The following is a 55710-nucleotide window of genomic DNA, read 5'->3' on the forward strand; positions in this document are numbered from 1 at the left end:
GGCGCGCAAGGGCATTCCGGGGATGAAGGACGATCCGCGCTTCTGGGCCTCTGGCATCTCTCTTGTGGCACATATGCAGAACCCCCATGCCCCCGCGGTCCATATGAACACGCGGATGTTCTGGACCCCGCATGCCTGGTGGTTTGGCGGGGGGTCTGACCTGAATCCATGTATCGAATACGATGAGGACACCGCCCATTTCCACCGCATGCAGGAACAGCACTTGGCGGCCCATGGCGCCGGGCTGTATCCCCAGCTCAAGGTCTGGGCGGATGAGTATTTCTACATCCCTCACCGGCAGAGGGCGCGCGGGGTTGGCGGCATCTTCATGGATGACCGCAACAGCGGCGACTGGGAGGCAGATTTCGCCCTGACGCAGGATATTGGCCGCGCCTTCCTTCCTGCCTATCTGCCGTTGGTCGAAAAACGCAGGCCGATGGCATTCGGCGCAGCGGAGAAAGACGTCCAGCTGGTCCATCGCGGCCTCTATGCCGAGTATAATCTGGTCTATGACCGCGGCACCAAATTCGGCCTGGAAACCGGCCATGACGCCAATGCCGTCCTGATGAGCCTGCCGCCGATGGCGAAATGGGTCTGATCAATTCGCGCGATCTCCTGCTGATGGCGCGGGCGCGCTGTCTTGATCATTGCTCTGAACGGGCTGGCGGGCTTTACTGAACCAAAGCGAAAATCGCAGAGATCGGGCAGGTCGGGATGAGCAGATTTTGGTGGGTGCTTGCAGGGATGATGGTCCTTGCCGCTTGTAGCGGCCGAAAAACACCGGTTGCGCCACCGACACCGCCAATAGGCCAGCCGGTGCAGCCCGGAGAAACCACCGCCAGCCTTGCCGCGGCGCGGGCGCGGCTGATCACCCACCCTAAATTCGCCGACAGCGATCCGCACCCTTGGGACGGGCGCACGCCATGGTCGTACCCCATCCATGGCATCGACGTCTCACGCTGGCAGGGGGACATCGAATGGCGCCGGGTTCGGGCTGCAGGCATCAGCTTTGCCTATCTGAAGGCAACAGAAGGCGGTGATCTCACCGATCCGAAATTCCGCGATCACTGGCGTGCCGCACGACAGGCGGGCGTCAAACGCGGCGCCTATCATTACTTCTACTTCTGCCGCCCGGCCGCGGAACAGGCGCGCTGGTTCATCCGTCATGTCCCCCGCGACAGCGCGGCCCTGCCGCATGTGCTGGACATGGAGTGGACGCCACATTCTCGCACCTGCACCAAACGTCCCTCCGGCGCCAGGGTGCGGGCGGAGGCAAAGCGGTTTCTGGACCTTCTGGAAGCGCATTATGGCCAGCGGCCTGTGCTCTACACGACGGTGGATTTCTACCGTGAGACCAGCATCGGCCGCCTGCGGGATACTGAGTTCTGGTTGCGCTCGGTCGCGGATCACCCGCATGTCACCTATCCCGGTGCGCTCTGGCGGTTCTGGCAATATACCGGCACCGGACGCGTGCCCGGGATCACTGGCAACGTCGACCTCAACGTCTTTGGCGGCGGGCCAGAGCGTTGGCTGCGCTGGTCGGGGCAGATCTGAGCTGCACCGGCCGGGCCATCTTCTGGCTCAAAATATCCCGGAGCGCGAGGCAGCGCCTCGCATTCTACTGCCGATCCTGGTGCTTCCAGTCGAAAAAGCCCGCTCCGGCTTGCGCCAGAAGTTTCGCGGCCATCTCGCGGCCCAGCTCCGCACCGTCTTCGAGCGCACAGGTCTGATCGTCATTGATCGCTTCCGATCCGTCAGGGCGCAGGACTTCGCCGCGCAGCCTCAGACTGTTGCCCTCCAACGTCGCAAGACCAGCGATCGGGGTCTCGCAAGAGCCATCCAGCGCGGCAAGAAATGCGCGCTCGGCGGTCAGGCGCAGCCCGGTCTCGCGGTCATGCAGAGCCGCCAGCATATCACCGATACGGCTATCGCCCTGTCGGCGCTCAATGCCAATGGCACCCTGGGCGACGGCGGGTAGCATGTCTTCTGGGGGGATGGCGGTTGCCGGAACCTGATCGGCGCCAAGACGGTTGAGCCCGGCCATCGCCAGAAAGGTGCATTCGGCCACACCATCGCGCAGTTTGGTCAGCCGTGTCTGCACATTGCCCCGAAATTCCACAACCTTGAGATCGGGACGCCGATGCAGAAGCTGTGCGCGCCGCCGCAGTGAGGAGGTGCCGACAACGGCGCCTTCGCGCAGCTCCGCGATGGATGAGACATCGGCGCAGATGAAAGCATCACGCACGTCTTCACGCGGCAGATAGGTGTCCAGCAGCAACCCCCCAGGCTGCGCTACGGGCATGTCCTTCATGGAATGCACTGCAATGTCGATAGCACCGGACAGCAGGTCCTCTTCGATTTCCTTCGTGAACAGCCCCTTGCCACCCAATGTCTTCAGCGGTTTATCTGCCGCGATCAGCGCCTGATTGTCACCGCTGGTCTTGATCACGACGATGTCGAATGCGTCCTGTGGCAGATCGAAGGCGGCCATGAGTCGGGCGCGGGTTTCATGGGCCTGGGCCAGCGCCAAAGGCGAACCGCGGGTGCCGATTTTCAGGGGCGAAGCGGGGGAGGGCAGATCGATCTGTGTCATATATCGACCCTTAATCGCGACATAATGCCATGACAAGCACCGGTCCTGCTGCCCTTGACAATTTGCCGCCAAGGCTAGACCTCAGATGCAACACAGATATGAGGGTGATCATGGCCGAACAGAAGAAGCTGCTGCGCGCATTGGCGGGCGAGACACAGGATGTGCCGCCGATCTGGATGATGCGCCAGGCGGGCCGCTATTTGCCCGAGTACCGCGCCACCAGGGCTGAGGCCGGCGACTTTCTGTCGCTCTGCTATAATCCAGAACTGGCGACTGAGGTGACGCTGCAGCCGATCCGTCGCTACGGTTTCGATGCAGCGATTCTGTTTGCCGATATCCTCTTGGTGCCGCAGGCACTCGGGGCTGATCTTTGGTTCGTGACCGGCGAGGGGCCGCGCCTGTCGACGGTCACAACGGAGAGCGATTTTGCCAAGTTGGGACCGGTCAGCGACATCCATGAGACGCTGAACCCGATCTATGAAACCGTGCGGCTGCTCTCGGCTGCCTTGCCCCGCGAAACCACGCTGATCGGCTTTGCCGGAGCGCCCTGGACCGTCGCGACCTATATGATCGCGGGACGCGGCACGCCGGATCAGGGGCCTGCGCATCTGCTGCGTCAGAAAAACAATCCGCTGTTTGAGGCGCTGCTGAACCGTATCACTGAGGCGACGATCGAATATCTCTCGATGCAGATCAAAGCCGGTGCTGAAGTGGTCAAGATCTTTGACAGCTGGGCAGGATCGCTGAGTGGCGAGGCGTTTGAGAAATACGCATTGGCTCCCTGCCGCCAGATCACTGCCGCGCTGAAACAGCTCCATCCCGAAATTCCTGTGATCGGTTTCCCGCGTGAGGCGGGGGAAAAATATGTCGGTTTTGCCAAGGCGACGGGTGTCGATTGTGTGGCGCTTGATAACTCCGTTGACCCCGAATGGGCGGCGGCCAATGTGCAGGTTGACGGCTGTGTTCAGGGCAATCTTGCCTCGCGCCATATGGTGACGGGGGGGCAGGAGCTGATTGATGACACCCACCGTATCGTCAAAGCTTTCGGCAAGGGGCCGCATATCTTTAACCTCGGCCACGGGATCACCCCGGACGCCGATCCGGACAATGTGCAACGGATGATCGACGCGGTGCGCGGCAGCTGACCGGGCTGAACAGAGCTGTCCGGCGATCATGTTCGTCTTGCGCGCTGAGGCCAATTGCGGCATCAGCGCGTTTTCCACTCACGCCGAAAGGGCAAGTCGATGGATTACAAGAAATCTGGAGCCCCCAGAATGGGCAAAAACAGCCCGCGTCATCAGGAGCATAATGCCAAGGGCAGCGCCAAGAACCCCTATGGTGCGCGCGAAACCAAAGCCGAACTCCTGGCGCGGATGAAAGCAGCGGCGGAGAAGGCCAAGAAAGACAGCTGATCCTAGCGCTGCCGTTGCCTCAGCTCCGCCAGTATCTCGGAATTGTGCTGGCCACGTGCCGGGGCCGGTGGGACCTCCCAGCTGTCCTGACCAGAGAACCGTGGCGCCGCAGCGGCCTGGAGGCCATTCTCAGCTGTTACCCAGGTCCTGCGCTGGTTCATCGGATGTGCCTCTGCCTCGATGGGTGACAATACCGGTGCCACGCAGGCGTCGCTGCCCTTGAATAGCCTGTCCCAGTGGTCGCGCGGCTGCGCGGCAAAGATACCGGCCAGCCTTGCGCCCAGCACCGGCCAGAGGCTTTTGTCGTGCTGCCGGGCGAATTGGGCATCCTCGCTCAGATCGAGGCGCGACAGAAACTCGGCGTAAAACTGTGGTTCCAGACATTGCACGCTGATGTACCCGCCATCGGCGCAGACATAACAGCGGCTCCAATGCGGCCCATCCAGCAGGCTTTTCCCACGCAGGCTGCTGAACTGTCCGGCCTGCTGCAACGTCATCAACAGGTTCATCATATGGGCCGAGCCATCGTAGATCGCGGCATCGACGACGCATCCGGCTGGCGTGTCGCCGTGACGGTTTTCGCGCCTTACCAGCGCTGCCAGAATACCCGCGACCAGATAAAGCGCGCCACCGCCGATATCGCCCACCAAAGTCGCCGGTGGCTGGGGAGGGGTGCCGGGCGTTGCATCATACCAAAGCGCCCCGGACAGCGCGATATAGTTCAGGTCGTGACCGGCGGTTTCGGCCAAGGGGCTATCCTGCCCCCATCCGGTCATACGCCCATAAATGAGGTCGGGGTTGCGGGCGTGACATGTGATCGGCCCCAGCCCCAGCCGCTCCATAACACCGGGTCGAAAGCCCTCGACCAGCGCATCGGCAGTCTCGACGAGATGCAGCAGCGTTTCGACGTCAGCGGGCGATTTCAGATCCAGCGTGATGGAGCGTTTGCCGCGATCAATGATCGGATGTGCAGGCATCAAACCCGCGCCCTCGCCTTTGCGGTGAACGCATATGACATCCGCGCCAAGATCCGCCAGCATCATCGCGGCGAAGGGCGCAGGGCCCAGCCCTTCGATCTCGATTACACGAATTCCTGTCAGCATGGCGGGCCTCCTGTCGGGTAATGTCGGATGATGTCGCGACCTTGCTGTCAGCCTAGCGGCTTTCTGCCCGGCCCCAAGAAGACCGTTGCGGCACATCCCGAATACTGCTGTTTTCGGATCAGATTTTTCTGAAGAAAGCGCTTGAAGCTCCAGCTGCTGTAGCAATTACATAAGCAGCCGACACGATGTGATGACAAAAAAGGTGACATTGGAATGGCTAGGGATGCGATTGAGCAGCTGGAGTGGCGGGTAACCGGAATGGACTGTGGGTCCTGCGCGACCAAGGTGCGTGGCGCGGTTGAGCGACTGCCGGGTGTCAGCGGCGTCGAGGTCGCCATGATGTCGGAGCGGCTGCGCCTGGAGCTTGATCCAAGCCAAGGCTCGGTGATGGCCGTCGAGAAGGCGGTGCGCGGGCTGGGGTTTGGTGTCACGGCAAGCAGCACTGCACCAGCTGGCACCTCTGCGCCCTGCTGTGGCGGCGTACAGCACGCCGATGCCGCCGATGCAGTGGCCCCGCCTTGGTATCACAGTGCCAAGGGGCAATTACTGCTGGTGACGGGGCTGCTGCTGGCGCTGGCCTGGAGCATTAAGCTGCTGGCATCGCCTACGGTTGGTCTCTGGGCGTTCATGCTGGCGACCCTGATCGGAGTGGCTCCTGTGGCGCGGCGTGCCTTTGCGATGCTGCGGGCGGGGATGCCCTTTACCATTGAAATGCTGATGTCGATCGCAGCGATTGGCGCCCTGTTTATCGGTGCTGCCGAAGAGGCGGCACTGGTGGTGTTTCTCTTTGCCGTGGGTGAGATGCTCGAAGGCCTGGCTGCCAACAAGGCGCGGGATGGTATCCGGGCGCTTGCGGATTTGGTGCCAAAGACGGCGCTGCTTGAAGGTGGTGACACCCTGGAGGAGATCGCCGCAGATCGCCTGCGGGAGGGGCAGATTGTCGTGGTGCGCCCAGGTGACCGCGTGCCTGCGGATGGCGAAGTGATCGACGGTATCTCGGGCGTCGACGAAAGTCCGGTGACGGGCGAGAGCATGCCCAGCCTCAAGGAACCGGGATCCGAAGTCTTTGCCGGATCAATCAACACCCAGGCGGTGCTGCGGGTGCGGGTGACCCGCGCCGCAGCCAACAACACCATTTCGCGGATTATCCGGCTGGTGGAAGAGGCAGAAAGCGCCCGTGCGCCGACAGAGCGTTTCATCGACCGCTTCAGCCGGATCTATATGCCGATCATCGTGGGTATCGCGCTGCTGGTCGCATTGGTGCCGCCGCTGGTCTTCGCGATGGATTGGGACACATGGATCTACCGCGCCCTTGCCCTGTTGTTGATCGGGTGTCCCTGTGCCCTGGTGATCAGCGTACCCGCCGCCATCGCTTCGGCGCTGTCGTCCGGTGCGCGCCATGGTCTGCTTCTGAAAGGGGGCGCAGTGATCGAGGCCGCCGCCCGCACCACCGATGTTGCATTCGACAAGACAGGCACGCTGACCCGTGGGCGACCTCAGGTCACGGATATCGTTGTGGTTCAGGGCAGTGAGGGCAGCGTTCTGCAACTCGCCGCAGCGGTCGAGCGGGAGTCGAGCCACCCTCTGGCCGAGGCGATCTATGCTCGAGCTGTCGAAGCCGGGGTAGATATTCCGCCGGTGCAGGAAGCCCGCGCGGTGCCGGGGAAGGGGGCCTCTGCCAAGCTCGGGTCGGTTGTCATCACCGTCGGATCGCCGCGCTTTGCCGCAGAAACAGGTGTGATGGCGCAGGCTTCCATGGTGCAGGCTGCCGAGCTTGAAGCCGAGGGGAAGACCGTTGTCGCCCTGTTCAGCGACGAGGTTCTATATGGATTGATCGCGCTCAGGGACGAGCCGCGCGAAGATGCGGTGGAAGCGATGCGCGCGCTCCGACAGATGGGGATCACCGCAACGATGCTGACAGGGGACAATGCCCGCACGGCAGCCGCCATCGCCGGCCAGCTGGGGATTGATCACCGTGCAGAGCTGATGCCGCAGGACAAGGTAGCGGCCCTGCAAGAGCTGACACAGCGCGGTCAGGTCATGATGGTCGGCGATGGGATCAATGATGCGCCCGCGCTTGCGACAGCGCAGGTTGGTGTCGCAATGGGGTCTGGCACCGATGTGGCCCTTGAGACCGCAGATGCCGCGATCTTGCGCAACCGGGTCAGCGATGTGATCGGCATTATCCGCCTGTCGCGCGCCACTTTGACGAATATTCGCCAGAACGTTGCCGTGGCACTGGGGCTGAAAGGCGTGTTTCTCGCGACATCGGTTCTGGGGATCACGGGCCTGTGGATCGCGATTCTGGCCGACACTGGCGCCACGGTCCTGGTGACGCTTAATGCGCTGCGGCTGCTGTCTTTCAGACCCTCGCCAACGTCGAAGGAGCGCTAAGCACAGGCGTGGGCGACAGGCGCCGACTGAGGGAGAGATCAATAATGCGGAGGACGTTCGTCGCCAATGACAACCCCGCCGCCACCGTCCTGCTCGCGTGAAGCTTCCCGCTGAAACAGCATGGCGACACGATGGGTCAGCCGGTCAATCTCGGATTGCTGCCGGTTGACCACATCGCTCAGCTCATCGACGGTGCGCGTCAGGTGGGCGATCTGTTCTTCGAGATGTTGCATCGGTTTCTCCCTTCGGGTCTGCCGCTGTCATAGGGGCAGTTGCGTGCAGGGTCCATGCTCGGTTGTGCCAACGCCGCCGCTTTGGGTTGCATGGAGATCAGGCAACAACGGCGCGGCCATAGGGCCTGCGCGCTCTGCCGCCTTGCTGTTGGGCCGCCCTTGGGCTAGACCGCCGGGCGAGTATCTGACCCATTTGACACCCCGAGGAGGCCAAGATGGCCAAAGTCAAGAAACAGCCCCGCCCCAAGGCGATCACGCCGAAGGGCTTCCGTGACTATTTCGGCGAAGAGGTGAGCCAGCGCAGCGAGATGTTGCGGGCCATTGCGGGTGTTTATCATCATTACGGGTTTGATGCGCTGGAGTCTTCGGCGGTGGAAACAGTCGAGGCACTGGGCAAGTTTCTGCCCGATGTGGACCGCCCGAACGAGGGTGTCTTTGCCTGGCAGGAATATGACGAAAGCGGCAACGGCGACTGGATGGCGCTGCGCTACGACCTGACCGCCCCGCTGGCACGGGTCTATGCCCAGCACCGCAATGATCTGCCGACGCCTTACCGCCGCTATGCGATGGGGCCGGTCTGGCGCAACGAGAAACCGGGTCCGGGCCGCTATCGCCAGTTCTACCAGTGCGACGCGGATACCGTTGGAACCGCCTCCATGGCCGCCGATGCCGAGATCTGCGCGATGTTGTCCGACACGCTGGAAACCGTTGGCATTCCGCGCGGTGACTATCTGGTGCGGGTGAATAACCGCAAGGTGTTGAATGGCGTGCTTGAGGCGATGGGCCTTGAGGCGGGCGATGCCAAACGTGACGACGTGCTGCGCACCATCGACAAATTCGACAAGGTGGGCGAGGCTGGTGTCCGCGAGCTGCTGACCAAGGGGCGTCTTGATGCCTCCGGTGCCTTCATCGACGGCGTTGGCCTAAGCGATGACCAGGCAGCACCCGTGCTGGCGTTCCTGACCTCCAAGGGCGCTGACGCCGCCAAGACCTTTGCCAACCTGCGCGCCGCCATTGGGGGTAGTGCGATTGGCGCGGAGGGGGTCGCCGAGCTGGAGCAGATCGGCGATCTGCTGGCCGCTGGTGGGTATGGCGCTGACCGCATCGATATCGACCCTTCGGTCGTGCGGGGCCTCGGCTATTATACCGGCCCGGTTTACGAGGCCGAACTCACCTTCGAGATTCTGGATGAGAAGGGCCGTAAACGGCAGTTCGGCTCGGTTTCGGGCGGTGGGCGTTACGACGATCTGGTGAAGCGCTTCACGGGTCAGGAAGTCCCGGCGACCGGCGTCTCCATCGGTGTTGACCGGCTCTTGGCCGCGCTGCGCGAGAAAGGCCGGATCGAGGCAAAGACCACCGGCCCGGTTGTGGTGACGGTGATGGATAAGGCGCGTATGGCGGACTACCAGACCATGGTGGCCGAGCTGCGCAATGCAGGCATCCGGGCTGAGGTCTATCTTGGCAATCCCAAGAACTTCGGCAACCAGCTGAAATACGCGGACAAGCGCAACTCGCCCATAGCGGTGATCGAAGGCGGCGAGGAAAAAGATCGCGGTGTGGTGCAGATCAAGGATTTGATCCTCGGCGCGCAGATTGCCGAGAACGCCACCCTCGAAGAGTGGAAAGAGCGTCCGAGCCAGTTTGAGGTGCCACGCGGTGATCTGGTCGCCAAGGTGCGCGAAATCCTTGCAGGGCAGGGCTGAACGATGGGGGATCGTCTGAGCGCTCTGTCGCTGGCCGCGCGGCTGCGCATGAGTTTCGAGGCCGCCGGGGCAAGGGTGGTCGAGCCGCCGTTTCTACAGCCTGCCGAAACGCTGCTGGATCTATATGGCGAGGACATTCGCGCCCGTGCCTATGTGACCTCCGATGCGCTGCGCGGGGAACAGATGCTGCGCCCCGATTTCACCGTGCCGGTGGTGCAGATGCACATGAGCCATGGCGCCGAACCGGCGCGTTACACCTATGCGGGCGATGTGTTCCGCCGTCAGGAACATGACGAGGATCGCGCCAATGAATATCTTCAGGTTGGCTATGAGGTCTTCGAACGCAACGATGCTGCCGGTTCTGATGCTGAAGTTTTTGCGCTGATTGCGCTCCAGCTTCGTGATTTGCCGGTGCGTGCGGCTACCGGGGATATCGGTATCCTGATGGCTGCGGTGGAGGGGCTCAACACCACCAGGCTGCGCAAGGCTGCGCTCATGCGCCACATCTGGCGGCCGCGCCGGTTCCGGGCGATGCTTGACCAGTTTGCTGGCCGCGTCCCTGTCGCCGAAAGCCGTCGCAAGCTGTTGTCGACCGAAGGCGTTTTGACCGGGCAAGTGCCTGCGATTGGCAAACGCCGCCCGGCGGAGGTGGATGCGCGCGTTGATGCATTGCGTGCGGATGCCGCCGCCCCGCCGATTGCAGAGAACGAGCTGGCCGCGCTTGAGGCGCTGATGGCGGTGCGGGAGACTATCCCCTATGCCTCGGAGCAGCTGCGCGATATCGCCGTGGATCTGCCAGCGATCAACCCGGCGCTTGACCGGCTGGACGCCCGGACAGCCGCGATGAAAGCCCGAGGCATCGATGTGGACAGCCTTGATTTCGAAGCCTCCTACGGGCGGACATCAATGGAGTATTACGATGGTTTCGTGTTCGGGTTTTACGCCGACGCGCGACCCGATCTGCCGGTGATTGCCAGCGGCGGTCGCTATGACGCGCTGACACGGCAGCTGGGGCAGGGAGCAGAGATCCCCGCCGTCGGCGGCGTCGTTCGTCCTGATCTGATGCTGCTCTTGGAAGGGGCACAATCATGAGCCTGAAGCTTGGTGTGCCGTCCAAGGGACGGCTGATGGAAAAGACCTTTGAATGGTTTGCCAAACGCGGCATCATCCTGTCGCGTACCGGGTCAGATCGTGAATATGCCGGTGCGGTTGATGGGATCGACGGCATTGATCTGGTGCTGCTGTCTGCCGGTGAGATGCCGCGCGAACTCGCAGCGGGGCGGATTCACCTGGGCGTCACCGGTACTGATCTGGTGCAGGAAAAACTACCGCTCTGGGAACAGCAGGTCGAAGAGGTTGCAGGCCTCGGCTTTGGTCACGCTGACCTGATCCTTGCTGTGCCGCAGATCTGGGTGGATGTTGAGACCATCGACGATCTGGACGCGGTCGCAGCGGCGTTTCGGGCCAAACACGGCCATCGGTTGCGGATCGCCACGAAATACCATCGCCTGGTACGGGAATTCCTGATGGATGCCGGTGTCGCGGACTATCAGCTGGTTGATAGCCAGGGCGCGACCGAAGGGACCGTCAAGAACGAGACCGCCGAAATGGTCGCAGACATCACATCAACTGGGGAGACCCTGCGGGCAAACCATCTGAAGCTGATGTCCGACGGGCTGATCCTGCGGTCGCAGGCAACACTTTGGCGCAGCCGCGTGGCGAAATACAGCGCTGGTGAAAAAGCGTCTCTGAGCGAGCTTCTGAAACGTCTGCACGGTTGATTGCGGCACGCCAACGTCGGTGGGCCTATCGGGCGGGTTAGAGCCACATGTCTGCACATGCCTCCGAGAGGCCGCCCGCGCACCCCGTGGCGGCCTCTCTGTTCTTTTGTGGTGGGGGTTCGGTTAGGATCGTTTACCGGCGGCGCGACGGCTTGCGCGCCATTGGATCACGCAGATGTGCATCTCCCGCGAGCGGCGCCGCCAACCGCTCATTTGAAAATCTTCCGTCGGCCTCTACCTGAATACATTGGACACGGGGGGCGAGGGCCTGTTTGCGTGATCTCAGTATTGTGCATCTCGCCTCTCTTGGTCCGATCAACAGGGAGAGACCGATATGATATCAACCAAAGCCGCTGCCAAAGCGGCACTCACCGCTATTCCGCTGCTTTTAGCTGCCAGCCCGGCGGCACTCGCCCAGGACACCAGCATGAGCTTCTTCGTGACCAGCGTCGGTTCGGGAAAAGGCGGCAATCTGGGTGGGCTTGAGGGTGCCGACGCCCATTGCACCAATCTCGCCGAGGCGGCAGGCGTCACTGGCAAAACCTGGCGCGCCTATCTCAGTACCCAGGAAGAGGGCAAGCGTGGTATCTCGGCACGTGACCGGATCGGAAGCGGCCCCTGGCATAACGCCAAAGGGGTGCAGATTGCCGCCAACCTCGATGAGCTGCACCTCAATCCGAATATCGTCAAATCCACAGGGCTGGATGAAAACGGCAATCTGGTGAACGGGCGTGGTGACAAGCCAAATGTTCATGACCTGCTGACAGGGACCATGGCTGACGGCACGGCCTATTTCCCGTGGATGGAAGGCGACAAAACCTGCAGCAACTGGACCAGCTCCGGCGAGGGCAGTGCAACGGTTGGGCATCATGACCGGCATGGTGGCGGCAATACATCTTGGAATGCGGCGCATGACTCGCGCGGCTGCTCGATGGAGGCGCTTGCGATGACCGGAGGAGCCGGCCTCTTCATGTGTTTTGCGACAAACGGCGGCTGACCTGTTCAGACCCAGCCCGAAAAACATAAAAGGCGCCCCAGGGCGCCTTTATATTTGGTCGGAGCGAGAGGATTCGAACCTCCGGCCCCTGCCTCCCGAAGACAGTGCTCTACCAGGCTGAGCTACGCTCCGACCGTGGCGCGGAATTACACGGCAGCGGCTGGATATGCAAGCCCTATTCCGCCGGTTTCTCCGGGCTTTGCCGTTTCAGCATGAGCGACACATTGGTGCCGCCAGCCGTGTACCCACGGGTCCGGGTGCGCAGAACCGGGGTGTTGTCCGAACGCCCGCCAAACGCTTCGCGCAACACGATGAAAATACCGCTGGCAATAATGATCGCGGCACCGACCAGTGTCATCAAGTCGACCTTTTCATTGAACAGAACCACGCTGAATATCGTTGCCCAGATGATCTGTGAATATTGCATGGGGGCGACAATCGCCGCCTCGCCAATGGTATAGGCGCTGACCGTCAGCAGGGTCGCGCAAAACCCGAACAGAGCGACGACCGCGATCCCGCTGAAGGTCACGCCATCCATGGGGACGTAGACCAGCGGCAGAGCCAGGCCCATAACCGCAAAGGTCATCAGCATCGGGTAGATCATCAATACCACCCGGCGTTCGTCGGCGCTGATTTTACGCAGTACAACCGATTGGAAGGCCGCACAGAGTGCGGCGAAGAGCGCCGCCGCATGACCGAGGCCAAAGCTGGTCGCACCGGGGCGCAAAACCACCATTACGCCGATGAACCCGACCACAACGGCCGCCAGCCGTGGCAAGCCGACACGTTCGCCCAGAATCGGGATCGACAGCAGTGTAATCAGAAGCGGCGTGGCAAATAGCAGGGCATAGGTCTCGGCGAGCGGCAGCTCTGAAAACGCATAAAAGGCGCTGGCCGGAATCACCGCCATCGTCGCCGACCGTGCCGTCATCCACCAGGGGTGGACCGGTCGCAGGTGGCCTTGGGTTGCATCCTTGACCAGCATCAGTACCAGCAGCGGAAATGACAGAAGACTGCTGAAGAACACCAGCTGAATCGGCGACACATCTGCGCCAAGCACCTTTACCACCACGTCGTGGGTTGAAAATATCGCATAGGCCAAAAGAGCAAGCAGGGCGGCTTTTATGTTCATGGGACAATCCGACTAAGCGCAACAGGGCGGGGGAGCTTTTGCACTATAGCGCTAACATTATCAGGAAAATACTAAAACCCGTTCGCGTGCATGGAACCGCACGCCCTAGGTTCGCCGGCCTCCTGCACCGCGGATATGAAGGTCCGGCGAGGGCTGGCTACGGTGCTGCGAGGGCCCGATATGGCCCTCGCGCTGATCAATGGACCGAAACCTTACAGGCTCGCGTCGAGCGCGCCGATGATCGCATCGCCCATGTCCGAGGTGCTGATCGGCGATACGCCTTCTTCGCCCAGCAGGTCGGCGGTGCGGTGGCCATCAGCGAGAACTTTTTCGACCGCCGCTTCAAGACGATCAGCCTCGGCGCCCTGATCAAAGCTGTAGCGCAGCGCCATGGCAAAGCTGAGGATACAGGCGATCGGGTTGGCCTTGCCCTGGCCCGCGATATCCGGGGCGGAGCCATGAACCGGCTCATAAAGCGCTTTTGGACGGCCATTGGCCATCGGTGCGCCAAGGGACGCAGAGGGCAACATGCCCAGGCTGCCGGTCAGCATAGCAGCACAGTCGGACAGGATGTCACCGAACAGGTTATCGGTCAGGATCACGTCAAACTGCTTGGGTGCGCGCACCAGCTGCATGGCGCCATTATCGGCATACATGTGGGACAGCTCGACCTCGGGATAGTCCGCAGCAACGCGGGTCACCACCTCGCGCCACAGGATGCCGGATTCCATCACGTTGGCTTTTTCCATCGAGCAGAGTTTCTTGTTCCGGCGCATCGCCAGTTCGAACGCAGAGCGGGCGGCGCGCTCGATCTCCGACTCCGTATAGCGCTGGGTATTGATGCCGACGCGCTCATTGCCCTCTTCGAAGATGCCGCGCGGCTCGCCGAAATAGACGCCGGAGGTCAGTTCGCGCACGATCATGATATCGAGACCCGCGACGATATCCTTCTTCAGCGAGGAGAAATCCGCCAGCGCGTCAAAGCACTGCGCCGGGCGCAGGTTGGAGTAGAGATCCATCTCCTTGCGCAGGCGCAGCAGCCCACGCTCCGGCTTCACAGAGAAGTCGAGATCGTCGTATTTCGGGCCACCCACGGCGCCCAGCAGGACAGCGTCGACCTCTTGCGCCTTTGCCATGGTCTCATCCGCCAGCGGTTTGCCGTGCACGTCATAGGCGGCACCACCGACCAGATCCTCGCTCACATCGAACTGTAGATCGCGCTTTTCGCCATACCAGGTAATGACCTTGCGGACCTCGGCCATGACTTCGGGGCCGATCCCGTCGCCGGGCAGAATCAGAATCGATGGGTTGGACATAGGGATACTCCTTGAAAGCTTGCAGCCGGGGGTAACGGCACATCGCCCGTGGGTCAATGTTCCGGGCGCATATAGCGCGCCATCGCTTTGTTTTTATGGCTGAGAGGGCGGTTCCTGCGCCATCTTGTTGCCGTGACCTTAGTTCTGGATTTGCAAATCTGTCCAGACCAGAGCGTGACGGCTGGCAGGGCGCTCAGAACCGCTATAGCGATCCGCGATGTCTTCGGCCCATATCAGTCCCGAGGCGACGACCTGCGCAGACTGTGACGGGAGGATGTAGTCTACGCGCATACGGCCGGATCTGCCCCAGTTTACGGTTTCCGCGCCTCCGGTCTGATCCACCGGGCGCGGGTCCTGTAGTCTTGGGTCGCGGAGCAGATCTGCAATGGCCTGCCGATAGCCAGCCCCCCGGTCGGGATCAAGGTTCGCACCGCCCGCGATAACCCAGGGTTCGGCGGGAACGGGGCCAAGCCGGCCATCCAGCAACACCTGCCAGAGCCGGATCTCATCCCGGTTGCGCAACGCGTTACGACCCTCAGGGCCGTCAAACAGCGGCGGCGTCGCCTGAAAGGTCAGGACAGACAGTTCAGAACCATCGGGCAACAGGATCGGGACGATCCAATGGCCGGTGCTTGGCAGGCGCTGGATCGCTAGCGCCTGTGGGCTGGGAAACGGACGACCATCGGGGTGGGCAGGAAGGATGGCTCCGGGAAGATCCCGCCACAGCAGATCGGAGAGATCGCGCGCCTTGGCATGCAGGATCGGAAACCGCGACAGCAACGCAAGCCCGCCCTGTCCGGTGAACCGGCCATAGCCCTGCGCATCCCGGGCGGTCGAAGGCTCCCCGTCTCCGTCCATGTCCAGCCCGGTGTGCAACCCGCTATTGGGACGTGGGGCATAGATGTGATCATAGCGGGGCAGGCGTTTGTCCAGCTGATCGCGCAACTCGGCGATGGCGTGACCATCGTGATCCCAATCAATGCCCTGCAACAGCAGGATATCAGCCTCTGCCGCACTTAGGCTGTCCAGAATGGCGGTGATTTGTGGATCTTCGCCGCGGCGCAGATCGCGCAGCAATAAACCCGGCCCTTTGCGCGACAGCTCGGTGTTGAAACTGGCGATACGGATCAGTGGCTTGACCTGGGGCTGGGCATGACAAATCAGCGGAAAGAGGGCGGCCAACAGCAGGGTGGCCAGCGCTCTCATGCGGTCTGCAACGCCTCGGAACTGGCGTAAGCAGCGCGGCGCTTCTGTGCGATCAGGTCGGAGACGCGCAGCATGGCAAGACCGCGCATCACCATGGAGGTAGGCACAAACGCCCAGGCGGCGACGACCCAGACCAGCGTCTGCGGGGCGGACAAAAGACCGGGATCGACCAGGCCCGAGGCCAGTTTCACAACGGCCGGGAGCGCAAAGGGAAAAAGCACCCCGCCAACAATATTGATGCGCGCATCCCGTTGCAGTCGTTCGACCACATCGCCGCCGGTTGTCGGGTCGAAGAGCGGCAGATTTGTCCAGACGTTGAATGGCCCATTGCCGAGCGGCCAGTCATAAAGCCGGATCGCCAAAGCAAAACCAGTGATCGCAAGCAGTGCAACGATATAGGTCAGCGCTGCCGCTGCCATCACCCGGGTCACCAGTTCAGGCTCCACATGCGCTGGCATCATCAACCCGATAAGCTGGACGGGGGAAAAGGCAAAATCCAGCGTAGTTCCTAACCAGGAGGCCAGCCCATGCACCAGCGACGTCAGGGCTGTTGCCTCGATCGGGTGGCGCGCCAGCAGACTGACCAGAATGACAATCAGCGCCAAGGCGATAAACCGCATTCGGTTCAGCGGCGGGGCTTCGCGAAACTCGACGAAACTGGGGTAGCTTGAGAAATATTCGGCAAAAGTCAGCGCCGCTGCGAGGATCGCAAGAAGGGCAATCACCTCCGGTGATCTGGTTGCCGTATCCGGCAACAACAGCGATGGCATTGCGATCAACAATGCAACAAAGATGCCGCGGATGGCCGCGCCTGTAATCCGTGCAATCACGCTTCGATCCCTTCAAACTGGACTGGCCGGTGCATTGCCGTGCCGTTGTTCCAACTTGATGCTCGGAGTCGTTTCTTGGTGAAACGTTGTTGCCGAGCGCTGCCTCATTTCTGCCTTATTTCTGCCTGTCAGCGGGAATTTGCTCAAGTTTGATGACGTGATTTGGGATCCTTCCGTGTACTTTGGGTTGCAGACTGGTGCCGGTTTGCATCAGTTGCATATCTTGAGTTGCAATGAAAACAATGGCTTATCGACTTCTTCAAAAGATATTGTGGAATGTCAGCCGTAAAGGGCTAGTAGAATCGTTTCACGGGACGAGGGGGCGCAGCTCAGTCCAGTCAGCGCACTGACAACCGCCGCACCATCTGACCGGGGGAGCCATGACCAGCGAGATTGCCGCACGTTACACCAGATTCGCGCAGGTGGAGGCGGCAGGCCGGTCGCTGATTTACGAACGGCTTGCATTGCAGGTAGCCCGCTCGCCGCGCTGTCTGGCGTTCCTGTCAGCGCTCCCTGCGGATCGCCAGCAACCGAATCTGCTGTTCGCGGCACTGCGTTCGGTTACAGGCGATATCCCATGCGATGACCGGCTGGATAGGGCAATCCACGAGCAGGGGGATGATATCGCAGCCGTGATGCTGTGCCGGACAACCCAGACGAACGAGCCGGGACGCTGTGCGGTCCTGTTGCCCGTATTGGCCCAGATCACGGGACCGATTGCCCTGATTGAGGTCGGAGCATCCGCAGGGCTTTGTCTGTTGCCGGACTACTATGGCTATGATTGGGAACGTTATCAGCTGCCGCCGTCGCAGCAAATCGGGGTCCGTGCCCCTGTGATGATCTGCAATGCGTCACCCGGTACAACTTTGCCGCGGGCGCATCCCGAAATCATCTGGCGCGCGGGGCTGGATCTGAACCCGCTTGATGTCAATTGCGAGGCGGATGTCCGCTGGCTCGAACACCTGATATGGCCCGAACATCAGTCGCGCCTCGACAGGCTGCGCGCCGCTATCGCCGTTGCCAGGAAGGCTCCTCCGTCGATTGTCGCCGGGGATCTGACCCAGGATCTGCCTGCTCTAATTGCCAAGGCACCTTCCGAGGCGACGGTTGTCGTCTTTCATACAGCGGTGGTGACTTATGTTGCCGATCAGGGCCAGCGCGACGCCTTCGCGGAAATGATGTTGAACAGCGGGGCGATCTGGATCAGCAACGAGGGTACGCGCGTCTTCCCGCAGTTTGCGGACCGGGCGGGACCGGTGCGGGACAATATGTTTCTGCTGACGCAGAATGGCCATCCGCTGGCCTGGACCGGCCCGCATGGCCAGGTGATCGAGTGGCTGCCAGAAAATCGTTGAAACCTCGAGTTTGCCGATTTTCGCCCGCGACCCGCCTCATGGAAAAAGCCGCCCATGCGGGGCGGCTTTTCTGTGCATAGTCGGTTTGAACCGTCGGGTCAGACCCAGGGGCGCTCCTGCGCGGCCTTGTCTTCAAAGCTGGCGATGGACGCGGATTTTTCCAAGGTCAGGCCGATATCATCCAGCCCGTTCAGCAGACAGTGCTTGCGGTGACCGTCGACTTCAAATGCGACGACTTCGCCGTCGGAGGTGGTGATTTCCTGTGCTTCCAGATCCACGGTCATACGGGCATTCTCACCCTTCTCCGCGTCCTTCATCAGCAGATCAACCTGCTCCTGCGGCAATACGATGGGCAGGATCCCGTTTTTGAAGCAGTTGTTGTAGAAGATGTCCGCAAAGGAGGTCGAGATCACGCATTTGATACCGAAATCCTTGATCGCCCACGGCGCATGTTCGCGCGAGGAGCCACATCCAAAGTTGTCGCCTGCAACCAGAATCTCGGCGTTGCGATACTGCGGCTTGTTCAGCACGAAATCCGCAATCTCAGACCCATCGCGGTTGTAGCGCATCTCATCGAAAAGATTCTTGCCAAACCCGGTGCGCTGAATGGACTTCAGAAACACCTTCGGGATGATCATGTCGGTATCGATATTGACGAGCGGCGTCGGTGCGGCGACGCCGGTGAGTTTTTGAAACTTATCCATTGGGCGTATTCCTTACATCAGCTCGCGAATATCGGTCAGCTTGCCGGTCAGCGCGGCAGCGGCAGCCATGGCAGGCGACACCAGATGTGTGCGGCCCTTGTAGCCCTGACGCCCCTCGAAGTTGCGGTTCGAAGTGGCGGCGCAACGCTCGCCCTCGGACAGCTGATCGGGGTTCATAGCCAGACACATGGAACACCCCGCAAGGCGCCATTCAAACCCGGCCTCGGCAAAGATCTCGGCCAGGCCTTCCTCCTCGGCCTGAGCGCGCACCAGACCGGAACCCGGTACGATCATCGCCCGCATGCCTTCCTTGATCTTCTTGCCCTTCACCACCTCGGCAACAGCGCGCAGATCTTCGATGCGGCCATTGGTGCAGGAGCCGATGAACACGGTGTCGATTTCGATGTCAGTGAGCTTCTGGCCGGGGGTCAGCCCCATGTATTCGATCGAGCGGCGCGCGGCTTCAACCTTGCCGCCCTCGAAATCCTTGGGGTTCGGCACCACGCCGGTGATCGGCAGCACGTCCTCAGGGCTGGTGCCCCAGGTCACAACCGGCTCGATATCTTCGCCCTTCAGGGTGACGACCTTGTCGAAATGAGCGCCCTCGTCGGTGTAAAGCGTCTTCCACCAGTTCAGCGCCGCTTCCCACTGGGCGCCCTTCGGGGCGTGCGGGCGACCTTTGACATAGTCAAAGGTGGTCTCGTCCGGTGCGATCAGGCCCGCGCGAGCGCCGCCTTCGATTGCCATGTTGCAGACGGTCATGCGGCCTTCCATCGACAGGTCGCGGATCGCTTCACCGCAGTATTCGATGACATAGCCGGTGCCGCCGGCGGTGCCGGTCTCGCCGATCACCGCCAGGGTGATGTCCTTGGCAGTCACACCCGGCTTCAGCTTGCCGGTGATCTCCACCTTCATGTTCTTGGACTTTTTCTGGATCAGCGTCTGGGTGGCCAGCACATGCTCCACCTCTGAGGTGCCGATGCCATGTGCCAGCGCGCCGAAGGCACCGTGGGTGGCGGTGTGGCTGTCGCCGCAGACCACGGTCATGCCGGGCAGGGTCCAACCCTGTTCCGGGCCGACAATGTGCACGATGCCCTGGCGGACGTCATCCACCGGGTAGTAATGCACGCCGAATTCGCGGGCGTTCTTGTCGAGCGCCTCGACCTGAATACGGCTTTCCTCGTTCTCGATGCCTTTGGCGCGGTCGAGCGTGGTCGGCACGTTATGGTCCGGCACCGCGATGGTCTTCTCGGGCGCGTGCACTTTGCGGCCCGCCATGCGCAGGCCTTCGAACGCCTGCGGGCTGGTCACTTCGTGAACCAGGTGGCGGTCGATATAGAGCAGGCAGGTGCCATCCTCTGCTTCATGCGCGACATGCGCATCCCAGATTTTATCGTAGAGCGTCTTGGGGGACATGAGTCCTCTCCCGTAGTTTTTGGAATGTAGCTGGCAAAAGGGCTTGGCGGCAGCCTTATAGCCGCGCCAGAACCGTGCGGGCGGCGCCAAAGAACCGTTCGCGCAGGCGCGCGCGGTCTTGCAGTTCGATATGATGGGCCAAAACGAGCGTCATGAGCGCTGGGATACCGCGCTACGCCACGGCAATCAAGATTCGTTCTGAGCTGCCAGCCCGTCATGACCGCGCCATTCGCCCGGCGCGCGTCGTGCCAATGGCGGTCAATGAAGCTCCTGTCGCCGGGTGGGCGGACCTACCGCGTTGCAAAAACAACCAAATCTTTGACAGGCCTGGCCGCGACCCCTTGCTTTTGGCAGGTCTCTATCGGCATCCTGAAAAGCAGGAGGCGCGTCATGGAAGAACTGGAACTGCCAGCAACGGTGGTCACGCTTTGGGATCAGATCCTGCATGTCGTGGAGTTGGGGCTGACGCCCGGCTGGCGGCAGTATCAGATCGCCATCATCATATGTCTCTTCATCGTCGCCTATGTTCTGAGGCTCGTGACGCAGCCGGGCTGGGACCGCTGGGCCAGATCCAGAAGCGGCTGGCCCAAGTGGCGCTTGCGGGTTCTGGTGCAGGTACTGCGGCGCATCACCCTGATTTACTTCGTTATTCTTTGCTGGGGCACCTATGTCGTCATGCAGCAGATGACCTGGCCCTCGCGAAGTTACCTGATCGGTGTTGCGGCAACGCTGGGGGTGGCCTGGCTGATGATCGGGTTTCTGGCCCGATTCGTGCATAACCGGACATTGCGCCGCCTGGTGACATGGTCGCTGTGGATCTACGCCACGCTGGTCGCGCTCAACCTTGTCGATGACGTGGCGCAGTTCCTCGATGGGGTCGCGCTGGATATCGGGTCCATGCACCTGTCGTTGCTTGCGGTCCTGAAAGCCTGTGTTCTGGGGGCGGTGCTGCTGACGATGGCGCGGCTCGGCACGCAGGCCGCAGCCGGTGGCTTGCGCCGGAACGAGGATATCTCGCCGTCGATGCAGGTCCTGATGGGCAAGGCTGTGCAGGTTGTGCTCTATGGTTTGGCTTTGCTGTTCAGCATTCGCGCCATCGGATTCGATCTTACCGGGCTTGCAGTCCTGTCCGGCGCGATCGGTGTCGGTATCGGTTTCGGCCTGCAAAAAGTGGTGTCGAACCTGGTCTCGGGAATCATCATCCTGATGGACCGGTCGATCAAACCGGGTGATGTGATTTCGCTGGGCGAGACCTTTGGCTGGATCAATGCGCTTGGCGCCCGTTACGTATCCGTGGTGACCCGCGACGGGCGTGAATATCTGATCCCGAACGAGGATTTTATCACCAGCCAGGTGGTCAACTGGTCCCATTCGGACCGATTCGTACGGCTCGATCTGAATTTTGGCACCGGTTACAATGATGACCCGCATGAGGTGCGCCGCGTCGCCATCGAGGCCACAAAAACGGTGGGTCGGGTGCTCAGCGGTGGCAAGCGTGCCCCCGTCTGCCACATCGTCGGCTTTGGCGACAGCAGCGTGGATTACGTCCTGCGTTTCTGGATCAGCGATCCGACCGGCGGTCTGACGAATATTCGCGGCAATGTCTATCTGGCGCTCTGGGACGCCTTTAAAGGCGCCGGAATCTCCATACCTTTCCCACAACGGGAAGTGCGCGTCCTGAACGACGCACTGCCGGTCGCAATGCAGGATACGGAGGCACGGCGGGGCGGCGGCACAGTGGATGGTTCGGGGGCAGGCCCAGAAGCCGCCGCGCGGCCAATTCAGGACTGACATCACCCGGCCGCCCGACTATGCGTTTCGCGCTGCTTTCACGCCTGCACAAGACGCATAGCCGCCGACCATCAAGCTTCATTGAAAAACCGCTTGTAGCTTGCTACATTAACTCAACCCCAGCGCCGGGGGACCGGCGGCGCGCTACAAGGAGGACAATGTCCTGTCACCCGAACCTCAGGCGGCCCCAGATGCTGGTCGCGGAGTGGCCGTAATGGCTACCACATCACAGCCAACCAGCGACGAGCTGCTGGCGCGTGTTCTTTCCTCGCTGAATGACGACAAGGCCGAAGATGTTGTGCAGATCGACCTGCGCGGCAAAACGGCTATTGGCGACCATATGGTCATCGCCTCGGGTCGCTCGACCCGTCAGGTGGCGTCGATGGCTGAAAAGCTGGCCGACCGCCTGAAGCAAGACTATGGCATGGTCTGCAAGGTCGAAGGCAAGGACACCGGCGACTGGGTGCTGATCGATACCGGCGATATCATCGTCCATCTGTTCCGCCCGGAAGTGCGCGAATTCTATCAGCTCGAAAAAATGTGGTTGCCCGCAGGCACGTCACCAGCCCAGAGCGAGAACTGATCCAGCGACGGGATCCGGTTCCAAGAGATCGGTCCGCGCAGCTTGCCCTTTGCGTCTGGCGCGGACCCGTATCGAAAGTTCCTCATGCGACTCCATTTCTGTGTGGTCGGGCGCCTCAGGGCCAGCCCGGAAAAGCAGCTGATCGACGATTATATCGAGCGTTTTGACCGTACCGGTCGTGTGCTGGGTCTGGGTCCCTGCCGGATTGTTGAAGTTGAGGACAAGAAAAACGCAGGCATGGCCGCTGAGGCGGAACTGCTGCGCAAGGCAATCCCCAAGGGGGCTGTCATCTGCGTGTTGGACGAGCGTGGCAAGCTGCTCAGCTCGCCGGATTTCTCCAAACGTCTGTCTGACTGGCGCGATACCGGCCGTCAGGATGTTGCCTTTGTGATCGGCGGGGCGGACGGCATTGATCCGAGCCTGCGCGCCGAAGCCGATTTTTCAATTTCATTGGGCAAGATGGTCTGGCCGCATATGCTGGTGCGGGTGCTGCTGGCAGAACAGGTCTATCGTGCCGCAACCATACTGGCGGGCAGCCCCTATCACCGGGTTTAGCAGGCGCATCCCGTCTGGTGCGCAGGCACCGGCCACCGCGCGGTGTTCAGCATGAGGTGCAGGTCAGGCGGAGCGTATATGTTGTCTCAGCCCAGCCGTCGGCATAGTGACCCCAGCCGGTATCGGGATGGCGCAGGGTGACGCTGATGCGCCAGCTGTCAGCTGTCTGCTGCGCGACAGCATCAGTTATTTGCGGATCATCGGCCAGCGCCGACGCAGGCAGGCTTACCGCCACGAGCAAGGCGAAGAGTTTTGTCATGGCGCGAGTATAGGTCCGAAGCCTGCCGCGGTAATGTCACAACTCTGTGTTGGCAGCGGATCCTGAGGGTTCGTTTAAGGGTGGGGTCGAGTTTGCCGGGACCCGCTGCAGAATCTGGCGGGACTGCGAGGCAAACTCCCGCCGATAAAGCACCGCAAAGGTCACGATTGTCGCCGCAACCAGCGCCCATGGTCCGATCAGCCATGCGACGGCGGCGAGCGCGAAATAGGTGGACCGCATGGCGCGGTTGAAACTGCGCGCGGCCGTGATGCTCAGGTCTGCTGCCTGTCGCGCGCGGGGATAGGCACGGGGGTCGGCGTCGGTATTGGGCACAGCGGCCATCAGCACAAAACAATAGCCGAACAGCCGATGCGCCCAGACATATTTCAGGAACGCATTGGACAACAGCAACAGCACCAAAAGGATTTTGACATCCCAGACAAAGGCAGGCGCGCTCTCCAGACTGAGATCCTGCGCCACACCGGCCAGTTGATCGGTATTGCCGATCAGTGCCAGCCCTCCGCCGATGGCGATCATCGAGGCAGAGGCAAAGAACGCGCTGCCTTGTCGCAGATTTGCGATCAGCTGGGCGTCAAAGATGCGGGGATCACGCTGCACCATCTGAATCATCCAGGCATGGCGGAACTCGGCCATCAGGCCAGAGACCGAGGGATGCTCCGAAGTGGCGTGTTCAATGCGCCAGCCGATGCCGATCCAGCAGAGCATCAACAACAGGCAGGCCGCCAGATCTAGGGGCGAAAACAGGGCGATACGGTCAAGCAGTGTCATGGCTCGACCCTACCTCCGGAACTCGGGGCTTGCCAGATCGGATAATTGGTAATATTAGTTTACCAAATTTAGCAATCCACAGGAGAGCCCCATGGAGATGCCAGCCCCGGATCAGACCGTCCTGTCGCGCAAGGCTGAACTTGTTTCGCGTCTTTCTGCCGTGCTGCCTGCGGATGCGCTGGTCGAAGATCCCGCAGAGACGCGGGCCTACGAATGTGATGCGCTGACCGCCTACAAATGCCCGCCGATGCTGGTGGTGCTGCCGCGCAGCACGCAGGAGGTCTCGGATGTGCTGCGGATCTGCCACGAGGCAGGCGTGCCGGTGGTCCCGCGCGGGGCCGGGACGTCGCTGGCCGGCGGGGCGCTGCCAACGGCCGATTGTGTCCTTCTGGGCGTCGCGCGGATGAACGCGGTGCTGGAAACGGATTACGACAACCGCATTATCCGGGTGCAAACCGGCCGCACCAACCTGAGTGTTTCGGGCGCGGTGGAGGAACAGGATTTCTTTTATGCTCCTGATCCGTCCTCGCAGCTGGCCTGCGCCATTGCCGGCAATATCGCGATGAACTCCGGTGGCGCGCATTGTCTCAAATACGGTGTGACCACCAATAACCTCATGGGTGTCACCATGGTGATGATGGATGGCACGGTGGTCGAGATCGGCGGCGCCCATCTGGATGCGGGCGGGCTGGATCTGCTGGGGGTGATCTGCGGCAGTGAAGGGCAGCTGGGCGTGGTGACCGAGGCGACCCTGCGGATCCTGCGCAAACCCGAAGGCGCGCGCCCGGTGCTGATCGGTTATGACAGCAACGAGGTGGCGGGGGCCTGCGTCAGCGATATCATCAGGGCAGGGGTTCTGCCGGTTGCGATCGAATTCATGGACCGGCCCTGCATCGAGGCCTGCGAGGCCTTTGCCAAGGCGGGTTACCCGATGTGCGAGGCGCTGTTGATCATCGAGGTCGAAGGTAGCGACGCGGAAATTGACCTCCAGCTGAGCCTGATCACCGAGATAGCCCGTTCGCACAATCCGGTGGAGCTGCGCGAGGCGCGTGACAGCGACGAGGCCGCGCGGATCTGGCTGGGCCGAAAATCGGCCTTCGGGGCGATGGGGCAGATCAACGACTATATGTGTCTGGATGGCACGATCCCTGTCACCGCGCTGCCGCTTGTCCTGCGCCGCATTGGGGAAATGAGCCGGGAGTTCGGACTGGACGTCGCCAATGTGTTCCATGCGGGCGATGGCAATATGCACCCGCTGATCCTGTTCGATGCCAACAAGCCCGGCGATTTGGAGACCTGCGAAGCCTTTGGCGCCGAAATCCTGAAGTTCTGTGTGGAGGTGGGCGGATGCCTCACCGGAGAGCATGGCGTGGGGATCGAAAAGCGCGATCTGATGCTGCATCAATACCGGCCCGCCGATATCGAGGCGCAGCTGCGGGTGAAAGATGTGTTCGATCCGAAATGGCTGCTCAACCCGGCGAAAGTGTTCCCGCTGTCCACAACGCAAAGCAGACGCGCGCCCGCAATCGCGGCTCAGTAACAGATGGTAGTCGACAGGCCCCGATGCGGGCATGTTGCGGGGGCCTTGCCCCCACACCCCCAGAGTATTTTTGAAAAGGTGAAATCATGACACCTCAGAGTGAGGCCGAACTGGCCGAGATTATTGCGGGGGCCAAGGGGCCTTTGAGTATCCGAGGCGGCGGCACCCGCGGTATCGCCGACAACGGCTTGCCGCTGTCGGTCGCGGGGTTGAGCGGTGTCACCCTTTACGAGCCGGGAGCGTTGACGCTTGTTGTGCAGGCGGGCACACCGGTTGAGGAGGTGAAGCAGATCCTGGCAGGTGAAAACCAGCGCCTCGCCTTTGAGCCGATGGACCATCGCGGACTGCTTGGAACTGACGGTGCGCCCACTATGGGCGGTGTGTTTGCCGCCAATATCTCCGGTCCCCGCCGCATCCAATGTGGTGCGGCGCGCGATTTCCTGTTGGGGGTCCGGTTTGTGGACGGCCGCGGTGACGTGCTGAGCAACGGTGGCCGGGTCATGAAGAATGTCACCGGCTATGATCTGGTCAAGCTGATGGCCGGTGCCCATGGCACCCTGGGTGTGTTGAGTGAGCTGTCGTTGAAAGTCTTGCCCAAGGCTGAAGCCTGCGGAACCGTGGCGGTTGACGTCGCCGATCTGGCAACAGCAGTGGCGGCCATGTCGGTTGCGCTGGGCTCTCCTTATGATGTGACCGGGGCCGCCTATGATCCGGATGCGCGAAGGGCCTATATCCGGCTTGAGGGGTTTGAGGCCTCCGTTGCCTACCGTGCCGAAGCCCTGGCGAAGGAGTTGGCTGGATTTGGCGCCCCGGAGATCTCTCTTGGTGAGAGCACCGCATTGTGGGAGGGGGTTCGCGATGTGGCAGCTTTCCACGACAAACCGGGCGATGTCTGGCGTATTTCGGTGAAACCCTCCGACGCGGTGGCGCTGGCGCCCGCGCTGCGGGCGGAGGCTTTGCAGTTTGACTGGGGCGGCGGGCTGATCTGGGCGCTGGTGCCCGAGGGTACCGACCTGCGGGCGCGGATCGGCGTGCCGGGCCATGCAACGCTGGTGCGGGCGTCTGCTCAAACCCGGCAGCAGCTGGGACAATTTCATTCGCAACCTGCCACGCTTGGCGCGATATCTGCGGGGCTGCGCCAGCAGTTCGATCCGCGCGGCATTCTTAATCCGGGACTGATGGGGTAGATCATGCAAACCACGTTTACCGAAGAGCAACTGCGCGATCCCGGCACCCAGCGGGCCAATGAGATTCTGCGGACCTGTGTGCACTGCGGCTTTTGCACGGCGACCTGCCCGACCTATCAGGTTCTCGGCGATGAGTTGGACAGCCCGCGCGGACGGATCTATCTGATCAAGGACATGCTGGAGAACGAGCGCAAGCCCGACGCCAAGACGGTGAAGCACATCGACCGCTGCCTGTCCTGCCTCGCCTGCATGTCGACCTGCCCGTCGGGTGTGCATTACATGCATCTCGTCGATCACGCCCGTGCCTATATCGAAAAACACTATGACCGGCCCTGGAGCGATCGTGCCCTGCGCTGGCTGCTGGCGCGGATTCTGCCCTATCCCGGCCGCTTCCGGCTGGCGCTCGTCGGGGCGAAGCTGGCACGGCCGTTTCGTGCATTTGTGCCCGACGCGCGATTGCGGGCGATGCTGGACATGGCGCCGAAGCGCATTCCGCCGGTGAGCCGCAACGATGATCCGCAGCGATTTGCACCAATTGGACCGCGCAAGAAACGCGTGGCCCTGATGACCGGGTGCGCGCAGAAGGCGCTCAACACCGATATCAATGATGCCACGATCCGCCTGTTACGCCGTCTCGGCTGCGAGGTTGTCGTCGCCGAAGGGGCGGGGTGCTGCGGGGCGCTGACACATCACATGGGTCGCGAAGACGAAAGCCATGCCACCGCTGCCAAGAACATCCGCGCCTGGTGCACAGAGATGGACTGGAAGGGCCTCGATGCGATTGTGATCAACACCTCCGGTTGCGGCACGACGGTGAAAGACTACGGGCATATGTTCCGAAATGATCCTCTGGCGGCAGATGCGGCGCGGGTGTCGGCCATTGCCATGGACATATCGGAACTGCTGATGCAGCTGGAACTGCCAGAAGGTGAGGACAAGCAGCTGACCGTGGCCTATCACGCGGCCTGTTCACTTCAACATGGCCAGCAGATCAAAACCCACCCCAAGACCCTTCTGAAACGGGCAGGTTTCTCTATTGTTGAACCGGCGGATCCACATCTGTGCTGCGGGTCGGCCGGAACCTACAATCTGATGCAGCCGGAAATTTCGGCAGAGCTGAAGGCGCGCAAGGTCAAGACGCTTGAGGCGAAGAAACCGGATCTCATCGCGGCCGGGAATATTGGCTGCATGATGCAGATCGGATCGGGTACTGAGCTGCCTATCGTGCACACTGTTGAGCTGTTGGACTGGGCGACAGGCGGGCCCAAGCCGCGCGCGCTCCAGCTGGGCGGTAGCGTCACTGACACACGGGCCGGTGAGATCCCGATCTTGCGCTGACGCGGTCGGCAAGAAGCCGCCGCAGGCGCTAAACTGCCCGGGTGCATTCCACGTCCGCTTGCCGTAATTTTGCCCCAAGCAGTGCTTACCCTCGGAGGCGAGCGATTGGGACATGGGGCGGCGAAATGATGAGCGCGGGAATACGGATCAGGCAGCTGGTGCTGTCGCTGGCAGCTGCGCTGTCGGGCGTTGCTGTGCCCTCGGCAACGCTTGCCGATGACAGCCGTCTCCAGCGCCTCGAAACCACAGAGGCGGGCCGTGACTGGCAGGCGGTTGGTCGGCTGGACGTCAATGGCGAAGGGTTCTGTACCGGTGCGCTGATCGCGCCGGATCTGGTGCTGACGGCAGCGCATTGCCTCTATGATCGCGACAGCCGCACCCGGATCGAGCCGCAGACCATCGAATTTCTAGCCGGGTGGCGCAATGGTCGGGCCTCGGCCTACCGCAGCGTGCGTCAGGCGGTAATCCATCCCAGCTACATCTACGATGGTAAGGTGTCGACCGACAGGGTGCGCAACGATATCGCACTCCTGCAGCTGCAGAGACCGATCCGCAACACCACTGTGACCCCGTTTGAAACCGATCAGCGCCCGGAGAAAGGCGCCCGGATTGGCGTTGTCTCTTATGCGCATGACCGATCGGAGGCGCCGTCGCTTCAGGATGTCTGTGCCGTCATGGCCCGGCAGGAGGGGGTGCTGGTGATGTCCTGCGATGTGGACTACGGCTCCTCCGGTGCGCCGGTGTTTTCCTTTGATGCCGGTCGGCCCAAGATCGTGTCGGTCGTCTCTGCCAAGGCCGAGGTCTCAGGCCAGCAGGTTGCGCTCGGGGCCGCCCTGGCTGAGGAGCTGGCGCTGTTGCGCGCGCAGCTGGCCGGAAGCCGGATCGGTGGCCAGATGCCGCCCGGTGTCGGGCGTGTAACTGTGGGCGAACGGGGTACGACCTCAGGGGCCAAGTTCATCAAGCAATGAGATTTCGCGCCGCTGGCCGCAGCCGGTCGGCAGATCGGCGGTTCAGGCGCATTTCGGCGGCTGTCGGCAACCGGATGAAAGCTGAGAAATTTGTGCGCCCCAGAGGCTGGAAGCCCTCTTGAACCGGCAATTCCAGTCCTTATCTCAGTGCTGTTCGGATCGCCGATGAACGGGGTCCGACGCTTCAGACGCCCGTCCCGATTGGGAGGGCAGGTTGAAATCGCTCACTGATGAGGATGACACATGCGTAGTTTTGATTTTGCACCGCTGCACCGGGCCACCATTGGCTTTGACCAGATCGCCGACCTGATGGATCGTGCACTCAGCTCTGATGTCGCGCAGCCGAGCTATCCCCCTTACAATATCGAAAAAACCGCCGCTGATGCCTATCGGATCTCGATTGCCGTTGCGGGCTTCTCCGAAGCCGATCTGGGTGTCGAGGTGAAGGAAAACGCGCTCGTCGTTTCGGCCAAGAAATCCGAGGATGACAGCGACCGCACCTACCTGCATCGCGGTATCGCGACCCGCGCGTTTGAGCGCCGGTTCACCTTGGCCGACCACGTGCGCGTCACCGGCGCCAGCCACTCCGACGGGATGCTGCATATCGACCTGCAGCGCGAGGTGCCCGAGGCGCTGAAACCGCGCCGGATCGAGATCACCTCAAACAAGACCCGCGAATTGGACGCCAAACCGGTCAACTGATCCGCGCTGATCGCTGAGTTCGGTCAATCCAGAAACACAACAGCCCCCCGGATCCGCCGGGGGGCTGTTTGATTTTGTGTCGGGAGGCGGCTCAGTTCACCTTGAGCTGGCTGACCATCCCGATAGAGAAGAACATCGTCTCGCCGGAGGCATCATCGACGCCGTCGTTGTCCGTCACGACAAAGCCTTCTCCCTCGGCAGTGATCGCGAGGCCTTCGACCTTGTCCAGCACGTAGCCACCGGTTGCGGTCAGATCGGGCAGCAGATCGCGGACCAGCTCCTTGCTGACAACCGGCAGATCGCCGCCCAGCGGTGCAGGCTGCATCTCAGCCAGCGGAACGCGGTAGATCTTCTTGGTGATGGCGCGGAAATCATGCTGGTTGTCGCGTTCGATCACATAGACATAATCGCCATGCGCCACGATCTCCGACAGGCCGGTCCAGCCGGTCTGCGGCTCAGCCTTGGGATAATGGACCGCCCCCCATTCCTTGGTTTCCAGATTGTAGGCCACAAGTTTGACGTGGTTCTTGGGATCGTCTTTCCACTCGCGCTGAACCGCCATCCAGAGCGTCTCGCCGATCCTGGTGATGCCTTCAAAGCCAAAGCGTTTTTCAACCGCCATCAGTTCGGCGGGCAAACCGATTTCACCCGTCTTTGCCTTTATCAGACCATCCTTGGAAACGTGATAGATCGCGTGCGGGATGACGCGATCACTGCGGCCTTCGGAGGCCACGTAAAAGCCGCCTGCGCCGTCAAGCGTAATGCCTTCCAGATCCAGTTTCTGGGCGGGGTTGCCGTCCTGCCGATGGATGCGGATCACATCGACGATGCGGGCCGGTGTCTGGCTGGGGTCAATCTTGAAGATCGAGGGCTGGAAGCCATAGAAACTGTCGTTGACCGCGTAGATCATGCCATCGGCATCCGCGACCATGCCCGATAGCGCGCCCCAGCCGATCAGTTCATCCGCCCCGGCAGAGGTCAGATGCGGATAGACCGGCGCGCCATCCTGTAGCGCGTACATCATCACGTGGGCGCGGGGGCCCTTGTCGTCGATCAGGTCCTTTTCATTGGCGGAGACCAGCAGATTGCGCTCAGGCAGTACAGCGTAGCCTTCCGGGCCGACGCCCGAGGGCAAAAGCTGTGTCAGCACCGGGTTGGCCAGATCGCTGACATCGTAGACGCCGACAACAGACGCCCGCTCAGCCCCGACAAATACATAGGGTGTGCCGTCGAACTCCGCGAAGATCACGCTTTCGGGTTCCACTCCTTTGGCGTCAGAGCGTTTGTCAGGGTAGTGGCCGATCTGCACGATTGCATGTTCGAAGGAAGTGCCACTGTCATAGACGACGGTGCCGTCCTTGTTAAAGATCGTCCAGCCGCGCGATCCGCCCTGATAGTCGCCTTCGTTTGCGGTGGCGAAATGGGCGTCATCAATCCAGGTCACCGCATCCGGTTCGCGCAGGCGACCCTTCTGGTTCTCTTCAAAGATCAGTGCACCGCGTTCGTCCGTGGCGTCGATACCCTCCAGATCGACAGCCCCTGCCGAGAAATGGTTCACGATCTCGCCGTCCCTGGAGACGATCACCAGATGATTGTTCTCCTGAAGGGTGACGACGCTTTCCCCCAGCCCATTCACAGAGACATACTCTGGTTCCGGGTCCTCGCCTGCGATGTCAGCAAGGCCTGTCAGGTTCACCATCTTCATCGACGCGCAATCAAGGCCTCCCTCGGTGGTATTCACCAGCACCAGATTGCCCGCAGGCATCTGCGGCAGCATGCCATCATTCAGATCCTCGTCCCGCTCGTTTTCGATCGCCACGGCGAGGAAGGCGCCATCCTTGGACTTGGCGAGTGAATCCGGCTGACCACCCAGGTCGCAGGATCCGGTTTCAGCGCCTGTTTCCGTGTCAAAGGATGTCAGCAGACCCGAGGGCTGCGTGTAGCTCTCAGAGGTGTTCACGCCCACATAGGCCGTGCTGCCAACAACCGCGACCGATGTCGGCTCACCCGGCAGGGCGATATTGCCCTTGGGGGACGGATTGGCCGGGTCGGTGATATCAATCAGCCCCAGCGCGCCCAGCGGGCTGTCGGTATAGACCAGCGTCATGCCATCGGCTGTAGCGTCGATGATCTCGGGCGAGGTCTCGCGCGTCTGATCCTCACCGGCGGCCATATTCTGGACGACGGGAAAGGCGGCGACGCGGTTAAAGGATTTCTCTGCCTGGGCGACACCAGCGGTGAGGGCCAGCACAGAAGTCAGGCACATGAGGCGCGGAAACATCGGCTACTCCGAAAATTGGACAATTGACTGCCCATGCTCCTGCCCGTTCTGCCTAACGGGAATGTGACGGTTCGATGTAGTTTTGATGATGCAAGAAGGCCCCGACAGCGATCTGCCGGGGCCCTATGTTGCGGATCAGACCGACATGCAGATGTATTTCATCTCCAGATAGTCCTCGATGCCGTGGTGGCTGCCCTCTCGGCCCAGTCCCGATTGCTTGACGCCGCCAAACGGCGCCACCTCGGTCGAGATGATGCCGGTGTTAACGCCGACAATCCCGTATTCGAGCGCTTCGGCCACCTTGTAGACCCGGCTCAGATCCTTGGCATAGAAATAGGAGGCAAGGCCAAAGATGGTATCATTGGCCATCTCGATCACGTCGTCCTCGGTCTCGAATTTGAACAGAGGTGCCATCGGGCCAAAGGTTTCGTCCTGAGAGAACACCATATCCTGTGTGGCGCCGGTGATGATCGTCGGCTCAAAGAAGGTGCCGCCCAGCTCAGAAGGATTGCCGCCCAGGATCACCTCTGCGCCTTTCTCCTTGGCATCGGCAATATGTGCCTGCACTTTTTCAACAGCTTTCTGGTTGATCAGCGGCCCGAACTGTGTGCCCTCACTCAGGCCATCACCAACCGTCATCTTGGCCACGGCCTCCTTCAGCTTGGCAGCAAAGGCGTCATAGACACCGGCCTGCACGTAGATCCGGTTGGCACAGACACAGGTCTGGCCGTTGTTGCGGAATTTGCACATGATCGCGCCTTCGACAGCCGCGTCGAGATCGGCGTCGTCAAACACGATAAATGGCGCGTTGCCGCCCAGTTCCATCGAACATTTCATGACGGTATCTGCCGCCTGCCGCATCAGGATACGACCAACCTCGGTGGAGCCGGTAAAGGTCAGCTTGCGCACGGCTTTGTTCTCGCAGAACTCCTTGCCGGTCTCAGACGCATTGGAGGAGGGGACGACATTGAACACACCAGCAGGAATGCCGGCGCGCTCCGCCAGAACCGCCAGAGCGGTCGCCGACAGCGGGGTCAGCTCGGCGGGGCGGGAGACAAAGGCGCAGCCAGCCGCCAGCGCCGGGCCCGCCTTGCGGGTAATCATCGCATTGGGAAAATTCCACGGCGTGATCGAGGCTGCAACGCCGATCGGCTGTTTCAGAACGGTGATGCGCTTGTCACGCTGGTGGCCCGGAATAGTCTCGCCATAGATACGTTTGGCTTCCTCGGCGAAAAACTCGATGAACGATGCGCCATAGGCGATTTCGCCGCGCGATTCCGCCAGAGGCTTGCCCATCTCGGCGGTCAGGATCACCGCCAGATCCTCCTGGTTTGCCATCATCAGGTCGAACCATTTGCGCAGCACGCCCGCGCGCTCCTTACCGGTCCATTTGGCCCAGTCCTTCTGCGCCGCCTCTGCCTGGGCGATGGCGCCTGCCACCTGGCTGCGGCTGACATCGGCCACCTGCGCGATCACATCGCCACGGGCCGGGTTGATCACGTCAAAGGTGCCGTCGTCGCCATCAACGAACTGGCCGCCGATATAGGCCCGGCTTTCCAGCAGGCTGGGGTCTTTGAGCAGGGATTTCAGATCTGTAGTCGCGTCAAGCATGGCTTGCCTCCCGGATGTCGTTTGCTGGGAATGGAAATCAGCTGTCACTTGATATGTCCAGAAAGAGTGATGAGTCCAGAATTTGATCAAATATACCGGCGGTATGTGGCTCGCTATTGCGCCGCCGGTTGCCGTGGGCCGTTTGACATGTCCGACCCAAGGTAGTCAGGTAGGGCAAATACCAAAAAAGGGGAGGTCCGGCATGGAACTGGACGACGCATATTCCAACGGGGCCTATATTGAGAACGCTGAAAGCTATCCGCCACGCTGGGCGGCCTCGGCCGAGGATTTCCGCAACGCCATGCGGGAGCGGTCGCGTATTGACGTCTCCTATGGGGACAGCGAACGCCAGAAATATGACCTGTTCTTCCCGAAAGGAGAGAGCAGGGGTCTCCTTGTCTTTGTCCATGGCGGCTATTGGCTCGCCTTTGACAAATCCAGCTGGTCCCATCTTGCGGTCGGGGCGCTGGCCCATGGCTACGCTGTCGCCATGCCCTCTTATGACCTCTGCCCCGAGGTGCGCATTGCCGATATCACCCGCCAGATTGCGGCGGCGGTGACGGCCATTGCAGCAGAGGTGCCCGGCCCGATCTCGCTGGCCGGGCATTCGGCTGGGGGGCATCTGGTGGCGCGGATGCTGGACAGGGCGCTGCTGCCCGCCGAGGTGGGGGAGCGCATCCAGACGGTTGTGCCGATTTCGCCTCTTGCGGATCTGAGACCGCTTCTGCGGACCTCGATGAACGACAAGTTCAAGATGGAGGCAGCCAGTGCGGCGGCGGAAAGCCCGGTGGATATGCAGGACCGCTATCCGGCGGAGGTCACCGTCTGGGTTGGCGGTGAAGAACGCCCGGCGTTTCTGGATCAGGCGGTCTGGCTCACCGAAGCCTGGGACGCAGATCACGTGATCGCCTTTGGCAAGCACCATTTCAACGTGGTCGAACCGCTGGCCGATCCTGAAAGCGATCTGGTGAAGCTGCTGACCAGGTAGCCGATCCGAAAGATCGCGATAACCGGGCCGCAGAAATTTGCGGCCCTTATCTTTCCAGGGGGCGTTTCGGCAGCCCGTGTCGAGGTCGCTTTTGGGCGATAGCTGGTGATTTCGAACCAGCGCCGTGGTGGCGCTCGGCCTATCGTGGTGTTACGGGTAAGGCGATGGCGTCGCCGCATGCACAGCATATTGCCCATGATTGATCTCAAAAAACACGTCCTGAACGCCGGGACCTTTCTTGTAAGATGGAAGGGTCGACTATGACTTCACGTCCTGAAATGTATCGTTTTCACAATGGTGAAAAGGCACCGCTGCAATTTGCCGTCTCCGAATATGAGACGCGGATCGCAGGCCTGCGCAAGATCATGGCAGACACCGGTGTGTCCGCCGCGGTCTTCTCCTCGATGCACAACATCTCCTACTACTCTGGCTTCACCTATTGCGCCTTTGGCCGCCCCTACGGTCTGGTGGTGACCGCAAGCGAAGCCGTGACCATCTCGGCAGGTATCGACGCGGGCCAGCCCTGGCGCCGTTCGTTCTGCGACAACATCACCTATACCGACTGGCAGCGTGACAATTTCTGGCGTGCCATCAAGTCGGTAAGCGGCGAGGGCGTGGTGGTCGGCTATGAGAGCGACCACCTGACCCTGCTGCAGAAGGCCAAGCTGGAGGGCTTCCTGAAGCCGTCACAGCTGGTGGACCTTTATGAGCCGACCATGCGCCAGCGGATGGGCAAATCCGCAGCTGAACTGGAGATGATCCGGGCCGGTGCTGCGGTGGCGGACGTCGGCGGCTTTGCCATCCGCGACGCGGTCAGGGAAGGCGCGCGGGAGATTGACGTGGCGATGGCGGGCCGTGACGCGATGGAGCTGGAGATTGCCAAGCGTTTCCCGGATGCCGAATACCGCGATACCTGGGTCTGGTTCCAGTCCGGCATCAACACCGATGGCGCCCATAACCCGGTGACCGGTCGCACCCTGCAGCGCGGAGATATCCTTTCCCTGAATACTTTCCCGATGATTTCAGGATATTATACGGCGCTGGAGCGGACCATGTTCGTAAAGGAGGTGGATGCCGACTCGCTGCGCATCTGGGAGGCCAATGTGGCGGCTCATGAGCTGGGCATCTCGCTCTTGAAACCGGGGGCAAGCTGTGCGGAGATCACTCATCAGATCAATGCCTTCTTTGAGGAACAGGACCTGCTGCAATACCGCACCTTCGGCTATGGTCACTCGTTCGGCGTCCTGTCGCACTACTATGGCCGCGAGGCCGGGCTGGAGCTGCGCGAGGACATCGACACGGTGCTGGAGCCGGGCATGGTGATTTCTATGGAGCCGATGCTGACCATCGCCGACGGCCAGCCCGGCGCCGGCGGCTACCGTGAGCATGACATCCTGATCATCCACGAGGATGGCAACGAGAACATCACCAAATACCCCTACGGGCCGGAGTTCAACGTCGTCGGCTGACCCCGGCGCTGGATGGGCTGAAATATTGTCGGCAGGCGAGTGCTCCCGCCTGCTCCCCGCCTCCCGAAGGGAGGCCGTCCCAGTTGGGCGTGGCACCGTGCAAGGCACGGTGCCACATCGCACTTTCGAAGGTCTCCCCCGATCTGCGAGCGGCGGGGTGCCGCGCGTCTTCGCTGCGGGTGTCGGATGATCCTGCCGTCAGACCGGACCGGTGTGTCGCAAAGATTGCGCTGGCGTCCGGCATGAGGCATATGTGCGCTAAGGCGACATCTGATCCAGCGATCACGCCCGGTTCCCGGCTTATGCGGGGCTGCGGTGGATCCCGGTCGTGAACAAGGACATATCACAGCCATGCACCACCCCCCGGAGAAGCGAAAATCCGAATATGCGCTGATCCAGCTGTTGCCGAACATGATGACCATCGCGGCCATCTGTGCGGGGCTGTCTGCGATCCGCTTTGGGGTGCAGGGCAATTACACGCTGGCGGTTCAGCTGATCCTGGCGGCTGCGATCCTTGACGGGTTTGACGGGCGTCTGGCGCGTATCCTGCGCAGCGACAGCAAGATGGGCGCTGAGCTCGATTCGCTGGCGGATTTCCTCAACTTCGGCGTCGCCTCACCGCTGGTGATCTACTATTGGGCATTGCAGGATATGCGCGGCCTCGGCTGGCTCGCGGTGCTGGTGTTCTCGGTCTGCTGCGTGGTGCGTCTGGCGCGCTTTAATGTCTCCACCAAGTCCGAGCAGAAAGTCACCGCAAAAAGCGTCTATTTCGAAGGCGTCCCATCTCCGGCGGGGGCGCTCCTGGCCATGCTGCCGATGTTCATCTCATTTGCCTTCGCCGACGCGCCGGTGGTCCCGGACATTCTGATTTGCCTTCACATGGTTGTCATTGGATTGCTTATGATCAGCCATGTGCCAACCTGGTCGCTGAAGGCTGTCAAAATTTCGCGCGAAAACGTGAAGTACTTCTTGGTCGGTTTTGCCTTTGCGGGGGCAGCCGTCCTGATTTACGCATGGATTACGTTGGTGATCCTGTGCCTTGGGTATGCCGCGATGGTGGCCTGGGGATTGGTTAAGAGGAAAACGCCGGAGACCGGCGCATAAAAGAGTAAGGGTGGAGAATTGGATATAAAGGCTGTTGAAACGTCGTATGCCCGTTGGGCGCCCGTTTATGACAAGACCTTCGGGGCGATCACCAATGTCGGCCGCCGCCGCGCTGTTGGGTACGTCAACGAACATCGCAGCGGTCGGGTTCTGGAGGTGGGCGTTGGCACCGGCCTCTCTCTGCCGCTCTACAAATCCCACCTGAAAGTCACCGGTATCGACTTCAGCGAAGACATGCTGCGCAAGGCGAAAAAACGTGTCGCCGAAAACAAGCTGCATCATGTCGAGGCACTGCGCCAGATGGATGCGCGCGCGCTCGATTTCCCCGATGCCACCTTCGACACCGTTTCTGCCATGCATGTCCTGTCGGTTGTACCCGATCCAGAGAAGGTGATGGGCGAGATTGCCCGTGTCCTCAAGCCCGGGGGCAAGGTTGTCATCACCAATCATTTTCTGCGCGAACAGGGGGTGCTGGCCTTCATTGAACGGGTTTCGGCGCCCTTTGCCAATGTGCTGGGCTGGCATTCGGATTTTGAACTCGACACGATCCTCGGTGAAGATCATCTGTCCGTGGAGCATCATCAGCCCTTGCCGCCCTTTGGCCTGATGACGTTTCTGGTGCTGTCCAAAATTCAGTCCGTCTGAGCCGCCGTGCCGCACGGTGGGGGCGTCATCTGACGGCAAAGACCGATCGGGGAGCCGGTCGGTCTTTTCATTGCGGGGTGGCTCTGCAAAACTATCGCCAACCGGCCTGATGTCTGGTGCCTGATGACGGCACGGCAGTCGGGTTTTCTTTATCCGGGGGGATGTAAATTATGTTCACATTCCCCATATGACACATAAGACATTGCAGAAAGGGCACTTTATGAGCCAATCACAATTTGACGAGATGGTACGCGCCTCCCAGGACAAGGTGCGCGAGTCGCAATCCAAGATCGAGGCGCTGACCTCGCGCATCGAGGTGGCGCGTAGCAAGATCGAGGCGGGCGAGGATGCCAGCATCGACATCGAAAACGCGACGCTGGAGGATGTTCACGCCCACACCGAGGTGATGAACGCCAATATCGCCGAGCTGATCATGGGCCTCGACGATGTGACAACAGCCTTCTCCAGAGATTTCGACGAGATGCGCTCGAAAACCGGCTGGGAGAGCTTTGTCGGCTTCTTCTCCAAGGGCAAATCGGACTCGATGCGCCAGGAGCGGATGCGCACCGCCAGTATCGACGACAAGCTTCAGGATCTGATCGCCAAATCCGACGTCATCGTGAAACTCTTGGAGGGCCAGCTGGCCACTCTGGAAGAGCAGCGCGAGAAGGTACAGGTGAACCTCTCGGCCACTCTGGACGACCGCGAGTTGACGGTGCAGGAGCTGGAAGGCGTGCGTGCAGAGATTGTGGCGCTGGACCCGCAGATCATCGAGCTCGAGAACAAAATCTCTGTCGAGCAGGACGCGGCGGCACGCACCAAGCTGGAGACAGAGCTGGCGGAGATCAACGCAAAATACAACGCGATGGTGCAGGACGAGCAGGTAAAACTGGCGAAATCCCAGACGCTGGAGCGCTATATCGAGAAGGGCAAGACCTGGGTCGACTCCCTGCAAAACCAGGCGGCGACGCAGATGGTGCTGATCAACAAGCTGCAGACGGACACCCAGCAGCGGGTGGTGCTGTATGACGCGCTGACCAAATCGCTGAAGACCGCACAGCAGCAGGATGTGGCGCACCGGATCAACGAGATCGGCGTGCAGACCGACAAGGAAGCCCAGACCGCAATGGCCGCAATCGGTACTGCGACCAACCAGAAGATGGCCGACATGCTGGAAAGCCACGAGGACAACATGGTGTTCGCCCGCGACGTGCTGGAGAAGAAGGCCAAGGCCGATGAACGCTTTGCCCGCCGGTTCGCGGCGATTGTCGAGAAGCACGATAAGAACCTGTATGGGGGGTGAGCTTGGACTGGCTGGAGTTCCTGAATGTCCCGTGGCCGCCGAATTGGTTCTGGTGGAGCGTGCTGGCGGTCATTTTTGGGACTTTGGCTGTTCTCTACTTCGCTGTTGGCGGCCCTTATGCGGGCTGGGTTTTAGTTGCAGTGGCTGGGATGTTTGCGTCATTTGCCTGGGATCTGCGTAAGGAGCGGGATGGCTAGGCACTTGGTGTCACTCAGTATTGGAATTGAGATGTTCAGAAAATTCAACAGAGGGTCACGCCCGGCCCGAGGGTGGGCGTACTCCGCGCCCGCTCTGGGGGGCGGGTCGGGCGCAATCTGGGCTGCTGTGCATCCCGAAGGGTTGTCATGACCGATCCCTCGCATGATCACGCCGGCCTCAGTGATACCTTCGCCTCGCGCCGGTATTTCAAGAAGTTCGAGACCATCATCCGGCACCTAACCCGGGTGTCGGCAGCGATGCAGGCGGAGGGGCGGCTGTCGAAATCCGATGTGAAGGTGCTGACCGCCTACCTGATGCGGCTGAACTTCACCTTCCGCGCGCTGTCGATGAAATACCTGATGGCGGGGCGCGACACGGGCCGCTTTTTTGGTAGCCTGGCGATGGACAAGCGCGACAGCGGATTTCCCGTCGCCGCCGAGTTGATGACCATGGCCAATGACGCCCAGCAGGCGGAGCGGCACCTGGCCAATATGGCCAGTGAGGCGCAGCTGAAGGACGATATGGTGCGCACCATCATCTCGGAGCGCACAACGCCATCAAAACTGCAATTCGCTCTGTCGCAACGGCTTTATTATCAGGAGCTCATGAAGGGGCAGCTGTTCTGGACCCAAAATGATCCGGTCTGCGAATGGCTGGAAAACCTTGGCCCGCGCCGTCGGCGCTTCCTCTTGCATTGGGCAGCCTACGACAGCCAGGTGAACCTGCCGGTGATCTACCTGATGGAGCTGGAGGACAGCGGCAAGGTGGCCCTGCCGAAGGACGAACGGCGCTGGCCCGAGGTGCAGGCGCATCTGATGGCGCAGGCCTTGGCGGGGCTGAAGCTGGTGACCATTGCCAAGGGGTTTGATGAGGATTTCGACGACCTCCACCCCAAGCATCTGCGCCGCTACCACGTCGGGCCGATGTATTCCTCCGCCTATACCGATCAGTCCGGCCCGCTGCACCGGGTGCTGGAGGAGGCGGAGGCCCCAGCGGGCCAGGACTGGGCCTTGGCCTGGACGCTGGAGGAATTGGAGAGCGAAGACGTGCGCGAGGAGCGCGCCGGCTGGTTCGGCACCGTGGAGCGGCAGATCTTTGCGCTTGACCCCTTTGGCGGCCGCGGCGCGGATACCGGCGCGACCCGCACCCAGCGCGCGATCATACTGCCGCAGCGCCCGTTCCAGGTGCTGGCAGAGCTGGATCCGCCGGGATTTGCCGACGTGCAGAAGTTTGTGGTGAGCGACACTGGGCAGGTGCTGCGGTATTGAGCGGCTGCGCGAGCCGTGAGTGCGGGAGCCTCCGGCGGGGATATTTTATGGCCAGAAGAAGCGCGGGTTGGATTTTAGGCCCGCAAGCGACGGATTGAGAGGGTGAGATGAGCATTTCAGGCAACCAGATGGAACTGCGGGAAGAGGATATCCGCAAGCACTACGCGGCGGCTGCGGCGATGCTGGAGGGGTTTGACCACACCCCGCGCATTGCCAAGCCTGCGATCGAGGGCAAGGCGCCGGAGCGCTCAGCCGGGATTGGCACGCGTCGGCGTTTCCGCTCCACCACGCCGGGGCTGGTCACACGCTCCACCGCGCGCCCTGAGGGTGTGCATCTGATTGCCCGCATCGAGGCGGCGGATGACGATGATCCGCTGACCTCGCCGCTTCAGGCGACCCTGCAGCATGCCTTGCGCCGGGCGCTGGCGGTCTCCCTGGCGATGGGGGAGGCCTATGCGGATGTGTCCGGATTGGCGGATCTGAAGCGGGCCAATCTGGCCGGTTCTTTGGACGCGGCGCGCAAGGGGGAGTTCACCGAACTGCTGGCCGCCGAGGCGCTGATTGCGGCGCATGTGTTTGCCAATGCCGCGGCCTATCTGCTGGCACCGCACGGCTCCGAGGCGCAGGCCGAGGTGGGCGAGGCGGAGGAGCTGCTGACGGATAACGCGCCGCTGGCGCTGCACGGGGCACTGTGGGAACTGGACCAGAAACTGGCGCTGCATGCCCCCAATGATGCGCATCTGATTGCGGCCACGGCCGCCTATGCCGAGCAGCTGATGGAAAAGGCGGCCTTGCGCGCCCAGAACGCGCCGCGGCTTGAAGCGTTCACCGCTGCGGACTGGCGGGTGGAGGCGGATGACCTGACCATCAGCGGCTTTGAACCGGCGGCGAAGGCAAAGTCCACAACGCTCACCATGGCGTTCAAGAAGCCGCATGAGGTGGTCGGCAACCATATCGCCAAGTACCAGGCCTTAAGGCTTTCCAAGATGCTGATGGCCTATGATTTCGACCGCCGTTTGAACCCCTTTGCCGAGATGGGTGGCTTCATCTTCACCTTCATGGGGGATGGCAAGCCCGGGACGGGCAAGACCACTCTCATTCAGATGATGGCCGGTCTGATCCATGAGTATTGCCAGAATGCGGGCTATGCCTTCCGCTACCAGAACTTTGGCATCGACAATATCGACAGCTATCAGGGCAAGTCAGGGCAGAACGCCAAATCCTTCATCCAGAATGTGATCGACCCGCATGTCATCGGCTTTGGCACCATCGACGACATCGACCAGATCGCAGGGAAACGCGGCGACCGGCAGTCCAGCGCGGGCCAGCAGGAGGTGACGGCGGTGTTCATGGAGGCCTTTGCCGGCGCCAATACCGTGGTGCGTGGCAACTGCACCTTTGGCATGTTCTCCAACTACCCGGAAAATGTGGATGACGCCCTGCGCCAGCGGGCCGGCGCGCGGTTTCTGGTGGACGGGCCGCAGACGCGGGAGGATTACATCGACATCCTGACCCTCCTGATGGGCAAGAACCACAGCATTCCGCTGGGCGAGCACGATCTGTACGGTGCGCAGGAGATCAAACAGGCCGTTGCACGGTCGTTCGAGGCGCACAACCGCCCGCAGGAGCCGGGGCTGATGGAGGTCTTTGGCCGGGTGCATGACCAGATCGGGGAATTGGACAGCCTTGCCAAGCTGGGCACCTATCTGAAGGCCATCCAGCAGGCCGATGAGCGGTTTACCGGCCGCGCCATCAAGAACATCACCGATGCGGTCAAGGTCCGGGCGATGGATTTCGAGCTGCCGGATGACTGGATGGAGAATCCGGAGCTGTTCCTGTTCAAGGATTACGAGACCAAATCCGCGATGATTGCCGAGCTGCGGGTGCCGATCACCATCGACATGGTGGTGCAGGAGATCAACCGCTACGCCGACAGCGAGTTCCGCTATGCTGACAAGTCGGATGAGGTGGCGATTGAGAACATGGTGCGTGATTTCGGGCGGCAGGAAGAGGCCAAGCGGCGGTATCTGGAGGGGAAGGAGTGAGCGAAAAGTGGGCCATCCAGCACTTTAGAGAGCTGCAGTTATCTTTCAAAGATCTTGAAGATGTGCCTGAAGATGCCGTGGCGTTGTTTTCAATTTCCAGCTACGCGGTTTCGGAGCTGAATGTTATAGCGCGAATGCTGTTAGCTGTAATGCATGCGCCAGAAAAGGACACAGCAATTAGTGCAGCCGGATTTATCCAAACCTCGTGTGCATTGCGCTATTGGACGTTGAAGCTATTCGAGTTTTATGAGTGTATGCGGAGCATCGTGGAAGGGAAAGGCGAGAAGCATCAATCTGTTATTTGTGCGGTGGAAGCCGCTGTATCCAATTTTAAGGAACTTAAAGAGGATTCCAGTTTCTCATTAGCAAGAAATGTTCGCCATGAAGCCGCCGGGCATTATTCCTTCGAAGCTGCAAAGAAGAACATCAGATTCGTTGCCCCTAACGCAATTGCTTCGATGTACGTTCACCAACAAGCTGGAAATTCGTTCTTTCCCTTCGGTGAAGAGGTAATGTTTGTTGGTCGCATGAACCGACATGGTTCGAGCTTAAAGTCTGATGAGGAAAGGGTTCAATTGGTAAGCGCACTATTTGCTTGGGATAAGCGCGCAACAAAATGGGTCAAAGAGTGTCACATGTTGTTCTTTCGGGAGCTAATCCGGCCTTACCTTTCGGGGCGGATTGCGAAAAAGCGAAGCTATTGGGTTGATCCAAATAAAGTTGGTGAGTTGAAGGACTTCAACGTTCCCCTCTTTGCTTCCGTCCAAAGTGAGGCCGCCCAATGAAACGCCTCATCCAAAACGGTCTGATGTTCGGCAATCTCTTCCAAGTGGCCTCGCCGGCGCTGGTGGAGCGCTATAACCGCGCGCTGACGCATCTGACCGGCAAGACCACGGCTCTGACGGATTTCCACGTCGATATCTCTGGCTACTCGCCGGAGGTGGGCGATGAGCTGGGGGATGATCACTATCTGAACCACGCGGGCGTCAACCGGCAGTTCATCCTGCTCAGCACCGAACAGAAGCGCTGCCCGCTCCTGAATGTGAAATTCTCCACCAGCCGGGACATTCTGCGCCGGTTCATTGCCGCCAATGAAAGCCAGCTTTTTGCACTGACGGCCACGGATGCGGTGGCGGGCGAGCTGGTGAATTCGGTCTTCGAGGTCACGACCCCGGCCAAATTGTTCGATATCCGTCAGGTGCGGATCGAGGCCGACACCACGCGGGCCACGCTGCGGCAGGCGGATCGGCTGGCGGAGCTGGTGGAGCGGTTCAAGAGTGAGGAAGACGGCTGGTTCGATGACGCGCTGATCGCCGAGATGATCGAGACGGCGGAAAAAACCGGCGATGTCACCCGCAACCCGGTGCGGCTGAAGCATGAGGTGTTTGAGCAGCAGAATTTCTGGACCGCGCATTTCGGCGGGCTTTACGTGTTTCAGAAGGTGGAGCACCCGGCGGTGATCGCCAGCGGCGCCAAGCCCGAGGGCGTGCCGCTGGACCATGTGTTCGACCTTGGCCAGAAGAACGCCATTGCCAAGTTTCTGGAGCTGAACGGGCTGGTGGAGCCGATCATCCGTGCACGCGGTGTCGATGGCGCGGCCATCCTGCGCCAGAAGATGGGATTTCTGGCGATCAGTGTTCTGGCGGATAAGGGCATGGACCTCTCCGGCCTGTCGCGCAGCGATCTGCGGCGGCTGGCAGCGCGTCACGCCAGTGATCTGCCGGCGGAGTTCGAGGGTATGGCGGCCATGGTCCGCTGGGCAGATAGCGGCGGCGCATGGCCCCAGATCAAATCGGACCATCCCGCCTATTTCTATTGCCTGCGGGCAACCAATACGCCGGATCGCGATCTGGTCAACATGCTGCTGGCAGAGCTGACCCCGCTGGATTTCCGCCAGCTGTTCATCTGCCACAAGGAGGCGTTCTATCAGCAGTATCGCGGCTGGCCAGAGAACAAGAAGGATCACGTCGTGACCTTCCTTGCGCGGGAATATGCCGTGGACAAGGCCGGCGCGCGGGCTGCTCTCTTTGGCCATGAGCCGGATATGAGCGGTCGCAGCCCTGCGATTGAAGCCCGCCGTCGGGGGGCCGAGCAGGCGCCTTCCCCGGATCGTCTGGTCGAGCGGGTCGGCCCCTGGGGGGCGGTAGGTCGCCGGGGCAACACGCGGGGGCGGCGCTGATGTTTGCCTTCATTCGCCTGATGGCGATCCTTCTTGTGGTGCTGACGGTGATCTATGCCCTGGTGTCGCTCTACTCGCGCGAGGTACGTCGGGCCAAGCTGAAACGCCGCTGGACCGAGAAGGGGTTGACCGGAGACCGTTCCGCCTTCATCCAGCGCGGGCTGCACCAATATGATCGCTCGCTGCGGCGCAGGCTGATCCTGCTGGTCTATATCGTGCCGCTGGGGGCCATTGCGCTTCTGGTTTATGTCATGAATTTCATGTGAGGTCGCTGATGCGTTACGTAAAATGGGTGTTCATTCTCACCTTCTGGCTGCTGGCGGGGGCCTTTCTGCATTACACGCTGCCGCAGAACGACGTGGTGCGCGTGGTCAAGACCGAGGTCCGCCGGGTCGATTTTGGTGAAAACTCGATCTTCTGGGCGCAGCAGGATACCGCGCAGGAAAGCGCGACCAGCGTCAACCGCGACGTGCGCTTTGTCGAGGCTTTCTTTCCCAATGGTCGCCCCATCGTCTATCGCAACGAGGACACCGGCTGGGGCTGGCCGCCGTATTTCAAGCTGGACAGCTCCAATCTTCAGGCCGAGCTGACCGATCTCGCGTCCACCAAATCAGACCCGCAGTGGGTGCTGGTCCGCCACTATGGCTGGCGCAATGAATTCCTGTCGATCTTTCCCAACGCGGTTGCGGTCAAACCGGTTGACGGCCCGGATCATACCCAGGTGAACTGGTTCAACATCATCTTCCTCACGCTGCTGGCAGCGGTGGTCTGGGCGATATATGTGCGCTGGCGCCGTTTCCGCCGGGCGCGCATCGACCCGATGGTCGAGAATGTCGAAGACAGCCTTTATGCTGCCGGCGATGCGCTGTCGGAACGCCGTGGCCGGTTGCGCCGCTGGCTGGACAGCTGGAAGCAGAAATAGCGCAGGACAAGCGGGGCCGCCGACTGCGCAGCCCCAGATGGCCCCCTAGTCAGAGAACAGGTGCTCGGTCCGGGCAAGGCTCAATGCGGCGTCATGGTCCAGCGCCAGAAACGGCATCAGCTGTTCGGCGATCTGCTCGTCACTGTCGCTTTCGCGGATCAGGCTGAGGTGATCAAATCCCACATCGCGGATGCGGTCGGATTCATGCTGGATATCGTTGCGGATCGTCGGCAGCAGCCGCTCCAGTGCGGCGGCTGAGGTTTGTTGACCGGCCAGACCAATGCGTTCGGCATGACCGGTGAGATAATCGTCGCTCAGGTTGCATTCGATCTGTAGCAGACGTGTCACGGCCCGGTCCGCGCAGAAATCCTGCATCAGCTCCAATGCCGAAGGGTCAAGGCAGATCACCAGCCGGTCGGTCTCATAATAGTCAAACAGCATCCGAACCAGCGCGCGGCGGTGGCGGGTGCGTTTCCATAACGTCGCCTCGATACCGCCGAGGTCGGGCATCTCGGTGCCTTCTTCGTCAAACAGATAGGCGAGCGCCGGGATGTTGCTGACCTCACGCAGCCGCTCGATCAGGCGTTTGGCCACATGCCATTTCTTGCAGGTGATGATCAGCAATTCGCGGTTGCGCCCGAGCGTGCTTTCGGTTTCCCAGAAACGGGGGGCAAAGCGCAGCCCGTTGCGTCCGCGTTTGGTCAGAAACTCATAGAGGTTACGACCCTCGTTGGAGATCTGAAACTCAACCCCCTGTGCGGCATAAAGCGCGCCGAGCCGGGATTTCAGCTCCTGTGCCTCGGGGCTGATCTTGCGGGCAAAGAGAAAATCCTGCCCCATTAGCATGTCGTAATGGTCGTTGTAGAACTGGACCGGCATTCCGTAGTCAGAGAACATCAGCAATGTCAGCGTGCGGCTCTCGATCTCCCTGGCGGGAACCAGATGGCGCACCAGGGTCTGAAAGAAGGTCTCATCCGGGATCCAGGTGGTGCGAAAGAACCGCAGCACATCGCGGCGGTCCTTCAGGAACGCCAGGATCCATTCCACGGTGCGGCGGCGCAGGCACCACCACTGGCTGCCTATCTGGATCTGCATATCCTCGGGCAGGACGCGCGTCAGGCCCAGCCGTTTCTGCACCATGTGGCTCAGATCAAAGAGGCGTTTGTTCCTGCGTTCGTTGAAGATATGGCGATAGATCAGCCGGTCTTCCTTCATGCCGGTCTTGATCCAGTCGCTTTCAAAAAAATCGAAGCTCTCGATGTAATCGCAATCCTGCGCGTCCAGCAGCTGGCGCGCGTATTCGGCCGTCTTGATCGCCATGCAGTCGCCGGACACCATGTAGAAATGCGTCGCCCGAGGGAAGGTGGCGACGGCGCTTTCAAGCGCGTGGAGCGTCGCCTGAACCAGAGACCATTCGCCCCAGCCGCATTTGACCCGCTTGCGGGCAAAGCAGACATTCGGGTTGTCCTTCAGCGCGGCTCGGATTTGCTGGAAATCACGCGCAGGAGACCGGCCATCGAAGTGGATCGCCATGTAATCCCCGGCGGCAGTCAGTTGCTCTGCCTGCTGGATAATCGCCTCTGGGTCCTTATGGCACAGCAGAACATATGCGATTTTTGCCATGACGACGCCCCGGGGTCTTATTTTGATTGATTGTTTCCTTGATACTGACGAATTCTCACTGAATAAACCGCATTATTTAGCTTTTAACGACTAGGCTGGCAGATGGCGCCTATTGCAGCGCATCGGACTGGGAGAGCAAGAATGGGATTTCCGGGCACTTGGATGACAGAGAGCGAAAGCGTGGTCTACCGCGTGGTGCCCAAATGTGCCTGCTCGACCATTGGTCAGATCATGTATTACTCAGATCATGGCCGGTTCTTCGATGGCGATATCCATGATGCCACCAGCGGGCTGCATAAATGGGCTCTGCCGGACAGCCAGCCGCTGATTACCGGCAATGTGCAGTCGCAGAAATCCTATGCGTTCACCTGCGTGCGCAACCCTTACACGCGCGTGCTGAGTTCCTTCTTCGACAAGATTTGCGGCATCCAGCGCAATGGCAAACGCTACCGGGGCAATCTGGTGCCGCGGCTCACCTATGACTACGGGATCGAAGTGGGCGGTGACGATGGCAAGCAGCCCTTTGACCAGATCAAGAGCTTTCGCCGTTTCCTGCTGTTTGTCCGCGACACGGTGAAGTTTCGCCGCCCGATGGATCCCGATATCCACTGGTCCGCAACCTCGGGCCATGTTTCCACCTTCATCTGCAACGGCGGGCGCTACGACAAGGTGATCTGGACCGAAGCCTTCAATGAGGGCATGCAGGATGTACTGGACGCCATCGAGACGCCGCATCGGGTCGATCTGGCGCAGATCCCGCGCTTCAACGAAAGCGAAGGTCACGGTCCCAAGCGGGCGCATCCGGTCGAGGAGTACTTTGACGATCTGTCGATGCATCTGGTCTATGAGATCTACAAGCGCGATTTCGAGGTGTTCAAATACGATTTTGAAAACCCCGCCAACAAGATGCCCATCGGCGAGATCGACCTCGATGAGGTGCATGCCAAACTGGGCGAGTAGGTCACACCCGAGCATCAGCTCCCGCCCGGGCTGCAATCATTGACATGATCTTGTCCCGGTTGGGCGTGGCGCCGCTGGCGCGGCGCGCCTCCGGCGGGAGTATTTCGGGAAAGGTGAGGGGTTTTGTGCCTTATGCGCGGGTCGGGGACCCCAGATCTTGCAGCTGGGCTTGCAATCCGGTTGGAAACAACTCAATCCCGCCAGTCTCCAGCGCATCGGGATGCACCCATCTGGCAATAGATTTCAGGCCGTTGTCTTCGTAGAACTCAATCGTATCGCCTGCCAGATGCCGGGTCTCTGGCCAGGTGATCTGCGCGGCGAAGATGATTTCATGGCCGGTCTGGCCTTCGTGCCGATAGATGTTTTCCAGCACCACCGGCGCGCCGATGATGGTGATTTCCACAGCGAGCTCCTCCTGAAACTCCCGTCGCAGCGCCTGTTGCCAGGTTTCACCAAATTCAACGGTGCCACCCAAGGGGCGGACGCCTTTGGTCCGGCCGCTGTCATCGGGCACCTCCGCCGCGAGGAAACGGCCATCGCGCCAGGGCAGACCAATGGTTTTCACGCGAATGGACTGGGCCGGGCGCCAAATGGTCATGTCGGATCTCCTGCGGTGCCGCGGTGGGTCGAGTAGGGCTGGATCTCTATGAAAGAAAAAGCCCCGACATCCAAGATGCCGGGGTCTTCAAAAGCCGACTAACTGACAGCGCTGATTATTCGTCGTCGGGCAGGGCGCGCACGGCGCCTTTTGCGGCGGAGGTGGCCAGCAGGGCATAGGCCTTGAGCGCGGTGGAGACCTTGCGCTTGCGCGGCTTCACCGGTTTCCAGCCTGCTGCGTCCTGGGCGGCGCGCCGTGTCGCCAGCTCCTCGTCGGAGACCGCCAGGTGGATGGAGCGGTTGGGGATGTCGATCTCGATGGTGTCGCCCTGGTGAACCAGGCCGATGGTGCCGCCTTCAGCTGCCTCAGGCGAGACATGGCCGATCGACAGCCCGGAGGTGCCGCCGGAAAAACGCCCGTCGGTCAGAAGCGCGCAGGCTTTGCCCAGCCCTTTTGATTTCAGATAGGAGGTCGGGTAGAGCATTTCCTGCATCCCCGGACCGCCGCGCGGGCCCTCATAGCGGATCACCACCACGTCGCCTTCCTTGACCTTGCCGGTCAGGATGTCGTTCACCGCCTGATCCTGACTTTCGCAGACATAGGCCGAACCGGTGAATTTCAGGATGTTTTCATCCACCCCTGCGGTTTTCACGATGCAGCCGTCGCGGGCGATATTGCCAAACAGCACCGCCAGACCGCCGTCCTGGCTGAAGGCATGTTCCTTGGAGCGGATCACCCCGCCTGCACGGTCGGTGTCCAGCTCCTTGTAGCGGTTGGACTGCGAAAACGCTTCGGTGGTGCGCACGCCGCCGGGGGCGGCCTTGAACAGCTCTTCGGCCTCGGGGTTGTTGGCAACCTTGATGTCCCATTTGGCGATTGCCTCGCCCATGGAGCTGGAGTGGACGGTGGCGCAATGGTCATGCAACAGTCCCGCGCGGCTGAGTTCACCCAGGATGGAGAAGATGCCACCGGCGCGGTGGACGTCTTCCATATGAACGTTTTCGGTGTTCGGTGCGACCTTGCACAGGCACGGCACCTTGCGCGACAGGCGGTCCATATCGGTCATGGTGAAATCGACCTTGCCTTCATTGGCGATGGCCAAGAGGTGCAGCACCGTATTGGTCGACCCGCCCATGGCGATATCGAGGCTCATGGCGTTTTCAAACGCATCAAAGGTGGCGATTTCGCGCGGCAGCAGGCCTTTCTCCTCGCCCACGTAGTGGCGCTTGGTGATGTCGACGATCTTGCGGCCCGCCTCAAGGAACAGGTGTTTGCGGTCGGCGTGGGTGGCCAGTGTCGAGCCATTGCCCGGCAGCGCCAGACCCAGCGCCTCGGCCAGACAGTTCATCGAGTTGGCGGTGAACATCCCGGAGCAGGAGCCGCAGGTGGGGCAGGCGTTTTCCTCGATATGCTGCACCTGCTCATCGGTGAGGTTCTCGTTGGCCGCCGCAACCATCGCATCGACGAGGTCGATCTTCTTGGCGTCGAGATCGGCAATGTCGATCTTGCCCGCTTCCATCGGTCCACCGGAAACGAAGATCGCCGGGATATTCAGCCGCATCGCTGCCATCAGCATGCCGGGAGTGATCTTGTCGCAGTTGGAGATGCAGACCATGGCGTCGGCGCAATGGGCGTTGACCATATATTCGACGGAATCCGCGATCACCTCGCGCGAGGGCAGCGAGTAGAGCATCCCGTCATGGCCCATGGCGATACCGTCATCCACCGCGATGGTGTTGAACTCCTTGGCGACGCCGCCGGCCGCCTCGACCTCGCGGGCGACCATCTGGCCCAGATCCTTGAGGTGGACGTGGCCGGGTACGAACTGGGTAAAGGAGTTGACGATGGCGATAATCGGCTTGCCGAAATCATCGTCCTTCATCCCTGTGGCGCGCCACAATCCGCGTGCGCCCGCCATATTGCGGCCATGGGTGGAAGTTCTGGATCGGTACATTGGCATCTGGCTGGTTCCCTTGTCTTTGCCCCTCAGGGACACGATTTACGCAACAAAGGCAACATGTCGGGGCGGTCTTCGGTAATTATCTGGTGGTTTCTGCCGGTTTTCGCAGGCTTTGGCGGGGCGGAGTAGCGAACCGGGCGGTCAGGATCGGCATCCGGGACATCAGCGACAGGCCGAGGCTGTTGAGCCCCATGCCCACACCCATGCCCATAACCAAGACCGGAATCCAGCTGTCGGCCTGCGCCAGATTGGCGCCGGGGGCGCCGCTGGCCTGAGCGATGATCACGACAGATCCGGTGTAGCCCAGCAGCACGGCAACACTATGCGACAGTTTCAAGGAGCTGAGCATCCTGGTTTTCCTGAGCTGGCGGATCCGCTAGAGATCGCAGGGCTGTGCGTTATAGCGCACAGTAGCGTTTGTGCGTTATAACGCACAAGAGGTTTTTGAAGCGCGGCATGAACCAATCCGCATCGGGCGGACCAGCAACGGGCAGCAGGCATGAGCGAAGATAGCATCACTCTGAATTTGCGGGACATTCGCCAGGGCGCAGGGCTAAGCCTGTCACGGGCTGCCGAGGTCACCGGCGTCAGCAAGGCGATGCTGGGCCAGATCGAGCGCGGCGAATCAAGCCCGACGATTGCCACCCTGTGGAAAATTGCCAAGGGGTTTCATCTGCCGCTCAGCGCGCTGATCGGCGAGGCGGCAGCCCCGGATCTGGCCGCCAGCGGCGAGCGGGTGTTCCGCTCGGTCCAGTTTCCCGGTTCGATCGCGGTGAAGATGGTGTTTCCCTTTGATCCCGCGCTTGCGGCCGAGACCTTTCACGTGAGCCTGCGTCCCGGCCAATGCCACCTGTCCCAGCCCCACGACAGCGGCGTGACTGAAGAGGTCTTCGTGCTGGAGGGCGCGATGGAGGTGTTGCGGGGCGACGATTGGGTGGCGCTGGATACCGGGCAGGGGCTGCGCTTTGCGGCGGATCAGCCACACGGCTATCGCTGTGGCGACAGCGGTGCTGCGTTCTTGAACATGCACCACTACCGCCGCGTGGCCTCTCGCGGCTAGCGGCAGCCGGATCAATTGGCCGCAGCGGCGCGGCTTGTCGCCGGGGCAGAGGATGCCTAATGCTGGTGGCATTGATGACGAGGCGCCAAACCCTCCGGGGTGCGCGCGTCTTGCCCCTGTTTCCATTGACCTATTGCCGGAGAGTTTTCCACCGGCCTTATTACGAAAGCGATCTGATCCATGTACACTCTGCGCGGCAGTCTCCTGATGGTGCTCGCTATGGCCGCCTTTGCGCTGGAGGATATGTTCATCAAATCCGCGGCCCGAAGCCTGCCGGTCGGGCAGATCCTGATCCTGTTCGGGGCCGGGGGCATGGTGATCTTTGCCATCATGGCGCGTGCACAGGGGCACCGCCTGTGGACCCCGGTGTTCTACACGCGCGCGCTTGTGCTGCGCTCTGTCGCCGAGGTTGCAGGGCGGCTGTGCTACACGCTGGCAATTGCGCTGACGCCGCTTTCTTCGGCCTCCGCAATCCTGCAGGCGACGCCGCTGGTGGTTGCTGCCGGCGCGGTGGTCTTCTTTAACGAGCATGTGGGCCTGCGCCGCTGGCTGGCGATTGCGGCGGGTTTTGTCGGCGTCTTGATGATCCTGCGCCCGGGGGCCAGCGGGTTTGAGCTGGCCTCGCTCTTTGCGGTGGCGGGAACGCTTGGCTTTGCAGGCCGCGATCTGGCCACCCGCGCGGCTCCGGCCGGGCTGTCGAACGCGCATCTCGGGCTGGTCGGATTTGCCATGCTGATCGTCGCGGGGGTCTTGGCGCAGCCCTTTGGCGCGCCGATGGTGATGCCGGATCTCGCCACCGGGGCCGGTCTGGTGGCTGCAACCGTGGTGGGGGTGGTGGCCTATCACGCCCTGACCGGCGCCATGCGGAGCGGCGAGATTTCGGTCATCGCTCCCTTCCGCTACACCCGGCTGGTGTTTGCCATGGTGCTTGGGGTGGTGGTCTTCCACGAGCGCCCCGACCTCTGGACCCTGATGGGCAGCGCGGTCATCGTGATCAGTGGCGGCTTTACCCTGATGCGCAGCCGTCGCCGTCAGCCTACCTGAAACCGGTCGGTGGGGCGGGGGCCAATCCTCCGCTGCATCACCATCTTGCACCTCTCCCCCCGGCAGCTTACATCTGCGCCCATGGCCAAGCAAAAATCAGACCCGAATTACAAAGTGATCGCAGAGAACCGCCGCGCGCGGTTTGACTATGCGATTGAGGACGATCTGGAATGCGGGATCCTGCTGGAAGGATCCGAGGTCAAATCCCTGCGCGCCGGCGGTACCAATATCGCCGAGAGCTACGCGACGGTGGATGATGGCGAACTCTGGTTGGTGAACTCCTATATCGCGCCTTACGAGCAGGCGAAGATGTTCAAGCATGAGGAGCGTCGTCGCCGCAAGCTGCTGGTGTCGCGCAAGGAGTTGTCGAACCTTTGGAATGCAACCCAGCGCAAGGGGATGACCTTGGTGCCGCTGGTGATGTATTTCAACCATCGCGGTCTGGCTAAGGTGAAGATCGGCATCGCCAAGGGCAAGAAGAACCACGACAAGCGCGAGACCGAGGCCAAACGCGATTGGTCGCGCCAGAAGCAACGCCTGCTGAAAGACCACAGCTGAGTGCGACGCATTGCAGCTGCGGTGGGACAGGGCCAAGTCTGGATCTGCCGCCGGGCCTGCGCCGGACCTACGACCGTCGCTTCCCGGCCACCCTATCCTGCCCGGCAGTGGCACCGGGTGACGCGCGGCCATTGCAATAACTGACTAAATAAGTCAGATAAGCCCAACCCAGCAGACACATCCCTCGGTCAGGCCCGGCATCTTCTGTTTTCCTCCCTGTGACAAGGATGATGCCGATGCCTGAGGCCCTTTCTGATTCGCGACCTCTGACCCCTGCGCCCGCCGCTGACATGCCAACTATGCCCGCAGAAACCGCGCTTGCGGAACTGGGGCTTGATCCGTTTGAGGTCGCGCTGGTGCCACAGCTGCGCCATTTCACCACCTGCCTGCGAGAGCCGCAGAGCCAGGCCTGGCAGCACGCCTGTTGCAGCGCGGCTGAGCGCTGGGGTGAGAGTTTTGGCCTGGGGGTCGCGCATGCGCTGTTCAAGGTGGTGCGCTGCCTGCATGACCTGCGCGGCGAGCTTTATCAGGGGCATGACGCGCTGACCCTCTCGACCCGAGCCAGTGTCACCGCGGATGAAGCGGCCTGTCTGCGGATGCTGCATCACATGCGCCGCGACAACACCCCAGCGGCCCGCGACGCCGTGGCCGATCTGACCGGCGGCTGGATGGACCCGCATGTGATCCGCGCGGCGCTGTCCTTTGCCCATCGCTTCCCGGCGGGCAAGGCGGATCCGGCCCCTCGGTCACAACCTGCCACCGAATCCGCGCGCCCTCGGCTGCGGGTTGTCCGCTGACAGGGAGTGCAGATGCCCGGCGCAGCGCCTCCGATCCGGCCCGGTGGGACAGATTGTTGCGCTGCAGGCCTGGCCTCCCTTGCGACTCTGTCCGCGCGGTTGTACGGATGCCTCAGCACATATGAGGGGAGGCGGTAACGTTGGATGATCCTAAAACGCTTGTGTCGACAGACTGGCTTGCTGCGCATCTGAAGGACCCTGATCTGCGGCTCCTTGATGCCTCGTGGTACATGCCGCACGAAGGGCGAGACGCCAAGGCGGAGTATGACGCAGCTCATATTCCCGGCGCGCGCTTCTTTGATATCGACGATATCGCCGACAATCGCTCCGAGCTGCCGCATATGGTTCCCCCGGTGGAGAAATTCATGTCCCGCCTGCGCGCGATGGGGGTTGGTGACGGCCATCAGGTTGTGGTCTATGACGGCACTGGGCTGCGGTCGGCGGCGCGGGTGTGGTGGCTGTTCCGCCTGATGGGGCAGACCAATGTTGCGGTGCTGGACGGTGGTCTGCCGAAATGGCAGGCCGAGGGCAACCCGGTCGAAGATCTGCCGCCGGTCATCCGCGACCGCCATATGACCGTGCGGGTACAGAACCATCTGCTGCGTGATGTGACGCAAGTGTCCTCCGCCGCCAAGCTTGGCGATCACGAGATCATCGACGCCCGTGCGGCCGCGCGGTTTCAGGGCACGGTTGCCGAACCCCGCGAAGGTCTGCGGTCGGGTCATATCCCCGGCTCCAAGAACCTGCCCTATACCGAACTGCTGAACGCTGACCAGACGATGAAAGCGCCGGACGCGCTGCGTGCCGCCTTTGAACGGGCTGGTGTCGATCTCAGCAAGCCTGCCATCACCACCTGTGGGTCAGGCGTGACCGCCGCAGTCCTCAGCCTCGCCATGGAGCGGATCGGCAAGACCGATCATTCGCTTTATGACGGCTCCTGGACTGAGTGGGGCGCCTTCCCAACCCTTCCCGTTGCAACCGGAGAGACCTGATGTTCGAAACCCTGAAACCCCAGCCGGCGGACAAGATCCTGATGCTGATGCAGACGTATCGCGACGACCCGCGCGATGACAAGATCGACCTTGGCGTCGGCGTCTACAAGAACGCCGAAGGGGTGACCCCGGTGATGCGCGCCATCAAGGCGGCAGAACATAAACTGTGGGAAGAGCAGACCTCCAAATCCTACGTCGGCCTGGCCGGTGATCCGGCC

Annotated in this window: 55 protein-coding genes and 1 tRNA gene (2 of these 56 running past the window's edge); 37 read left to right on the forward strand and 19 right to left on the reverse strand. The window is 61.3% G+C overall.

The features are described 5' to 3' along the window. Together hemF and VXL81_RS13415 are read left to right on the forward strand one after the other, a co-directional pair. Window positions 1-598 carry the 3' portion of an oxygen-dependent coproporphyrinogen oxidase gene (gene hemF, locus VXL81_RS13410; protein ID WP_416554671.1) on the forward strand. It extends 296 nt beyond the left edge of the window, so the window shows 598 of its 894 coding nt (coding positions 297-894); its start codon lies beyond the left edge, outside the window; the stop codon is at window positions 596-598. Window positions 599-714: 116 nt separating this feature from the next. Beyond that, the gene (locus VXL81_RS13415) at window positions 715-1554 is read left to right on the forward strand and encodes a GH25 family lysozyme (protein ID WP_416554673.1); all 840 of its coding nucleotides are present in this window, start codon (window positions 715-717) and stop codon (window positions 1552-1554) included. Window positions 1555-1618: 64 nt separating this feature from the next. Here VXL81_RS13415 and hemC read toward each other — a convergent pair whose 3' ends face one another. Then, window positions 1619-2593, reverse strand: coding sequence for a hydroxymethylbilane synthase (gene hemC, locus VXL81_RS13420; RefSeq protein ID WP_416554675.1), 975 nt, complete (start codon window positions 2591-2593; stop codon window positions 1619-1621). A 110-nt stretch (window positions 2594-2703) separates the two neighbouring features. Between hemC and hemE the strand changes: the two genes are divergently transcribed. Both hemE and VXL81_RS13430 read left to right on the forward strand, forming a co-directional pair. Next, entirely contained in the window at window positions 2704-3738 is a 1035-nt protein-coding gene (gene hemE / locus VXL81_RS13425) for a uroporphyrinogen decarboxylase (RefSeq protein ID WP_416554677.1), read from the forward strand. 129 nt (window positions 3739-3867) lie between these two features. After that, on the forward strand, window positions 3868-4005 hold the full coding sequence (locus tag VXL81_RS13430; RefSeq protein WP_340546850.1) for a hypothetical protein: 138 nt from the start codon (window positions 3868-3870) through the stop codon (window positions 4003-4005). Window positions 4006-4007: 2 nt separating this feature from the next. Here the strand turns inward: VXL81_RS13430 and VXL81_RS13435 are convergent, their stop codons facing one another. Further along, on the reverse strand, window positions 4008-5108 hold the full coding sequence (locus VXL81_RS13435; RefSeq protein WP_416554679.1) for a CaiB/BaiF CoA transferase family protein: 1101 nt from the start codon (window positions 5106-5108) through the stop codon (window positions 4008-4010). A gap of 213 nt (window positions 5109-5321) precedes the next feature. Between VXL81_RS13435 and VXL81_RS13440 the strand changes: the two genes are divergently transcribed. After that, on the forward strand, window positions 5322-7502 hold the full coding sequence (locus VXL81_RS13440; RefSeq protein WP_416554681.1) for a heavy metal translocating P-type ATPase: 2181 nt from the start codon (window positions 5322-5324) through the stop codon (window positions 7500-7502). A 38-nt stretch (window positions 7503-7540) separates the two neighbouring features. On the opposite strand, the gene VXL81_RS13445 is transcribed toward VXL81_RS13440, so the two are convergent. After that, window positions 7541-7735 carry a SlyX family protein gene (locus tag VXL81_RS13445; protein WP_340546737.1) on the reverse strand — a complete coding sequence of 65 codons (195 nt, stop codon included), beginning with the start codon at window positions 7733-7735 and terminating at the stop codon, window positions 7541-7543. A gap of 215 nt (window positions 7736-7950) precedes the next feature. Here VXL81_RS13445 and hisS point away from each other — a divergent pair, with 215 nt between their 5' ends. From hisS to VXL81_RS13465, 4 genes are all read left to right on the forward strand, one after another. After that, window positions 7951-9438, forward strand: a complete 1488-nt coding sequence (gene hisS, locus VXL81_RS13450; protein ID WP_416554683.1) for a histidine--tRNA ligase — start codon at window positions 7951-7953, stop codon at window positions 9436-9438. 3 nt (window positions 9439-9441) lie between these two features. Further along, on the forward strand, window positions 9442-10530 hold the full coding sequence (locus VXL81_RS13455; RefSeq protein WP_340546739.1) for an ATP phosphoribosyltransferase regulatory subunit: 1089 nt from the start codon (window positions 9442-9444) through the stop codon (window positions 10528-10530). Further along, complete coding sequence (gene hisG, locus VXL81_RS13460) at window positions 10527-11219, forward strand: ATP phosphoribosyltransferase (protein ID WP_416554685.1); 693 nt, start codon at window positions 10527-10529, stop codon at window positions 11217-11219. Before VXL81_RS13455 ends, hisG begins: the two co-directional genes overlap by 4 nt. 334 nt (window positions 11220-11553) lie before the next feature. Continuing rightward, complete coding sequence (locus tag VXL81_RS13465) at window positions 11554-12216, forward strand: hypothetical protein (RefSeq protein WP_340546741.1); 663 nt, start codon at window positions 11554-11556, stop codon at window positions 12214-12216. A gap of 55 nt (window positions 12217-12271) precedes the next feature. Here the strand turns inward: VXL81_RS13465 and VXL81_RS13470 are convergent. The 5 genes from VXL81_RS13470 to VXL81_RS13490 form a co-directional block, all read right to left on the reverse strand. Next, a tRNA-Pro gene (locus VXL81_RS13470) sits at window positions 12272-12348 on the reverse strand. Between the two features lie 43 nt (window positions 12349-12391). Further along, entirely contained in the window at window positions 12392-13348 is a 957-nt protein-coding gene (locus tag VXL81_RS13475; protein WP_340546742.1) for a DMT family transporter, read from the reverse strand. 212 nt (window positions 13349-13560) lie between these two features. Continuing rightward, window positions 13561-14664 (reverse strand): 3-isopropylmalate dehydrogenase, encoded by a 1104-nt coding sequence (gene leuB, locus VXL81_RS13480; protein ID WP_340546743.1) that lies wholly within the window; start codon window positions 14662-14664, stop codon window positions 13561-13563. Window positions 14665-14802: 138 nt separating this feature from the next. Continuing rightward, a complete protein-coding gene (locus VXL81_RS13485) occupies window positions 14803-15870 on the reverse strand; it encodes an endonuclease/exonuclease/phosphatase family protein (RefSeq protein WP_416554687.1) in 1068 nt (355 codons plus the stop codon). Continuing rightward, window positions 15867-16700 carry a hypothetical protein gene (locus VXL81_RS13490; protein ID WP_416538232.1) on the reverse strand — a complete coding sequence of 278 codons (834 nt, stop codon included), beginning with the start codon at window positions 16698-16700 and terminating at the stop codon, window positions 15867-15869. Before VXL81_RS13490 ends, VXL81_RS13485 begins: the two co-directional genes overlap by 4 nt. Before the next feature lie 380 nt (window positions 16701-17080). On the opposite strand from VXL81_RS13490, the gene VXL81_RS13495 reads away from it, so the two are divergent. Further along, window positions 17081-18055: a DUF2332 domain-containing protein gene (locus VXL81_RS13495; RefSeq protein ID WP_416554689.1), complete on the forward strand. Its 975-nt coding sequence runs from the start codon at window positions 17081-17083 to the stop codon at window positions 18053-18055. Between the two features lie 98 nt (window positions 18056-18153). On the opposite strand, the gene leuD is transcribed toward VXL81_RS13495, so the two are convergent. From leuD to VXL81_RS13510, 3 genes are read right to left on the reverse strand one after another with little or no spacing between them, the layout of a single operon-like run. Beyond that, window positions 18154-18759 carry a 3-isopropylmalate dehydratase small subunit gene (gene leuD, locus VXL81_RS13500; RefSeq protein ID WP_416554691.1) on the reverse strand — a complete coding sequence of 202 codons (606 nt, stop codon included), beginning with the start codon at window positions 18757-18759 and terminating at the stop codon, window positions 18154-18156. 12 nt (window positions 18760-18771) lie between these two features. After that, the gene (gene leuC, locus VXL81_RS13505; protein WP_416554693.1) at window positions 18772-20175 is read right to left on the reverse strand and encodes a 3-isopropylmalate dehydratase large subunit; all 1404 of its coding nucleotides are present in this window, start codon (window positions 20173-20175) and stop codon (window positions 18772-18774) included. 55 nt (window positions 20176-20230) lie between these two features. After that, window positions 20231-20329 (reverse strand): isopropylmalate isomerase, encoded by a 99-nt coding sequence (locus VXL81_RS13510; RefSeq protein ID WP_241770621.1) that lies wholly within the window; start codon window positions 20327-20329, stop codon window positions 20231-20233. Window positions 20330-20565: 236 nt separating this feature from the next. Here VXL81_RS13510 and VXL81_RS13515 point away from each other — a divergent pair, with 236 nt between their 5' ends. The 3 genes from VXL81_RS13515 to rlmH all read left to right on the forward strand — a co-directional run bounded on the left by VXL81_RS13515 (window position 20566) and on the right by rlmH (window position 23104). Next, complete coding sequence (locus VXL81_RS13515; RefSeq protein ID WP_340546749.1) at window positions 20566-21966, forward strand: mechanosensitive ion channel family protein; 1401 nt, start codon at window positions 20566-20568, stop codon at window positions 21964-21966. A gap of 214 nt (window positions 21967-22180) precedes the next feature. Beyond that, window positions 22181-22549 carry a ribosome silencing factor gene (gene rsfS, locus VXL81_RS13520; protein ID WP_340546750.1) on the forward strand — a complete coding sequence of 123 codons (369 nt, stop codon included), beginning with the start codon at window positions 22181-22183 and terminating at the stop codon, window positions 22547-22549. A gap of 84 nt (window positions 22550-22633) precedes the next feature. Beyond that, window positions 22634-23104: a 23S rRNA (pseudouridine(1915)-N(3))-methyltransferase RlmH gene (rlmH, locus tag VXL81_RS13525; protein ID WP_416554695.1), complete on the forward strand. Its 471-nt coding sequence runs from the start codon at window positions 22634-22636 to the stop codon at window positions 23102-23104. 46 nt (window positions 23105-23150) lie between these two features. Here rlmH and VXL81_RS13530 read toward each other — a convergent pair whose 3' ends face one another. Together VXL81_RS13530 and VXL81_RS13535 are read right to left on the reverse strand one after the other, a co-directional pair. After that, window positions 23151-23363, reverse strand: a complete 213-nt coding sequence (locus tag VXL81_RS13530; RefSeq protein ID WP_416554697.1) for a hypothetical protein — start codon at window positions 23361-23363, stop codon at window positions 23151-23153. Window positions 23364-23399: 36 nt separating this feature from the next. Further along, on the reverse strand, window positions 23400-24152 hold the full coding sequence (locus VXL81_RS13535; protein WP_416554699.1) for a DUF599 domain-containing protein: 753 nt from the start codon (window positions 24150-24152) through the stop codon (window positions 23400-23402). 91 nt (window positions 24153-24243) lie between these two features. Here VXL81_RS13535 and VXL81_RS13540 point away from each other — a divergent pair, with 91 nt between their 5' ends. The 5 genes from VXL81_RS13540 (at window position 24244) to VXL81_RS13560 (ending at window position 29887) form a co-directional block, all read left to right on the forward strand. Further along, on the forward strand, window positions 24244-25692 hold the full coding sequence (locus VXL81_RS13540; protein WP_416554701.1) for an FAD-linked oxidase C-terminal domain-containing protein: 1449 nt from the start codon (window positions 24244-24246) through the stop codon (window positions 25690-25692). Window positions 25693-25778: 86 nt separating this feature from the next. Next, on the forward strand, window positions 25779-26879 hold the full coding sequence (locus VXL81_RS13545) for an FAD-binding protein (RefSeq protein WP_416554703.1): 1101 nt from the start codon (window positions 25779-25781) through the stop codon (window positions 26877-26879). Between the two features lie 3 nt (window positions 26880-26882). Continuing rightward, a complete protein-coding gene (gene glcF, locus VXL81_RS13550; protein WP_340546756.1) occupies window positions 26883-28217 on the forward strand; it encodes a glycolate oxidase subunit GlcF in 1335 nt (444 codons plus the stop codon). Window positions 28218-28345: 128 nt separating this feature from the next. Beyond that, entirely contained in the window at window positions 28346-29185 is an 840-nt protein-coding gene (locus VXL81_RS13555; RefSeq protein WP_416541178.1) for a trypsin-like serine peptidase, read from the forward strand. Window positions 29186-29428: 243 nt separating this feature from the next. Beyond that, window positions 29429-29887: an Hsp20 family protein gene (locus VXL81_RS13560; RefSeq protein WP_340546757.1), complete on the forward strand. Its 459-nt coding sequence runs from the start codon at window positions 29429-29431 to the stop codon at window positions 29885-29887. Window positions 29888-29978: 91 nt separating this feature from the next. Here VXL81_RS13560 and VXL81_RS13565 read toward each other — a convergent pair whose 3' ends face one another. Together VXL81_RS13565 and VXL81_RS13570 are read right to left on the reverse strand one after the other, a co-directional pair. Beyond that, complete coding sequence (locus VXL81_RS13565) at window positions 29979-32168, reverse strand: esterase-like activity of phytase family protein (protein ID WP_416554705.1); 2190 nt, start codon at window positions 32166-32168, stop codon at window positions 29979-29981. A gap of 135 nt (window positions 32169-32303) precedes the next feature. Next, the gene (locus tag VXL81_RS13570; protein WP_416534586.1) at window positions 32304-33779 is read right to left on the reverse strand and encodes an NAD-dependent succinate-semialdehyde dehydrogenase; all 1476 of its coding nucleotides are present in this window, start codon (window positions 33777-33779) and stop codon (window positions 32304-32306) included. Window positions 33780-33981: 202 nt separating this feature from the next. Here VXL81_RS13570 and VXL81_RS13575 point away from each other — a divergent pair, with 202 nt between their 5' ends. The 12 genes from VXL81_RS13575 to VXL81_RS13630 all read left to right on the forward strand — a co-directional run bounded on the left by VXL81_RS13575 (window position 33982) and on the right by VXL81_RS13630 (window position 45900). Further along, window positions 33982-34767, forward strand: a complete 786-nt coding sequence (locus VXL81_RS13575; RefSeq protein ID WP_416541181.1) for an alpha/beta hydrolase — start codon at window positions 33982-33984, stop codon at window positions 34765-34767. Window positions 34768-35027: 260 nt separating this feature from the next. Next, on the forward strand, window positions 35028-36236 hold the full coding sequence (locus tag VXL81_RS13580; RefSeq protein WP_416554707.1) for an aminopeptidase P family protein: 1209 nt from the start codon (window positions 35028-35030) through the stop codon (window positions 36234-36236). Window positions 36237-36587: 351 nt separating this feature from the next. Beyond that, on the forward strand, window positions 36588-37340 hold the full coding sequence (locus VXL81_RS13585) for a CDP-alcohol phosphatidyltransferase family protein (RefSeq protein ID WP_260079953.1): 753 nt from the start codon (window positions 36588-36590) through the stop codon (window positions 37338-37340). 18 nt (window positions 37341-37358) lie between these two features. After that, on the forward strand, window positions 37359-37985 hold the full coding sequence (locus VXL81_RS13590; protein WP_340546762.1) for a class I SAM-dependent methyltransferase: 627 nt from the start codon (window positions 37359-37361) through the stop codon (window positions 37983-37985). Window positions 37986-38205: 220 nt separating this feature from the next. Continuing rightward, a complete protein-coding gene (locus tag VXL81_RS13595) occupies window positions 38206-39288 on the forward strand; it encodes a hypothetical protein (RefSeq protein WP_340546763.1) in 1083 nt (360 codons plus the stop codon). A gap of 2 nt (window positions 39289-39290) precedes the next feature. Continuing rightward, window positions 39291-39485 carry a hypothetical protein gene (locus VXL81_RS13600; protein WP_416554709.1) on the forward strand — a complete coding sequence of 65 codons (195 nt, stop codon included), beginning with the start codon at window positions 39291-39293 and terminating at the stop codon, window positions 39483-39485. A 147-nt stretch (window positions 39486-39632) separates the two neighbouring features. After that, on the forward strand, window positions 39633-40754 hold the full coding sequence (locus VXL81_RS13605) for a hypothetical protein (RefSeq protein WP_416541184.1): 1122 nt from the start codon (window positions 39633-39635) through the stop codon (window positions 40752-40754). Window positions 40755-40861: 107 nt separating this feature from the next. After that, entirely contained in the window at window positions 40862-42799 is a 1938-nt protein-coding gene (locus tag VXL81_RS13610) for an ATP-binding protein (RefSeq protein ID WP_416554711.1), read from the forward strand. After that, window positions 42796-43584 carry a hypothetical protein gene (locus VXL81_RS13615; RefSeq protein ID WP_416554713.1) on the forward strand — a complete coding sequence of 263 codons (789 nt, stop codon included), beginning with the start codon at window positions 42796-42798 and terminating at the stop codon, window positions 43582-43584. Before VXL81_RS13610 ends, VXL81_RS13615 begins: the two co-directional genes overlap by 4 nt. Continuing rightward, a complete protein-coding gene (locus tag VXL81_RS13620) occupies window positions 43581-44978 on the forward strand; it encodes a DUF6638 family protein (RefSeq protein ID WP_416554715.1) in 1398 nt (465 codons plus the stop codon). The genes VXL81_RS13615 and VXL81_RS13620 overlap by 4 nt, the downstream gene beginning before the upstream one ends. Continuing rightward, window positions 44978-45244, forward strand: a complete 267-nt coding sequence (locus tag VXL81_RS13625; protein ID WP_416535291.1) for a hypothetical protein — start codon at window positions 44978-44980, stop codon at window positions 45242-45244. The genes VXL81_RS13620 and VXL81_RS13625 overlap by 1 nt, the downstream gene beginning before the upstream one ends. Before the next feature lie 8 nt (window positions 45245-45252). After that, window positions 45253-45900 carry a DUF1523 family protein gene (locus VXL81_RS13630; protein ID WP_340546769.1) on the forward strand — a complete coding sequence of 216 codons (648 nt, stop codon included), beginning with the start codon at window positions 45253-45255 and terminating at the stop codon, window positions 45898-45900. Between the two features lie 45 nt (window positions 45901-45945). On the opposite strand, the gene VXL81_RS13635 is transcribed toward VXL81_RS13630, so the two are convergent. Beyond that, entirely contained in the window at window positions 45946-47523 is a 1578-nt protein-coding gene (locus VXL81_RS13635) for a DUF5928 domain-containing protein (RefSeq protein WP_416554717.1), read from the reverse strand. Window positions 47524-47664: 141 nt separating this feature from the next. On the opposite strand from VXL81_RS13635, the gene VXL81_RS13640 reads away from it, so the two are divergent. Next, window positions 47665-48483, forward strand: a complete 819-nt coding sequence (locus VXL81_RS13640) for a sulfotransferase family protein (RefSeq protein ID WP_416545252.1) — start codon at window positions 47665-47667, stop codon at window positions 48481-48483. 130 nt (window positions 48484-48613) lie between these two features. Here the strand turns inward: VXL81_RS13640 and VXL81_RS13645 are convergent, their stop codons facing one another. From VXL81_RS13645 to VXL81_RS13655, 3 genes are all read right to left on the reverse strand, one after another. Beyond that, window positions 48614-49081 (reverse strand): NUDIX hydrolase, encoded by a 468-nt coding sequence (locus VXL81_RS13645; protein WP_416554719.1) that lies wholly within the window; start codon window positions 49079-49081, stop codon window positions 48614-48616. A gap of 115 nt (window positions 49082-49196) precedes the next feature. Further along, window positions 49197-51041: a dihydroxy-acid dehydratase gene (gene ilvD / locus VXL81_RS13650; protein ID WP_416554721.1), complete on the reverse strand. Its 1845-nt coding sequence runs from the start codon at window positions 51039-51041 to the stop codon at window positions 49197-49199. A gap of 79 nt (window positions 51042-51120) precedes the next feature. Continuing rightward, window positions 51121-51390, reverse strand: coding sequence for a benzoate/H(+) symporter BenE family transporter (locus VXL81_RS13655; protein ID WP_416554723.1), 270 nt, complete (start codon window positions 51388-51390; stop codon window positions 51121-51123). 150 nt (window positions 51391-51540) lie between these two features. Here VXL81_RS13655 and VXL81_RS13660 point away from each other — a divergent pair, with 150 nt between their 5' ends. From VXL81_RS13660 to VXL81_RS13685, 6 genes are all read left to right on the forward strand, one after another. Continuing rightward, a complete protein-coding gene (locus VXL81_RS13660; protein ID WP_416535285.1) occupies window positions 51541-52101 on the forward strand; it encodes a helix-turn-helix domain-containing protein in 561 nt (186 codons plus the stop codon). 180 nt (window positions 52102-52281) lie between these two features. Beyond that, a complete protein-coding gene (locus VXL81_RS13665; RefSeq protein WP_416554725.1) occupies window positions 52282-53145 on the forward strand; it encodes a DMT family transporter in 864 nt (287 codons plus the stop codon). 81 nt (window positions 53146-53226) lie between these two features. Continuing rightward, the gene (gene smpB, locus VXL81_RS13670) at window positions 53227-53703 is read left to right on the forward strand and encodes an SsrA-binding protein SmpB (protein WP_340546776.1); all 477 of its coding nucleotides are present in this window, start codon (window positions 53227-53229) and stop codon (window positions 53701-53703) included. Window positions 53704-53939: 236 nt separating this feature from the next. Beyond that, entirely contained in the window at window positions 53940-54500 is a 561-nt protein-coding gene (locus VXL81_RS13675) for a hypothetical protein (RefSeq protein WP_416554727.1), read from the forward strand. A 140-nt stretch (window positions 54501-54640) separates the two neighbouring features. Further along, window positions 54641-55492, forward strand: a complete 852-nt coding sequence (gene sseA, locus VXL81_RS13680) for a 3-mercaptopyruvate sulfurtransferase (protein ID WP_340546778.1) — start codon at window positions 54641-54643, stop codon at window positions 55490-55492. Then, window positions 55492-55710 carry the start of an aromatic amino acid transaminase gene (locus tag VXL81_RS13685; protein WP_416554729.1) on the forward strand. It continues 966 nt past the right edge of the window, so the window shows 219 of its 1185 coding nt (coding positions 1-219); the start codon lies at window positions 55492-55494; its stop codon lies beyond the right edge, outside the window. Before sseA ends, VXL81_RS13685 begins: the two co-directional genes overlap by 1 nt.

The organism is Phaeobacter sp. JH204B (assembly GCF_048055755.1).
Taxonomy (GTDB): domain Bacteria; phylum Pseudomonadota; class Alphaproteobacteria; order Rhodobacterales; family Rhodobacteraceae; genus Phaeobacter; species Phaeobacter bryozoorum.

Bases quoted from the DNA above. Each gene is read 5' to 3' on its own strand.
- VXL81_RS13415 (WP_416554673.1), top strand. From the start codon at position 715: ATGAGCAGATTTTGGTGGGTGCTTGCAGGGATGATGGTCCTTGCCGCT.
- hemC (WP_416554675.1), bottom strand. From the start codon at position 2,593: ATGACACAGATCGATCTGCCCTCCCCCGCTTCGCCCCTGAAAATCGGC.
- hemE (WP_416554677.1), top strand. From the start codon at position 2,704: ATGGCCGAACAGAAGAAGCTGCTGCGCGCATTGGCGGGCGAGACACAG.
- VXL81_RS13430 (WP_340546850.1), top strand. From the start codon at position 3,868: ATGGGCAAAAACAGCCCGCGTCATCAGGAGCATAATGCCAAGGGCAGC.
- VXL81_RS13435 (WP_416554679.1), bottom strand. From the start codon at position 5,108: ATGCTGACAGGAATTCGTGTAATCGAGATCGAAGGGCTGGGCCCTGCG.
- VXL81_RS13440 (WP_416554681.1), top strand. From the start codon at position 5,322: ATGGCTAGGGATGCGATTGAGCAGCTGGAGTGGCGGGTAACCGGAATG.
- VXL81_RS13445 (WP_340546737.1), bottom strand. From the start codon at position 7,735: ATGCAACATCTCGAAGAACAGATCGCCCACCTGACGCGCACCGTCGAT.
- hisS (WP_416554683.1), top strand. From the start codon at position 7,951: ATGGCCAAAGTCAAGAAACAGCCCCGCCCCAAGGCGATCACGCCGAAG.
- VXL81_RS13455 (WP_340546739.1), top strand. From the start codon at position 9,442: ATGGGGGATCGTCTGAGCGCTCTGTCGCTGGCCGCGCGGCTGCGCATG.
- hisG (WP_416554685.1), top strand. From the start codon at position 10,527: ATGAGCCTGAAGCTTGGTGTGCCGTCCAAGGGACGGCTGATGGAAAAG.
- VXL81_RS13465 (WP_340546741.1), top strand. From the start codon at position 11,554: ATGATATCAACCAAAGCCGCTGCCAAAGCGGCACTCACCGCTATTCCG.
- VXL81_RS13475 (WP_340546742.1), bottom strand. From the start codon at position 13,348: ATGAACATAAAAGCCGCCCTGCTTGCTCTTTTGGCCTATGCGATATTT.
- leuB (WP_340546743.1), bottom strand. From the start codon at position 14,664: ATGTCCAACCCATCGATTCTGATTCTGCCCGGCGACGGGATCGGCCCC.
- VXL81_RS13485 (WP_416554687.1), bottom strand. From the start codon at position 15,870: ATGAGAGCGCTGGCCACCCTGCTGTTGGCCGCCCTCTTTCCGCTGATT.
- VXL81_RS13495 (WP_416554689.1), top strand. From the start codon at position 17,081: ATGACCAGCGAGATTGCCGCACGTTACACCAGATTCGCGCAGGTGGAG.
- leuD (WP_416554691.1), bottom strand. From the start codon at position 18,759: ATGGATAAGTTTCAAAAACTCACCGGCGTCGCCGCACCGACGCCGCTC.
- leuC (WP_416554693.1), bottom strand. From the start codon at position 20,175: ATGTCCCCCAAGACGCTCTACGATAAAATCTGGGATGCGCATGTCGCG.
- VXL81_RS13510 (WP_241770621.1), bottom strand. From the start codon at position 20,329: ATGACGCTCGTTTTGGCCCATCATATCGAACTGCAAGACCGCGCGCGC.
- VXL81_RS13515 (WP_340546749.1), top strand. From the start codon at position 20,566: ATGGAAGAACTGGAACTGCCAGCAACGGTGGTCACGCTTTGGGATCAG.
- rsfS (WP_340546750.1), top strand. From the start codon at position 22,181: ATGGCTACCACATCACAGCCAACCAGCGACGAGCTGCTGGCGCGTGTT.
- rlmH (WP_416554695.1), top strand. From the start codon at position 22,634: ATGCGACTCCATTTCTGTGTGGTCGGGCGCCTCAGGGCCAGCCCGGAA.
- VXL81_RS13530 (WP_416554697.1), bottom strand. From the start codon at position 23,363: ATGACAAAACTCTTCGCCTTGCTCGTGGCGGTAAGCCTGCCTGCGTCG.
- VXL81_RS13535 (WP_416554699.1), bottom strand. From the start codon at position 24,152: ATGACACTGCTTGACCGTATCGCCCTGTTTTCGCCCCTAGATCTGGCG.
- VXL81_RS13540 (WP_416554701.1), top strand. From the start codon at position 24,244: ATGGAGATGCCAGCCCCGGATCAGACCGTCCTGTCGCGCAAGGCTGAA.
- VXL81_RS13545 (WP_416554703.1), top strand. From the start codon at position 25,779: ATGACACCTCAGAGTGAGGCCGAACTGGCCGAGATTATTGCGGGGGCC.
- glcF (WP_340546756.1), top strand. From the start codon at position 26,883: ATGCAAACCACGTTTACCGAAGAGCAACTGCGCGATCCCGGCACCCAG.
- VXL81_RS13555 (WP_416541178.1), top strand. From the start codon at position 28,346: ATGAGCGCGGGAATACGGATCAGGCAGCTGGTGCTGTCGCTGGCAGCT.
- VXL81_RS13560 (WP_340546757.1), top strand. From the start codon at position 29,429: ATGCGTAGTTTTGATTTTGCACCGCTGCACCGGGCCACCATTGGCTTT.
- VXL81_RS13565 (WP_416554705.1), bottom strand. From the start codon at position 32,168: ATGTTTCCGCGCCTCATGTGCCTGACTTCTGTGCTGGCCCTCACCGCT.
- VXL81_RS13570 (WP_416534586.1), bottom strand. From the start codon at position 33,779: ATGCTTGACGCGACTACAGATCTGAAATCCCTGCTCAAAGACCCCAGC.
- VXL81_RS13575 (WP_416541181.1), top strand. From the start codon at position 33,982: ATGGAACTGGACGACGCATATTCCAACGGGGCCTATATTGAGAACGCT.
- VXL81_RS13580 (WP_416554707.1), top strand. From the start codon at position 35,028: ATGACTTCACGTCCTGAAATGTATCGTTTTCACAATGGTGAAAAGGCA.
- VXL81_RS13585 (WP_260079953.1), top strand. From the start codon at position 36,588: ATGCACCACCCCCCGGAGAAGCGAAAATCCGAATATGCGCTGATCCAG.
- VXL81_RS13595 (WP_340546763.1), top strand. From the start codon at position 38,206: ATGAGCCAATCACAATTTGACGAGATGGTACGCGCCTCCCAGGACAAG.
- VXL81_RS13605 (WP_416541184.1), top strand. From the start codon at position 39,633: ATGACCGATCCCTCGCATGATCACGCCGGCCTCAGTGATACCTTCGCC.
- VXL81_RS13610 (WP_416554711.1), top strand. From the start codon at position 40,862: ATGAGCATTTCAGGCAACCAGATGGAACTGCGGGAAGAGGATATCCGC.
- VXL81_RS13620 (WP_416554715.1), top strand. From the start codon at position 43,581: ATGAAACGCCTCATCCAAAACGGTCTGATGTTCGGCAATCTCTTCCAA.
- VXL81_RS13625 (WP_416535291.1), top strand. From the start codon at position 44,978: ATGTTTGCCTTCATTCGCCTGATGGCGATCCTTCTTGTGGTGCTGACG.
- VXL81_RS13630 (WP_340546769.1), top strand. From the start codon at position 45,253: ATGCGTTACGTAAAATGGGTGTTCATTCTCACCTTCTGGCTGCTGGCG.
- VXL81_RS13635 (WP_416554717.1), bottom strand. From the start codon at position 47,523: ATGGCAAAAATCGCATATGTTCTGCTGTGCCATAAGGACCCAGAGGCG.
- VXL81_RS13640 (WP_416545252.1), top strand. From the start codon at position 47,665: ATGGGATTTCCGGGCACTTGGATGACAGAGAGCGAAAGCGTGGTCTAC.
- VXL81_RS13645 (WP_416554719.1), bottom strand. From the start codon at position 49,081: ATGACCATTTGGCGCCCGGCCCAGTCCATTCGCGTGAAAACCATTGGT.
- ilvD (WP_416554721.1), bottom strand. From the start codon at position 51,041: ATGCCAATGTACCGATCCAGAACTTCCACCCATGGCCGCAATATGGCG.
- VXL81_RS13655 (WP_416554723.1), bottom strand. From the start codon at position 51,390: ATGCTCAGCTCCTTGAAACTGTCGCATAGTGTTGCCGTGCTGCTGGGC.
- VXL81_RS13660 (WP_416535285.1), top strand. From the start codon at position 51,541: ATGAGCGAAGATAGCATCACTCTGAATTTGCGGGACATTCGCCAGGGC.
- VXL81_RS13665 (WP_416554725.1), top strand. From the start codon at position 52,282: ATGTACACTCTGCGCGGCAGTCTCCTGATGGTGCTCGCTATGGCCGCC.
- smpB (WP_340546776.1), top strand. From the start codon at position 53,227: ATGGCCAAGCAAAAATCAGACCCGAATTACAAAGTGATCGCAGAGAAC.
- VXL81_RS13675 (WP_416554727.1), top strand. From the start codon at position 53,940: ATGCCTGAGGCCCTTTCTGATTCGCGACCTCTGACCCCTGCGCCCGCC.